The sequence below is a fragment of the Novosphingobium sediminis genome (assembly GCF_007991615.1).
Lineage (GTDB): Bacteria > Pseudomonadota > Alphaproteobacteria > Sphingomonadales > Sphingomonadaceae > Novosphingobium > Novosphingobium sediminis.
In genome coordinates this window covers 1-56,251 of sequence record NZ_BJYR01000006.1, presented here as the reverse complement: position 1 = coordinate 56,251, position 56,251 = coordinate 1, and the positions used below count along the sequence as shown (strand labels likewise).

The 56,251-nt window shown below is 65.3% G+C and carries 51 protein-coding genes and 1 riboswitch; of the genes, 20 read left to right on the top strand and 31 right to left on the bottom strand.

Annotated features, from left to right (window positions below; genetic code table 11):
- The first annotated feature begins 28 nt into the window (after nucleotides 1-28).
- From NSE01_RS04425 to NSE01_RS04415, 4 genes are all read left to right on the top strand, one after another.
- Nucleotides 29-979: an OmpA family protein gene (locus NSE01_RS04425; protein WP_147158430.1), complete on the top strand. Its 951-nt coding sequence runs from the start codon at nucleotides 29-31 to the stop codon at nucleotides 977-979.
- 162 nt (nucleotides 980-1,141) lie between these two features.
- Entirely contained in the window at nucleotides 1,142-1,318 is a 177-nt protein-coding gene (locus NSE01_RS21155; protein ID WP_170233762.1) for a hypothetical protein, read from the top strand.
- Between the two features lie 64 nt (nucleotides 1,319-1,382).
- Nucleotides 1,383-1,973 (top strand): 3-isopropylmalate dehydratase small subunit, encoded by a 591-nt coding sequence (gene leuD / locus NSE01_RS04420; protein ID WP_147158428.1) that lies wholly within the window; start codon nucleotides 1,383-1,385, stop codon nucleotides 1,971-1,973.
- A gap of 76 nt (nucleotides 1,974-2,049) precedes the next feature.
- Nucleotides 2,050-3,048, top strand: a complete 999-nt coding sequence (locus NSE01_RS04415; RefSeq protein WP_147158427.1) for an NADPH:quinone oxidoreductase family protein — start codon at nucleotides 2,050-2,052, stop codon at nucleotides 3,046-3,048.
- Nucleotides 3,049-3,111: 63 nt separating this feature from the next.
- Here the strand turns inward: NSE01_RS04415 and NSE01_RS04410 are convergent, their stop codons facing one another.
- Both NSE01_RS04410 and NSE01_RS04405 read right to left on the bottom strand, forming a co-directional pair.
- Nucleotides 3,112-3,534 carry a DUF2147 domain-containing protein gene (locus NSE01_RS04410; protein ID WP_170233761.1) on the bottom strand — a complete coding sequence of 141 codons (423 nt, stop codon included), beginning with the start codon at nucleotides 3,532-3,534 and terminating at the stop codon, nucleotides 3,112-3,114.
- 2 nt (nucleotides 3,535-3,536) lie between these two features.
- A complete protein-coding gene (locus NSE01_RS04405) occupies nucleotides 3,537-4,214 on the bottom strand; it encodes a trimeric intracellular cation channel family protein (protein WP_371863201.1) in 678 nt (225 codons plus the stop codon).
- 101 nt (nucleotides 4,215-4,315) lie between these two features.
- Between NSE01_RS04405 and NSE01_RS04400 the strand changes: the two genes are divergently transcribed.
- A complete protein-coding gene (locus tag NSE01_RS04400) occupies nucleotides 4,316-6,514 on the top strand; it encodes a putative bifunctional diguanylate cyclase/phosphodiesterase (protein WP_246135028.1) in 2,199 nt (732 codons plus the stop codon).
- 138 nt (nucleotides 6,515-6,652) lie between these two features.
- Here the strand turns inward: NSE01_RS04400 and lpdA are convergent, their stop codons facing one another.
- The 6 genes from lpdA to NSE01_RS04370 form a co-directional block, all read right to left on the bottom strand.
- On the bottom strand, nucleotides 6,653-8,053 hold the full coding sequence (gene lpdA / locus NSE01_RS04395) for a dihydrolipoyl dehydrogenase (protein WP_147158424.1): 1,401 nt from the start codon (nucleotides 8,051-8,053) through the stop codon (nucleotides 6,653-6,655).
- A 144-nt stretch (nucleotides 8,054-8,197) separates the two neighbouring features.
- Nucleotides 8,198-9,412 carry a 2-oxoglutarate dehydrogenase complex dihydrolipoyllysine-residue succinyltransferase gene (odhB, locus tag NSE01_RS04390; RefSeq protein ID WP_147158422.1) on the bottom strand — a complete coding sequence of 405 codons (1,215 nt, stop codon included), beginning with the start codon at nucleotides 9,410-9,412 and terminating at the stop codon, nucleotides 8,198-8,200.
- A 26-nt stretch (nucleotides 9,413-9,438) separates the two neighbouring features.
- Nucleotides 9,439-12,279 (bottom strand): 2-oxoglutarate dehydrogenase E1 component, encoded by a 2,841-nt coding sequence (locus NSE01_RS04385; RefSeq protein WP_147158421.1) that lies wholly within the window; start codon nucleotides 12,277-12,279, stop codon nucleotides 9,439-9,441.
- Between the two features lie 217 nt (nucleotides 12,280-12,496).
- The gene (mdh, locus tag NSE01_RS04380; RefSeq protein ID WP_147158420.1) at nucleotides 12,497-13,459 is read right to left on the bottom strand and encodes a malate dehydrogenase; all 963 of its coding nucleotides are present in this window, start codon (nucleotides 13,457-13,459) and stop codon (nucleotides 12,497-12,499) included.
- 219 nt (nucleotides 13,460-13,678) lie between these two features.
- Nucleotides 13,679-14,065: a hypothetical protein gene (locus NSE01_RS04375; RefSeq protein ID WP_246135027.1), complete on the bottom strand. Its 387-nt coding sequence runs from the start codon at nucleotides 14,063-14,065 to the stop codon at nucleotides 13,679-13,681.
- 192 nt (nucleotides 14,066-14,257) lie between these two features.
- On the bottom strand, nucleotides 14,258-15,505 hold the full coding sequence (locus NSE01_RS04370; protein WP_147158419.1) for a cell wall hydrolase: 1,248 nt from the start codon (nucleotides 15,503-15,505) through the stop codon (nucleotides 14,258-14,260).
- Nucleotides 15,506-15,670: 165 nt separating this feature from the next.
- Nucleotides 15,671-15,871: riboswitch (cobalamin riboswitch) on the top strand.
- Nucleotides 15,872-16,096: 225 nt separating this feature from the next.
- Here NSE01_RS04370 and NSE01_RS04365 point away from each other — a divergent pair.
- From NSE01_RS04365 to NSE01_RS04350, 4 genes are all read left to right on the top strand, one after another.
- Nucleotides 16,097-17,986, top strand: coding sequence for a TonB-dependent receptor plug domain-containing protein (locus tag NSE01_RS04365; RefSeq protein WP_246135026.1), 1,890 nt, complete (start codon nucleotides 16,097-16,099; stop codon nucleotides 17,984-17,986).
- Nucleotides 17,987-18,072: 86 nt separating this feature from the next.
- On the top strand, nucleotides 18,073-19,014 hold the full coding sequence (locus tag NSE01_RS04360) for an ABC transporter substrate-binding protein (protein WP_246135025.1): 942 nt from the start codon (nucleotides 18,073-18,075) through the stop codon (nucleotides 19,012-19,014).
- Nucleotides 19,011-19,985, top strand: coding sequence for a FecCD family ABC transporter permease (locus tag NSE01_RS04355; protein WP_147158417.1), 975 nt, complete (start codon nucleotides 19,011-19,013; stop codon nucleotides 19,983-19,985). The genes NSE01_RS04360 and NSE01_RS04355 overlap by 4 nt, the downstream gene beginning before the upstream one ends.
- On the top strand, nucleotides 19,982-20,707 hold the full coding sequence (locus NSE01_RS04350) for an ABC transporter ATP-binding protein (RefSeq protein WP_147158416.1): 726 nt from the start codon (nucleotides 19,982-19,984) through the stop codon (nucleotides 20,705-20,707). Before NSE01_RS04355 ends, NSE01_RS04350 begins: the two co-directional genes overlap by 4 nt.
- A gap of 23 nt (nucleotides 20,708-20,730) precedes the next feature.
- On the opposite strand, the gene NSE01_RS04345 is transcribed toward NSE01_RS04350, so the two are convergent.
- Nucleotides 20,731-20,910: a hypothetical protein gene (locus NSE01_RS04345; RefSeq protein ID WP_147158415.1), complete on the bottom strand. Its 180-nt coding sequence runs from the start codon at nucleotides 20,908-20,910 to the stop codon at nucleotides 20,731-20,733.
- A gap of 262 nt (nucleotides 20,911-21,172) precedes the next feature.
- On the opposite strand from NSE01_RS04345, the gene NSE01_RS04340 reads away from it, so the two are divergent.
- Together NSE01_RS04340 and uvrA are read left to right on the top strand one after the other, a co-directional pair.
- Nucleotides 21,173-21,955 (top strand): N-acetylmuramidase domain-containing protein, encoded by a 783-nt coding sequence (locus NSE01_RS04340; RefSeq protein WP_147158414.1) that lies wholly within the window; start codon nucleotides 21,173-21,175, stop codon nucleotides 21,953-21,955.
- A gap of 237 nt (nucleotides 21,956-22,192) precedes the next feature.
- Nucleotides 22,193-25,153: an excinuclease ABC subunit UvrA gene (gene uvrA / locus NSE01_RS04335; RefSeq protein WP_147158413.1), complete on the top strand. Its 2,961-nt coding sequence runs from the start codon at nucleotides 22,193-22,195 to the stop codon at nucleotides 25,151-25,153.
- A 165-nt stretch (nucleotides 25,154-25,318) separates the two neighbouring features.
- Here uvrA and NSE01_RS04330 read toward each other — a convergent pair whose 3' ends face one another.
- The 3 genes from NSE01_RS04330 to NSE01_RS04320 are packed head-to-tail and all read right to left on the bottom strand — an operon-like array spanning nucleotide 25,319 to nucleotide 27,752.
- A complete protein-coding gene (locus tag NSE01_RS04330) occupies nucleotides 25,319-26,455 on the bottom strand; it encodes a DGQHR domain-containing protein (protein ID WP_147158412.1) in 1,137 nt (378 codons plus the stop codon).
- Nucleotides 26,445-26,957, bottom strand: a complete 513-nt coding sequence (locus NSE01_RS04325) for a hypothetical protein (protein WP_147158411.1) — start codon at nucleotides 26,955-26,957, stop codon at nucleotides 26,445-26,447. Before NSE01_RS04325 ends, NSE01_RS04330 begins: the two co-directional genes overlap by 11 nt.
- A 3-nt stretch (nucleotides 26,958-26,960) precedes the next feature.
- Nucleotides 26,961-27,752: a DNA adenine methylase gene (locus tag NSE01_RS04320; RefSeq protein ID WP_147158410.1), complete on the bottom strand. Its 792-nt coding sequence runs from the start codon at nucleotides 27,750-27,752 to the stop codon at nucleotides 26,961-26,963.
- A 350-nt stretch (nucleotides 27,753-28,102) separates the two neighbouring features.
- Here NSE01_RS04320 and NSE01_RS04315 point away from each other — a divergent pair, with 350 nt between their 5' ends.
- The 3 genes from NSE01_RS04315 (at nucleotide 28,103) to NSE01_RS21485 (ending at nucleotide 30,729) form a co-directional block, all read left to right on the top strand.
- Nucleotides 28,103-29,017, top strand: a complete 915-nt coding sequence (locus NSE01_RS04315; RefSeq protein WP_147158409.1) for a hypothetical protein — start codon at nucleotides 28,103-28,105, stop codon at nucleotides 29,015-29,017.
- A gap of 79 nt (nucleotides 29,018-29,096) precedes the next feature.
- The gene (locus tag NSE01_RS04310; RefSeq protein ID WP_147158408.1) at nucleotides 29,097-29,933 is read left to right on the top strand and encodes a MipA/OmpV family protein; all 837 of its coding nucleotides are present in this window, start codon (nucleotides 29,097-29,099) and stop codon (nucleotides 29,931-29,933) included.
- 31 nt (nucleotides 29,934-29,964) lie between these two features.
- Nucleotides 29,965-30,729, top strand: coding sequence for a cell wall hydrolase (locus NSE01_RS21485; RefSeq protein ID WP_246135024.1), 765 nt, complete (start codon nucleotides 29,965-29,967; stop codon nucleotides 30,727-30,729).
- Here the strand turns inward: NSE01_RS21485 and NSE01_RS04300 are convergent.
- The 12 genes from NSE01_RS04300 to NSE01_RS04250 form a co-directional block, all read right to left on the bottom strand.
- Nucleotides 30,683-31,537 (bottom strand): type II secretion system protein GspK, encoded by an 855-nt coding sequence (locus tag NSE01_RS04300; RefSeq protein WP_147158407.1) that lies wholly within the window; start codon nucleotides 31,535-31,537, stop codon nucleotides 30,683-30,685. The genes NSE01_RS21485 and NSE01_RS04300 overlap by 47 nt on opposite strands.
- Complete coding sequence (gspD, locus tag NSE01_RS04295; RefSeq protein WP_147158406.1) at nucleotides 31,534-33,600, bottom strand: type II secretion system secretin GspD; 2,067 nt, start codon at nucleotides 33,598-33,600, stop codon at nucleotides 31,534-31,536. The genes NSE01_RS04300 and gspD overlap by 4 nt, the downstream gene beginning before the upstream one ends.
- Nucleotides 33,593-34,144, bottom strand: a complete 552-nt coding sequence (locus NSE01_RS04290; protein WP_147158405.1) for a hypothetical protein — start codon at nucleotides 34,142-34,144, stop codon at nucleotides 33,593-33,595. Before NSE01_RS04290 ends, gspD begins: the two co-directional genes overlap by 8 nt.
- Nucleotides 34,101-34,646 (bottom strand): type II secretion system protein GspM, encoded by a 546-nt coding sequence (gene gspM / locus NSE01_RS04285; RefSeq protein WP_170233760.1) that lies wholly within the window; start codon nucleotides 34,644-34,646, stop codon nucleotides 34,101-34,103. Before gspM ends, NSE01_RS04290 begins: the two co-directional genes overlap by 44 nt.
- Nucleotides 34,643-35,653, bottom strand: coding sequence for a PilN domain-containing protein (locus NSE01_RS21150; RefSeq protein ID WP_170233759.1), 1,011 nt, complete (start codon nucleotides 35,651-35,653; stop codon nucleotides 34,643-34,645). The genes gspM and NSE01_RS21150 overlap by 4 nt, the downstream gene beginning before the upstream one ends.
- Complete coding sequence (locus NSE01_RS04280) at nucleotides 35,650-36,336, bottom strand: PulJ/GspJ family protein (protein WP_170233758.1); 687 nt, start codon at nucleotides 36,334-36,336, stop codon at nucleotides 35,650-35,652. The genes NSE01_RS21150 and NSE01_RS04280 overlap by 4 nt, the downstream gene beginning before the upstream one ends.
- Nucleotides 36,333-36,704, bottom strand: coding sequence for a prepilin-type N-terminal cleavage/methylation domain-containing protein (locus NSE01_RS04275; protein WP_147158402.1), 372 nt, complete (start codon nucleotides 36,702-36,704; stop codon nucleotides 36,333-36,335). Before NSE01_RS04275 ends, NSE01_RS04280 begins: the two co-directional genes overlap by 4 nt.
- 3 nt (nucleotides 36,705-36,707) lie before the next feature.
- Entirely contained in the window at nucleotides 36,708-37,151 is a 444-nt protein-coding gene (locus NSE01_RS04270) for a pilus assembly FimT family protein (protein ID WP_147158401.1), read from the bottom strand.
- 3 nt (nucleotides 37,152-37,154) lie between these two features.
- The gene (gene gspG, locus NSE01_RS04265; protein ID WP_147158400.1) at nucleotides 37,155-37,583 is read right to left on the bottom strand and encodes a type II secretion system major pseudopilin GspG; all 429 of its coding nucleotides are present in this window, start codon (nucleotides 37,581-37,583) and stop codon (nucleotides 37,155-37,157) included.
- A complete protein-coding gene (locus NSE01_RS04260) occupies nucleotides 37,580-38,794 on the bottom strand; it encodes a type II secretion system F family protein (RefSeq protein WP_147158399.1) in 1,215 nt (404 codons plus the stop codon). The genes gspG and NSE01_RS04260 overlap by 4 nt, the downstream gene beginning before the upstream one ends.
- Nucleotides 38,795-38,798: 4 nt before the next feature.
- The gene (locus NSE01_RS04255) at nucleotides 38,799-40,466 is read right to left on the bottom strand and encodes a GspE/PulE family protein (RefSeq protein WP_246135023.1); all 1,668 of its coding nucleotides are present in this window, start codon (nucleotides 40,464-40,466) and stop codon (nucleotides 38,799-38,801) included.
- Nucleotides 40,467-41,016: 550 nt separating this feature from the next.
- Nucleotides 41,017-41,718 carry a DsbA family protein gene (locus NSE01_RS04250; protein WP_147158397.1) on the bottom strand — a complete coding sequence of 234 codons (702 nt, stop codon included), beginning with the start codon at nucleotides 41,716-41,718 and terminating at the stop codon, nucleotides 41,017-41,019.
- A 142-nt stretch (nucleotides 41,719-41,860) separates the two neighbouring features.
- On the opposite strand from NSE01_RS04250, the gene modA reads away from it, so the two are divergent.
- From modA to NSE01_RS04235, 3 genes are read left to right on the top strand one after another with little or no spacing between them, the layout of a single operon-like run.
- Nucleotides 41,861-42,643 carry a molybdate ABC transporter substrate-binding protein gene (modA, locus tag NSE01_RS04245; protein WP_147158396.1) on the top strand — a complete coding sequence of 261 codons (783 nt, stop codon included), beginning with the start codon at nucleotides 41,861-41,863 and terminating at the stop codon, nucleotides 42,641-42,643.
- Nucleotides 42,644-42,658: 15 nt separating this feature from the next.
- Entirely contained in the window at nucleotides 42,659-43,354 is a 696-nt protein-coding gene (gene modB / locus NSE01_RS04240; protein ID WP_147158467.1) for a molybdate ABC transporter permease subunit, read from the top strand.
- A complete protein-coding gene (locus NSE01_RS04235) occupies nucleotides 43,344-43,970 on the top strand; it encodes an ATP-binding cassette domain-containing protein (protein ID WP_147158395.1) in 627 nt (208 codons plus the stop codon). The genes modB and NSE01_RS04235 overlap by 11 nt, the downstream gene beginning before the upstream one ends.
- Here NSE01_RS04235 and NSE01_RS04230 read toward each other — a convergent pair.
- The 5 genes from NSE01_RS04230 to NSE01_RS04210 form a co-directional block, all read right to left on the bottom strand.
- Nucleotides 43,967-45,946, bottom strand: coding sequence for a potassium transporter Kup (locus NSE01_RS04230; protein WP_147158394.1), 1,980 nt, complete (start codon nucleotides 45,944-45,946; stop codon nucleotides 43,967-43,969). The genes NSE01_RS04235 and NSE01_RS04230 overlap by 4 nt on opposite strands.
- 71 nt (nucleotides 45,947-46,017) lie before the next feature.
- A complete protein-coding gene (locus tag NSE01_RS04225; protein ID WP_147158393.1) occupies nucleotides 46,018-47,685 on the bottom strand; it encodes a TolC family protein in 1,668 nt (555 codons plus the stop codon).
- A gap of 113 nt (nucleotides 47,686-47,798) precedes the next feature.
- Nucleotides 47,799-49,148 carry an HlyD family type I secretion periplasmic adaptor subunit gene (locus NSE01_RS04220; RefSeq protein WP_147158392.1) on the bottom strand — a complete coding sequence of 450 codons (1,350 nt, stop codon included), beginning with the start codon at nucleotides 49,146-49,148 and terminating at the stop codon, nucleotides 47,799-47,801.
- Nucleotides 49,145-50,902, bottom strand: coding sequence for a type I secretion system permease/ATPase (locus NSE01_RS04215; RefSeq protein WP_147158391.1), 1,758 nt, complete (start codon nucleotides 50,900-50,902; stop codon nucleotides 49,145-49,147). Before NSE01_RS04215 ends, NSE01_RS04220 begins: the two co-directional genes overlap by 4 nt.
- Before the next feature lie 284 nt (nucleotides 50,903-51,186).
- The gene (locus NSE01_RS04210) at nucleotides 51,187-51,537 is read right to left on the bottom strand and encodes a hypothetical protein (protein ID WP_147158390.1); all 351 of its coding nucleotides are present in this window, start codon (nucleotides 51,535-51,537) and stop codon (nucleotides 51,187-51,189) included.
- Nucleotides 51,538-51,719: 182 nt separating this feature from the next.
- Between NSE01_RS04210 and NSE01_RS04205 the strand changes: the two genes are divergently transcribed.
- Together NSE01_RS04205 and NSE01_RS04200 are read left to right on the top strand one after the other, a co-directional pair.
- Nucleotides 51,720-52,196 (top strand): protocatechuate 4,5-dioxygenase subunit alpha, encoded by a 477-nt coding sequence (locus NSE01_RS04205; RefSeq protein WP_147158389.1) that lies wholly within the window; start codon nucleotides 51,720-51,722, stop codon nucleotides 52,194-52,196.
- Nucleotides 52,196-53,038 (top strand): class III extradiol dioxygenase family protein, encoded by an 843-nt coding sequence (locus tag NSE01_RS04200; protein ID WP_147158388.1) that lies wholly within the window; start codon nucleotides 52,196-52,198, stop codon nucleotides 53,036-53,038. The genes NSE01_RS04205 and NSE01_RS04200 overlap by 1 nt, the downstream gene beginning before the upstream one ends.
- A gap of 18 nt (nucleotides 53,039-53,056) precedes the next feature.
- Here the strand turns inward: NSE01_RS04200 and NSE01_RS04195 are convergent, their stop codons facing one another.
- Together NSE01_RS04195 and NSE01_RS04190 are read right to left on the bottom strand one after the other, a co-directional pair.
- On the bottom strand, nucleotides 53,057-53,683 hold the full coding sequence (locus NSE01_RS04195) for a response regulator (protein WP_147158387.1): 627 nt from the start codon (nucleotides 53,681-53,683) through the stop codon (nucleotides 53,057-53,059).
- Entirely contained in the window at nucleotides 53,683-55,311 is a 1,629-nt protein-coding gene (locus tag NSE01_RS04190; RefSeq protein ID WP_170233757.1) for a sensor histidine kinase, read from the bottom strand. The genes NSE01_RS04195 and NSE01_RS04190 overlap by 1 nt, the downstream gene beginning before the upstream one ends.
- A 206-nt stretch (nucleotides 55,312-55,517) precedes the next feature.
- Here NSE01_RS04190 and NSE01_RS04185 point away from each other — a divergent pair, with 206 nt between their 5' ends.
- Entirely contained in the window at nucleotides 55,518-56,186 is a 669-nt protein-coding gene (locus tag NSE01_RS04185; protein WP_246135022.1) for a helix-turn-helix domain-containing protein, read from the top strand.
- The last annotated feature ends 65 nt before the right edge of the window (nucleotides 56,187-56,251 follow it).

The following is a 56,251-nucleotide window of genomic DNA, read 5'->3' as shown; positions in this document are numbered from 1 at the left end:
TCATGACAGTTTTTGAAGGAGTAACCCGATGCGTGCCCTCAATCCCGGAAAGACCGGCCTGATCCTCGCGACAGCGCTGGTCGCTTCGATGCCAATGGGTCTCTCGGCGCTGGCGCAGGAACTCCCGCCGGTCGATCAGAGCCAGACCCAGCCCCAGACCCAGGCCCAACCCGCCGCCAGCAGCGAAATCAGCACCACCGTCGCCCCCACTGCCGGCGATCCCGCGTCGCTCCCCAAGGGGCCGGACATCAAGGGTGTGATCTCGCGCCGCAGCGCCGATCGGATGGAAGTCACCGCTGACGATGGCACCAAGACCATCGTCAACGTCAACGATCTCACCAAGATCCGCTCGAGCAAGGGCCTGTTCGGCATGAGCCGCCAGCAGCTTGCGGCGAACTCGCTGCTCAATGGTCTGCCGGTCACGGTCCACACCCTGCAATCCGGCGATGCGCTGATGGCGGCCGATATCCAGTTCAAGGACAAGGATCTCAAGATCGCCAACATGATCCGCACCGGCACCAAGCAGGGCTTCGAGGAGCAGTCCGCTGCCACCGCCGAAGTCCGCCAGATGACCGAGGCGCTGCGCACCCGCTTCGGCGATATCGACGATTACAACATCAAGAGCACCACCAACGTGAACTTCGCCTCGGGCAAGACGCAGCTCACCCCGCAGGGCAAGGCCGATCTCTGCGCCACGGCCACGCAGGCGCAAGGCATCAAGAACGCGGTGCTGCTCGTCGTCGGTTATGCCGATTCCAAGGGCAATGAGGATCTCAACCAGCGCCTCAGCGATCAGCGCGCCACCCGCGTGGTGAACTACCTGCAGCAGGCCTGCGGCTGGAAGCCTTACAAGATGCTCACCCCCAGTGGCATGGCCACCGCCAACCCGCTGGCTGACAATTCCACGCCCGAAGGCCGCGCGCAGAACCGCCGCGTTGCCGTCAACGTGATGGTCAGCAAGGCCGTCGACGGGATGTGATCTGAACGTGGCCCCCTTCCGCGTGCGGGAGGGGGCCACGTTTCTCCCCTCCTGGGGGTGGGTTTCCTCCGCACACACACCTGCGGATAGCCCCCTCCGCCCGCTTGCAATCGCGATTGACCGAGGCCACTTCAAAGGCAGGCGGGATCAAGGAGCACACCTGTGACCAAGAAGACCGATAAGGAAAGCACCAACAGCTGGACCGGCCCTGCGGCCATCGCCGGTGCCGCGATCGGCTCTGCCGCGCTCGCGGCGGCTCTCCTCTATTCCTCGCGCCGCAAGGAACGCGCGGAAAAGGCCAAGCCCAAGCCTCCCGTTGATCCGATCGATACCGATTAAGGGCAGGGCAGGGCGGCAAGCGCGCCCTTGCATCTCCCGCATTCCAGAGGCTAAGGCGCAGGCCATGGAACCTGTCAGCACCATCGATGGCCGCGCCATTCCGTTCGGCCGCAAGAACGTCGATACCGACGTCATCATCCCTGCCGCCTGGCTGAAGACGATCAGCCGCGAGGGCCTCGGTCGCGGCGCGTTCGAGGCGCTGCGCAAGGATCCGGACAACATCTTCGACAGCGCCGAGTTCAAGGGCTCGCCGATCCTGATTGCGGGTGACAACTTCGGCTGCGGCTCCAGCCGTGAACACGCTGCGTGGGCGCTGCTTGATCTCGGCATCAAGGCCGTCATCGCGCCCTCGTTCTCGGATATCTTCTCGGGCAACGCCTTCAAGAACGGCATCATCACCGTGGTCCTCCCGCAGGAAGCGATCGACCGCCTGATGGAAGTCGCGGCCACAGAGCCTGTCCATATCGATCTCGAAGCCCAGACCGTGACGACCCCGTTCCAGGACCGCTTCACGTTCGAGATCGACGCCTTCCGCAAGCACTGCCTGCTGAACGGCCTCGACGAGGTTGGTCTCACCATGGCCCGCGGCGATGCGATCAGCGCCTACGAAGCCAAGGCCAGCGCGGAACGCCCGTTCCTTGTCCACCCGGCTTAACCACGCGCTTAAATAGGGCTTCCCAAGCCCGCCAAAACATGGCTCAAAGGTGCCAACCAAAGCACCGGAGAGATCAATGAAAACCCTGCGCACCCACGCCGTCGGCGGCCCCGAAACCCTGACCCTCGACGAGATCGACGCGCCCGTCGCCGGCCCCGGTCAGGTCGTCGTCGCGGTCAAGGCCTGCGCGATCAACTTCCCCGATACGCTGATGATCCGCGATATGTACCAGTTCAAGCCGCAGCGCCCTTATGCGCCCGGCGGTGAACTCTCCGGCGTCATCGAAAGCGTGGGGGAGGGCGTCACCCAGTGGAAGGTGGGTGACCGCGTGATCGGCATGTGCGGCAACGGCGGCCTTGCCGAAAAGGTCGTGCTCGATCAGGGCCGCATGTTCCCGCTGCCCGAAGGCGTCTCGTTCGAAACCGGCGCCTCGCTCCTGATGACCTACGGCACCACGATCCACGGCCTCAAGGATCGCGGCCGGATCAAGGCTGGCGAAACCATGCTCGTCCTCGGCGCCGCCGGCGGCGTCGGCATTTCCGCCATCGAGCTCGGCAAGGCCTATGGCAACCGCGTCATCGCCGCCGTCTCCAGCGAGAAAAAGGCCGCCGCCGCGCGCGAAGCCGGTGCGGACGATGTCGTGATCTACGGCCGCCCGCCCTTCGACAAGGATGCCAGCAAGGCCCTCGCCGACGCGTTCAAGGCCGCCTGCGGCCCCAACGGCGCGGACATCGTCTACGATATCGTCGGCGGCGATTATTCCGAACCCGCCCTGCGCGCCATCGCGTGGGAAGGCCGCTTCCTCGTCGTCGGCTTCCCCGCCGGCATCGCGCGCCTCCCGCTCAACCTCACGCTGCTCAAGTCCTGCGATGTCTGCGGTGTGTTCTGGGGCGCCTTCACCGCGCGCGAACCGCAGAAGAACGCCGAGCATGTGGCGGAACTGTTCGACCTCCTCAAGGCGGGCAAGATCAACCCCCGCGTCTCCGCCCGCTTCCCCTTGGAGCGCGGCGGCGAAGCCATCGCCATGCTGGCAGACCGCAAGGCCGTGGGCAAAGTCGTCGTGACGATGGAGTAACGGACGGAGCCAGCTTCTTCCCCCCTCCCGCATGCGGGAGGGGCCGGGGGTGGGCCCTTCCTTCTACTTCACCTTCGCCCAAACCTGCGTCTTGCACAGCGGCCAAACCACGCAGCCCTTCACTTCCAGCGTGCCGGGCGCCTTCAGCGAAACCGTCGCTGAATAAGTCCCGCCATCGTTCGGGTTGTAGATCGAACCCTTCCAGCTGCCGCCCGCCGGTTTCAGCCCGCGAAAGATATACATCCCCAGCAAGGGCCGCCCGCGCAGCGCCGGGTTCTTGTTGTTGCGGTCGAGCCGGTCTTCCGGAGCCGCCCCCGGTGCGCCGCCAAGGATCTTGCCGCACAGCCCGCCATCGCACTGCGAAACCTCGACCAGCCCGCCGCGCTCGGGCGTGCGCCAAGTGCCATAGGGGCTCGCCTGCTCTGCCGCGCCGCCTGCACCCGCTGCCATCAGCAGCGCCGCTCCGGCCATCCAAACCTTGCGCACCGTCACTTCTCCCCGTTTCCCTTCGGCCCATAGGCGGGCAGTCCCAGTTGCCAATGAATCGCCGCGCCGCGCAGGCCAAAGCCCGCCAGCGCCGCCAGTGGCCATACGATCATCTTGTCCAGCCCAGCCATATGTCCACCCGCGCAGATTGCCGAGGTGAGCGCAGCGGGCGTCACGTAAAGTTCGGGCCGCATGATGATCGAGGGCCGCCCGGCGATCACGTCGCGGATCACCCCGCCCACGCAGCCGGTGATCACGCCCATCATCGCCGCCGGAACCGGCGCCACGCCCAGCGCCAGCGCCTTGGCCGTGCCCAGCACGGCGTAGGCGCCAAGACCCGCCGCGTCCGCCCACTCGATCATGCGCGTGCTTTCGCCCTGCCACCAGCGCGCCGGGCTGAACCACACCATCAGCGCCACGCCAAGGCACACCGGCGCCGTCCACGCGTTGTGCACCCAGAACACCGGCGCCCCGATCAGCAGGTCGCGCACCGTGCCGCCGCCCACGCCCGTCACCACCGCAAAGAACGCCATCGTCACGAACGTCTGCCGCATCCGTGCCGCGAGCAGCGCCCCGCTCAACGCCGTTATCGCGATGCCCGCCGGGTCCAACGCCGCAATCAGCGCGAACACATCCGATGCTGGCAGGCGCGCTGTCACGGGCAGGGAGAGGGCAAGAATAGAATGCACGGTTTAACGCTCCACTTAGGACGAAAGTAACCAACCCCTGCTTAGGATGAGTCCGGAACCGGTCCTTTTCTCCAACAGGCTCTGTGCGCCCAGTGAAGAATCTGCTCAAGACCTGGCACGGTACAAAGCCGTCACAAGCGCCGCCCCCGAGCGACGAAGCGGCGCAGCGCGCCCAGGTCCGGATGGCGGTTTTCGAGGATATCGAGCGCGGTCATTCCGGCTGGTTCTGGGCGACCGACGCCGCTGGCTGCCTCAGCTACATCTCCCCCGCAGCCTGCGAACGCTTCGGCCTTTCCGCTGAAACCCTGATCGGCGAACCCTTTACCAGCCTGTTCGAAACCGATCCGGAGAACCCGGGCGAACGGTCCGACCGGCCGCTGCAGTTCCTCTTCGGTGCGCACTCGCGCCTCAGCGACGTGACCGTCCGGCTCGTTCCCGCGCGCTGCGCGCCCGGTGCGCGCCCGGCGTGGTGGGCGCTTTCCGGCCAGCCCAAGATCGATGTGGCAAAGCCCGGGAGTGAGGGCGCCTTCCATGGCTATCGCGGCAGCGCGCGCGATATCACGCAGGAATACGAACGCCGCATCGAGGATTCGCGCCTCGCCGAATTCGATTCGCTCACCGGCCTCGCCAATCGCCACCGCATCTCCCGCCGCTTCGATTCGATGCTCGCCGCGTTCAAGGGCACCATGCGCCCGGCCACGCTGATGATGCTCGATCTCGATCGATTCAAGCAGGTCAACGATACGCTCGGCCACCCCGCCGGTGACGAGCTGCTCCGCCAGGTTGCCCAGCGCCTCACCCGAGTCGTCGGCACGGCGGGCGAGATCGGCCGTCTGGGCGGCGATGAATTCCAGATCCTGCTCGCCGATCAGGAAGATCGCGGCAAACTTGGCGAACTGGCCGACAAGATCATCGGCCTCATCTCGCAGCCCTACCAGATCGACGACAACCACGTCGTCATCGGCGTCTCGATCGGCATGGCCATCGCCCCGTTCGATGGCACAGAGCGCGAGGATATCGTCCGCGCCGCAGACCTTGCGCTCTATGCCGCCAAGCACGGCGGGCGCGGCCAGTTCCGCTTCTACTCGTCCGATCTGAAGGACGAGAAGGAAGAGCGCCGCCTGCTCGAAGACGCGCTGCGCGATGCCATCGCCTCGGTCGATGGGACGGACGACAGCTGGGATGCCCCGCAGCTTTCGATGGTCTACCAGCCCGTCGTGCGCACCGATGACCACGCCGTCGTCGGCTTCGAAGCGCTGATGCGGTGGGAGCATCCGCAGCGCGGCGCGATCCCGCCATCGGTGTTCATCCCCGTTGCCGAAGATACCGGCATGATCCTCCAGCTCGGCGCCTGGGCGCTGCGCCAGGCCGCGCGCGATGCTGCAGCATGGCCGCACCCCTTGCGCATCGCGGTCAACGTCTCGGCGGTGCAGTTCGCGCATCCCGATTTTCCCGGCATCGTTTCCGATGTCCTCGATGCGAACGGTCTTGATCCCGAACGGCTCGAACTTGAACTCACCGAATCCGTGTTCATGGGCGATGGCGAGACAACCGACGCCGCCTTCAAGGCCCTGAAACTGCTGGGTGTCCGCCTCGCGCTCGATGATTTCGGCACCGGCTATTCGTCACTCAGCTATCTGCGCGCCGCCCCGTTCGACAAGCTCAAGGTCGATCGCAGCTTCGTCGAAAGCTGCACCCTCAGCGATCAGAACAGCGCCAAGATCATCGCCGCGATCATCGGCCTTGCCGATGCGCTCGGCATGGAAACCACGGTTGAGGGCGTCGAGGCGTTCGACCAGCGCGATGTCGTCTGCGCCAAGGGCGCGCGGCTGATTCAGGGCTACCTCTATTCCCATCCGCTCGAACAGGCCGCCCTGCTCGAACGCATGGCCGCGGGTGAATTGTATATTCCGCCTGACGGTCCCAAGCGCCACCGGCCCGACCGCCGCTCGGTCTATCGCCGCATCGGCGTCATCCACGAAGACCACCGCTACGAAGCGCTGCTGCGCAATCTCTCGGCCACGGGCGCGGGGATCGAGGGGCTTGTCGGCGTTCCGGTCGGCACCAGCCTCGTGCTTGATCTCGGCGCGGGCCAGCTCGCGGTCGTCACCGTCTCACGCTCGGAAGATGCGACCATCGGCGTGGAATTCGAAACCCCGCTCGTCAGCGATGGCGCCGGCGGCCTCGTCACCCGCTACCGCGCCAGCCCCTACGCGCTCGCCACCGCCGCCCGCATGGTCAGCAGCAGCGCGCCGCAGTTCCTCGAAGTCGAAGTCCGCAAGCGGGCGTAGCCGCAGCCCACACCAAACCCCTCGTCATTGCGAGGAGTGCAGCGACGAAGCAATCCAGAGCGTCATGCGCAAACGCTCTGGACTGCTTCGCTACGCTCGCAGGTGACGAAAGAGGGCGGGAAACCCCGTAGCCCCCGCTCAGATATGGATCGGCTTCCCGCCAATCCCCATCGCCGCTTCCTTCAGCGCCTCGGCATGGGTCGGGTGCGCATGGCAGGTATAGGCGATGTCTTCCGCCGTCGCGCCAAACTCCATCGCCAGCGCGGCTTCGGCAATCATCGAACCCGCGACCGAAGCGATGCACCACACGCCGAGCACGCGCTCGGTCTTGGCGTCCGCGATCACCTTCACGAAGCCGTCCGGCTCATGGTTGGTCTTGGCGCGGCTGTTTGCCAGCATCGGGAACTTGGAAACCTTGATCTCGCCTGCTTCCTTCGCCGCTTCCTCGGTCAGCCCCACGCCCGCGATCTCGGGGAACGTATAGACCACGCCGGGGATCACATTGTGGTTCACGATGCCCGTCTGCCCGGCGATGTTCTCCGCCACGGCGACGCCTTCGTCCTCCGCCTTGTGCGCCAGCATCGGGCCCGGAATCACGTCGCCGATGGCCCACACGCCCGGAACGGCAGTGCGGAAATCATGGTCCGTCTCGATCTGCCCGCGCTTGTTGAGCTCCAGCCCGATCTTCTCGAGCCCCAGCCCGCTCACATTCGGCCGCCGCCCGATAGCCACCAGCACGCAGTCCGCCGTCAACGTCTCCACAGCCCCGCCAGCCGAAGGCTCCAGCGTCAGCGTCGCCGTCTGGCCGTCCACCGCCACGCCCGTGACCTTGGTGGAAAGCTTCAGCTCCATGCCCTGCTTCTTGAAGATCTTGGCGGCTTCCTTGCGCACATCGCCGTCCATGCCGGGCAGCAACTGGTCGAGGAATTCGACAACCGTCACCTTAGCGCCGAGCCGCCGCCACACCGAGCCCAGCTCCAGCCCGATCACGCCGCCGCCGATCACCACGAGATGCTCGGGCACGCGGTCCAGCGCCAGCGCGCCGGTCGAATCCACGATGATCCCTTCGTCGTTGTCGACCGCAACCCCCGGCAGCGGCGTCACGCTCGAACCCGTCGCGATCACCACATCCCGCGCGGTCACGGTCTCGCCGTTCACCGAAACGGTGTGCGCATCCACGAATGAGGCGTAGCCCTTCAGCCAGGTCACCTTGTTCTTCTTGAACAGGAACTCGATCCCGCCCGTCAGCTGCTTTACCGAATCCAGCTTCTGCTGCTGCATCGCGCCCAGATCGAGCGTCACCGGCCCGGTCTTGATGCCATACTTCGCAAACGTGCCGTCGACCGCCTCGGCAAACTTTTCCGATCCATGCAACAAGGCCTTGGAAGGAATGCACCCCACGTTGAGGCACGTGCCGCCCAGCGTCGCGCGGCTCTCGGCGCACGCCACCTTCAGCCCCAGCTGTGCCGCCCGGATCGCCGCAACATAGCCGCCCGGGCCAGCACCGATGATGAGGACGTCGTAGTCGTATTCAGCCATGGTCGGCCTCCGTTGCGCATCCATGCTTCGACAAGCTCAGCATGAGCGGCGTAAGTTCATTCGGCAGGTAGGAACTGCCCGGCCTCCCCACAACATCCGCTCATCCTGAGCCTGTCGAAGGATGCAGGCGCAGCGCCCGCCCCATCACATATCGATCAGCAGCCGCGTCGGATCCTCGATCGCTTCCTTGATCGTCTTCAGCGCCGTCACCGCCTCACGGCCATCGATGATCCGATGGTCGTACGAAAGCGCGATATACATCATCGGACGCACCACGATCTGCCCGTCGCGGACGACCGGCCGGTCCTCGATGCGGTGCAAGCCAAGCACGGCAGACTGCGGCGGATTGATGATCGGGGTGGACATCAGCCCGCCAAACACGCCGCCGTTCGAGATCGTGAAGGTGCCGCCCGCCATGTCGGCCATGGTCAGCGTGCCGTCGCGCGCCTTCTTGCCGTAGTCGGCGATGGCCTTCTCGATGGCCGCAAAGCTCATCTTGTCGACATCGCGCACCACCGGCACGACAAGGCCGTTCGGCGCCGAAACCGCGACCGAGATATCGACGTAATCGAAATAGACGATCTCATCGCCCTGCATCTGCGCGTTGACCGAGGGAATGTCCTTCAGCGCCAGCACCGATGCCTTCGCGAAGAAGCTCATCAAGCCCAGCTTCACGCCGTGCTTCTTCTCGAACACGTCCTTGTACTTGGCGCGCGCTTCCATCACCGCGCTCATGTCCACGTCGTTGAACGTGGTGAGCATCGCGGCGGTTTCCTGCGCCTGCTTCAGCCGCTTGGCGATGGTCTGGCGCAGGCGGGTCATCTTGACCCGCTCTTCGTTGCGGCCGCCCGAAGCGGTAACGACCGGGGCCGGAGCCGGGGCAGGGGCGGGCGCCGCCACGACCGGAGCCGGCGCGGCCTGCTTGGCCACCGCTGCCGCCAGCACGTCTTCCTTGGTCAGCCGCCCGTCCTTGCCGGTGCCCTTGACCGTTGCCGGGTCAATCCCATGCTCCAGCACCGCACGGCGCACAGCCGGCGAAAGCGCCGCCGCATCATCCGCAGCAACCGCCGCTGCCGGAGCAGCCGCAGCAGCCGGGGCCGGGGCAGGCGAAGTCGCCACGCCGCTCGTCTCGATCAGGCCCAGCAGCGCGCCTACCGCCACGGTGTCACCCTCGGCAGCCACATGTGCGCCCATGATCCCCGCGACGGGCGAGGGCACTTCCACCGCCACCTTGTCGGTCTCGAGGCTCGCGATGGGCTCGTCGAGCGCCACCGCCTCGCCCGGTTGCTTGAGCCACTGGCCGACGGTCGCCTCGCTGACGCTCTCGCCCAGAACCGGAACTTTCACTTCAATCGACATGTCGAAATCTCTCACAGAAAAGGGGTTCAGGCCTTCTTCTTGGTCCGGCGCAGTTCGCCGCGCACCGAAAGCGAAAGCGCATTGCTCACCAGCGCGGCCTGTTCAGCCGCATGGCGCTTGGCAAGGCCGGTCGCCGGCGATGCCGCCGCACTCCGCCCGGCATAGCGCGGCCGCGATACCTTGCTGCCCGATGCCTTGAGCGCGTCCTCGATCAGCGGCTCCACGAAGAACCACGCACCGTTGTTCTTCGGCTCTTCCTGGCACCACACGACCTCTTCCAGATTGGTCATGCGCGAAAAGCGCAGCGCCAGCGGCTCGCCCGGGAACGGATAGAGCTGCTCCAGCCGGATGATCTGCGTATCGGTGATCCCCGCCGCATCGCGCGCCTCGATCAGATCGTAGGCCACCTTGCCGCTGCACAGCACAACGCGCTTGGTGTCCGCGTCTGCCGCCGGATTGAGGTCGGAAAGGATGCGCATGAAGTGCCCCTCGCCAACGAAGTCCGAAGCCTTCGACTTTGCCAGCGGATGGCGCAGCAGGCTCTTGGGCGTCATGATGATGAGCGGCTTGCGGAAGGGCCGCTGCATCTGCCGGCGCAGCACGTGGAAGTAGTTCGCCGGGCTGGTGATGTTGCAAACCTGGATATTATCCTCGGCGCAGAGCTGGAGATAGCGCTCCAGCCGCGCGGAAGAATGCTCCGGCCCCTGGCCTTCATAGCCATGTGGCAGCAGCATCACGAGGCCGTTGGCGCGCAGCCACTTGGCTTCGGAGGCCGCGATATACTGGTCGATCACGATCTGCGCGCCGTTGGCGAAATCGCCAAACTGCGCTTCCCACAGCACCAGCGTCTTGGGGTCCGCGCTGGCATAGCCATATTCGAAGCCCAGCACGCCGTACTCGGAGAGCGGGCTGTCATGCACTTCGAACTTGCCGTGGGGCAGGGTGGTCAGCGGCACGTACTTGCGCTCGTTGGTCTGGTCGACCCACACCGCATGGCGCTGGCTGAACGTGCCGCGGCCCGAATCCTGCCCGGAAAGCCGCACGTTGAAGCCCTCGGTCAGCAGGCTGCCGAACGCCAGCGCCTCGCCGGTCGCCCAGTCGAAGCCTTCGCCTTCCGCAAACATCGCCTTTTTGGCCTCGATCACGCGGCCCAGCGTCTTGTGGATGGTGAGGTCTTCCGGAACCGTCGTCAGCGTCCGGCCCAGCGCGTCGAAGCGCTTCTGGTCGATGCCGGTCGCCACGTTGCGCCGCGCGGTTTCCGGGTCCGCCGGCTTGTTCAGCCCGCTCCAGCGCCCGCCAAACCAGTCGGCATGGTTCGCCTTGTAGCTCTTGGCCGCCTCGAACTCGGTTTCCAGCGTGGCGACGAAGCGGTCCTCGGTCTCGCCCTTCCACACCTTGTCGATCACGCCCTGCTCGATCAGGCGGCGCGAATAGACTTCCGAAACCGCCGGATGCTGCTTGATCCGCGCGTACATCAGCGGCTGGGTAAAGCTCGGCTCGTCGCCTTCGTTGTGGCCGAAGCGGCGATAGCACCACATGTCGACCACCACGTCGCGGCCGAACTTCTGGCGGTAGTCGATCGCCAGCTTGCACGCGAACGTCACCGCTTCGGGATCATCGCCGTTCACGTGGATGATCGGCGCCTGCACGCCCTTCGCCACGTCAGACGGGTAGGGCGAGCCGCGGCTGAACTGCGGGCTTGTCGTGAAGCCGATCTGGTTGTTGATGACGAAGTGGATGCAGCCGCCGGTGTTGTAGCCCTTCACGCCCGAAAAGCCGAAGCATTCCCACACGATGCCTTGCCCTGCGAAGGCCGCGTCGCCGTGGATCAGGATGGGGAGCACCTGCTTGTGCTTGCCCTTGCCGATGTCATCACGAAACGCCTGCTGCGCGCGCGCCTTGCCCAGCACCACCGGGTCCACCGTCTCGAGGTGGCTCGGGTTCGGCTGCAGGCTCATGTGCACCTTGATCCCGTCGAACTCGCGGTCCGTGCTGGTGCCGAGGTGGTACTTCACGTCGCCCGAACCGCCGACGTCCTCGGGGTTCGCGGTGCCGCCCGAAAACTCGTGAAAGATCACGCGGTAGGGCTTGGCCAGCACGTTCGCGAGCACATTCAAGCGGCCGCGGTGCGCCATGCCGTAGATGATCTCGCGCACGCCCAGCTGGCCGCCATACTTGATGACAGCCTCCAGCGCCGGGATCATCGATTCGCCGCCATCAAGCCCGAAGCGCTTGGTGCCGACGTACTTCTTGCCGAGGAACTTCTCGTACTGCTCGCCGCGGATCACGGCGGCGAGGATCGCCTTCTTGCCGTTGGGTGTGAAGTCGATGGACTTGTCGCCGCCCTCGATGCGGTCCTGCAGGAACTTGCGCTCCTCCACGTCCGCGATGTGCATGTATTCAAGGCCGACCTTGCCGCAGTAGTTGCGCTGGAGGACGTTCACGATCTCGCGCGGGGTCGCCCATTGCATGCCGAGCACGCCGCCAACGAAGACCTTCTTGTCGAGGTCGGGGCCAACAAAACCGTGGTATTCCGGCGTTATGTCTGCCGGCAATTCCTGCCGCGCAAGGCCCAGCGGATCGAGGTCCGCCGCCAGATGCCCGCGCACGCGGTAGGTGCGCACCAGCATCATCGCGCGGATCGAAGCGCCAGCCGCCGCTTCCAGCGCGGCTTCATCCATCGGCGCGCCAGCGGCCTTCGCCGCCTTGGCGATTTCCTGCTTCAGTGCCATCGGATCGAGCGCGCGGGTGAGGTCGTCGCCCGCGCCCGGATCAGTCACCGGCCAGCGCTTGGAAGCCCACGAAGGTCCCGCCTGCGGCCCCTCCTGCAGAAGGTCCACCTCGAACGAGCGCTCTTCATAACCCATACGTCACTCCTCTTGCCCCGGGGAGGTTGGGGCATCGGACCGCTTGCTTTCCCGCGGGCGGAATGCGCCGCCCGAAATGCTAACCACGCAAAACCCGCAGGATTGGCCGCTTTAACCATATCTCTGCAAAGGGAGCGCATGGCTGCGCCTGCGTAAAACCACTTATCTGAACGGGGCGCGAACCTGCTGCGGGCAGGTCTTCGCGCCCCGGCCCGACTTATGCCAGCGAGGGGTCGATGCCCTTGCAAGCCACCAGCAGTTCCTTCACCGCGTCGACCGAAACCTGCAGGCCGGCCTTGTCGGCATCGTCCAGCGCGATCTCGACGATCTTTTCCACGCCGCCCGCGCCGATCATCACCGGCACGCCAACGTAGAGGCCGTCCACGCCGTACTGGCCATCGACATAGGCCGCGCAGGGCAGGATGCGCTTCTGGTCGCCCAGATAGGCCTCAGCCATCGCGATGCCCGAAGTGGCGGGCGCATAGAACGCCGAACCGGTCTTGAGCAGGGCGACGATCTCGCCGCCGCCGCTGCGCGTGCGCTGCACGATTGCGTCGATGCGCTCCTGCGTCGAAAGGCCCATCTTGACGAGGTCGGGCACGGGGATGCCGTTCACGGTCGAATAGCGCGTCACCGGCACCATCGTGTCACCGTGGCCGCCCAGCACGAACGTGTTCACGTCCTTGACCGAGACGTTGAATTCGTCGGCGATGAAGTGGCTGAAGCGAGCCGAATCGAGCACGCCCGCCATGCCGACAACCATGTGGTGCGGCAGGCCCGAAAATTCGCGCAGCGCCCAGACCATCGCGTCGAGCGGGTTGGTGATGCAGATCACGAACGCGTTCGGGGCGTTGTTCTTGATGCCTTCGCCAACCGCCTTCATCACCTTGAGGTTGATGCCGAGGAGGTCGTCGCGGCTCATGCCCGGCTTGCGCGCCACGCCCGCGGTCACGATGATCACGTCCGCGCCGGCAATGTCGGCATAGTCGTTGGAGCCGGTGATCTTGGCGTCAAAGCCTTCAACCGGGCCGCACTGCGAAAGATCGAGCGCCTTGCCCTGCGGCACGCCTTCGACCACGTCGAACAGCACGATATCGCCGAGTTCCTTCTGCGCCGCGAGGTGCGCGAGCGTACCGCCGATGTTGCCGGCGCCGATCAGCGCGATTTTCTTGCGAGCCATGCCTTTGCATTCCTTTCCCGGATACGCGGGACACGCGGCCCTGCATGGCCGCCCGAGAGCTACCGCCATAAGGGCCTCCCGCGTCCCGCATGACGGGAAGGAATCCAAGCGGATAGGAGCGACCTAGGCCTGCGGGATGGTGATTGCAAGGCGCAAAAACCCGCACTGCGTGGGTTTTTGTGATAACAGTTCGCAATAGCAATAGTGCCGGAAAGCGCCTCAGGCCTGCGATCTGGCCCGTGCCGCAAACGCGCCTTGCAGGGCCTTGGCCTTCGGTCCGTCGAGCATCGCGCAGACCGCGATCCACCACTCGGCCTTGGCGCTGTCGCCTGCGTCGGCGGCAATCTGCGCCGCCTCGCACGCGCGCTGCGCTGCCGACAGGCCGTGCGCGGCAAACAGGCGCAGCGCTGCGGCCAGCAGTGCCTCGTCGTACGCTTCGGAATCGTTGGCGCCAGACTTGCGGGCCGCAATCGCGGCGCCGTTGTCATTCGCCGCGCGCGCTGCCCGCAAGGCATGCGAACGGAGCGTATCCCTGTTCCGGCGCCTGTTCTGGCCCCAGTGCAGGCAGGGTGAGATGATCCCATAACGCGGGGCAAAATGCAGCATGGGTGCTCTCCTCGATTGCGCGACAGGCAGGGTATAGCAGGCGGGGGTGAACAGCCCGTTCGCCCTTAGGGTAAAGGCATGACTAACCCTACCTAGGCAGAAATAACTATATGAAAAACAGAGATTTGATCGGAAGGTTAAGCACGCGGGCGGTCCGCATCGCTGGCAAGTTATACCCGAATCGGACTAAATTTAGCCGCCCGGCTGGGCAATCCACTTGCCGGCATTCTCGTATGCCGGATTGACTGCTGTGCCGCCCGGCAACTGCCCGGCGCGGTAGAGAGCATCGCCGCCGCGCGCTTCGACCGCTGGCGCAAACTTCGGCGCCGCCGCGCGCGGTTCGCCATAGCCCGCCCCATAGCCCGGCAGCGGTGTCTGTCCGAACGAAGCCGTATTGCGCCCGGCTGCTGCCGGAGCCGCCTGCGCCGTCTTGAGCGCCTCGATCCGCCCCGCCTCGAACGCCTTCTCCAGCTGGATCGGATCGGCCACGTCCGCCGCTGCCGGTGTCCATGTGCGCGGATGCGGCGCCGCCACCGGCTCGCCCCCTGCATAGACCGCGTTGAAGGCCATCGGCCGCCCCGCCGCGCCGCTCCAGCGATAGAACCGGTGCGCGCCGATCGTGCCGATGAAGCTCAGGCTGTCCGCCCAATAAGGATGCACGGCCGATGTGTGATAATGCGTGGCAAGGCCCACCGGCGCATAGACATAGCCCGCAAGTGCATCGGCCGCCACGCGCCGCGCGCGGTCCCAGAACGCCGCCACCGGCCGCCGCGCCATCGAACCGTCGCAGGCAAAGCTGAACTGGCAGCCCGGCCGCTCGGACCCCTGATAGACCACGCCGCACACCGTCTTGGGCCAGGCCGGATGCGCCACGCGGTTGAGCACCACTTGCGCCACCGCGCGCTGCCCCGCATCGGGCTCGCTCGCCGCCTCGTAATAGATCGCCGCAGTCAGGCACTGCAGCGCACGCGATTGGTCGAGGCTGGTGCCCCGCGCCATGATCGGCCGCGCCGCCGGTCCGCTCCCGGTTGCGCCGATGGCATCGTCACGATGGCTCTGCTCATCCCAAGCGGCGCGCGCCGCATCGGGCGCCAGCATCCCCGTGTCATCGCTCGCCAGATAATAGAACGCCGAACCCGGAAAGCTGTCTCCCGGCCGCTCGAAAGGCTGCAAGCCGTCACGCGCCTGCGCAGTCGGGACCCCCGGCGCGATCCACCCCGGCCCAGCCAGCCACAGCGCAAAGCCGATGACCGCAACCCCCGCGATTCCCGCCCAACGCTTGTAAAGCCCCTCCCGTTTAAGGGAGGGGTTGGGGGTGGGCAGAGGCGCCACCACCGCTTCCGCCCTCGGGGCCACCGCCACCACAGGCGCCACCACTCGCCGAGGCGCCAAGGCCTCGGGCGGCAGCTTCACCGGCCGGTAGTCGATTATCAGCGGCATAACTCAGGCAGACTCATAAGGCGGCATTCCAGCGCTAGAGCCTCTCCCCGCGCTCTGCATCCTGCCATTTCACCCCGTCCCGCTAAGGCACACCCCCCTGCCATCGGGTTAACGCAGCGTGGCCCTGAAGCAGGGGTCTTGCCCCAAAGTGCAGGTGCCGCTACCAAGCCACCTGACGCCACCGGTGCCCGCGCAAGCGGGCTAAGAGGGAATTCGGACAAGTCCTCAAGGATTTGCACCCGGAGCTGCCCCCGCAACTGTGCCCGGATAGCGCCTTGTCCACTATGCCACTGGGAAACCGGGAAGGCGGGCAGGGGGCGATGACCCGGGCGAGCCAGGAAACCTGCCGGTGTGTGGTCGTTCCGCGGCCGGGCGGGGTGTACCGGACGCATGCGAGAGAAGGGCGCCATCAAGGCCCCGCGCTCACTCCCGCCATGGACGGCAACGTCCATGGGCCCGTGGAGAAACCGCGTGAACAACCGATACAACACCCACCCCCAACCCCTCCCGCAAGCGGGAGGGGAGCAAAACAAGCCCAAGCACGCCCTCCCGCTCATCCTGAGCTTGTCGAAGGGGGGAGGGCCGCGAGACTTGCTGAGCGCAGCGAAGCTAGTCGCAGCGGGGTGGGCCCTCGCAGCGCTCACCGCCACCCCCGCGCTCGCCCAGCAGGCCGACGACATAGTCGTCGCAGACTACAAGGCCGATCCCCACCTCATCACCGTAGTCGCCACCGGCAGCCCGCAGCGCCTCGACCAGACCGGCCAGCCGATCACCGTCCTCACCGCCGCCGATCTCGCCCGCCTTCAGGGCCCCGACATCACCCGCGCACTCGAACAAGTCCCCGGCCTCACGCTTAGCCGCAACGGCGGCCCAGGCGCGTTCACCGGCGTGCGCCTGCGCGGCTCCGATAGCGAGCAAGTCCTCGTCCTCATCGACGGCGTCCGCGCCGAAGACGTCTCCGCCCCCGGCGCCGGCTTCGATTTCGGCACGCTCACCACCGGCGGCATTGAACGCATCGATGTCCTGCGCGGTTCCAACTCGGTCACATGGGGCAGTGCCGCGCTCGGCGGCGTCATCGCGATCCAGACCCGCGAACTCAATGGCGTGGAAGCCGTGGCCGAAGGTGGCAGCCGCGGCAGCTTCGCGGGCGACAGCACCGCAGGCGTGAAGCGCGAAAGATACGCCCTCTCGCTAACCGGCGGCTACACCACCACCGACGGCGTCAGCGCCGCCGCCGTCGGCACCGAGCCCGACGGCTTCCGCCAGTGGCGCCTCGGCGGCAAAGCCCGCCTCGAACTCACTCCCGGCCTCTCGTTCGTGGCAAACGCCCGCTACGCCGATACCCGCACCGATATCGACGGCTACCCCGCGCCAGACTACACCTTCGCCGATACCCCCGAATATCAGATCACCCGCCAGCTCTCCGGCCGCGCCGGCCTGCGCTACGAAGGCGCGTGGCTTACCCTCAACACCGGTTTCGCCCTGTCCGATACCAAGCGCGATTACTACGACCCGACATTCGGAACCGCCCCCAGCTACGGCTACCGCGGCCGCAGCCACCGCGCCGATCTCACCGGCCGCGCGCAGCTTCCGGCCAACTTCGCGCTCGATTTCGGCGCGGACAGCGAATGGACGCGCTATTCCGGCACCTTCGATGCCCGCCAGACCGCGCGCCAAACCAGCGGCCACGCCATGCTCGGCTGGTATACCGATGCCGTCTCGCTCGCTGCTGGCCTGCGTTATGACGATCACAGCCGCTTCGGCAACGCCACCACCCTCGGCGCCAACGGCACGGTCAGGCTCACGCAAGGCCTGCGCCTGCGCGCCAGCTACGGCGAGGGTTTCAAGGCCCCCACGCTGTTCCAACTCCTGTCGGACTACGGCAACGCCGCGCTTCGCCCCGAACGCAGCCGCAGCTACGATGCGGGCCTCGAATACAAGGGCGAAACCGTCACTGCCTCGGTCACCGCGTTCCGCCGCGATAGCCGCAATCTGATCGCCTTCGTCTCGTGCTTCGGCCAGACCAGCGCGATCTGCACCAATCGCCCCTTCGGCACCTACGACAACGTCGGCAAGGCCCGCGCCGAAGGCTTCGAGGCCGAGTTCACCCTGAAGCCGGTTGCCGCCTTCACCGTGCGTTCGCTCTACACCTATACCCGCGCGCGCGATCTCGCGACCGGCAACGATCTTGCCCGCCGTCCCCGCCACGCGCTCACCGTCAGCGGCGATTGGGAGACCCCGCTCGCCCACCTCGCGCTCGGTGCGGACCTGCGCCTCACCAGCACCAGCTTCGATAACGCGGCAAGCACCGCCAAGCTCCCCGGCGGCGCGGTTGCCACGCTCCGCGCCAGCCTGCCGGTGCACGATCGCTTCACGCTCTTCGCCCGCGTCGAAAACGTGTTCGAAAACCGCCTCCCCACCGCCGCCGGCTACAGCGCCGTCGGTCGCGGTGCCTTCGCGGGCCTTAGAGTGAGCTACTGATGCCGCGCAGGCCCACCCCCAGCCCCTCCCACATGCGGCAGGGGAGCCCATTTCTTCTCCCCTCCCGCATGCGGGAGGGGCTGGGGGTGGGCCGCGCCGCAACACTCCTGCTCGCAGTCGCACTCACCGCCTGCACCCCGCAGCCCAAAAGCGAAACCCGCCGCGAAACCACCCGCATCCTCCCAACCATTGTCAGCCTCAACCCCTGCGCTGATGCAATCCTCGCCGAAGTCACCGCACCCGGCCAGCTGCTCGCCCTCTCGCACTACAGCGCCGATCCGCGTGCTGCCTCGATGGATGCCGCCACGGCGAGCCGATACCCCACCACGCGCGGCACGCTCGAGGAAGTCCTCGCCCTCCACCCGGACGTGGTGGTCGATGGCACTTTCGTCCCCCCCGCCACCGCCGCCGCCTACCAGCGCCTCGGCCTCCGCCTCGAAACGCTCGGCATCGCGGGCACGGTTGAGGAAAGCCGCGCCCAGATCCGCGGGCTCGCCGCGCTCGCCGGAAACCCAGCCAAGGGCGAAGCGCTGATCGCCCGCATCGATACCGCCCTCGCGCAAGCCACCCCCGCCGACCGCGCAACAATCCCCGCGCTCGTGTGGGAGCCCGGCGGCATCGTCCCCGGTGACAGCACCCTGATCGCCGAACTCCTCCGCCGCACCGGCTTCGCCAACTTCGCCGCCGCCCGCGGCCTCGGCCAGGCCGACCAGCTCCCCCTCGAACGCGTCCTCGCCGATCCGCCGCGCGTCATCCTCGCCGCCGGCTCTGATCGCGCCCTGAAGCATCCCGCGCTCACCCACCTCAAGGGCACCGCCCGCGCAGCCCTCGATCCGCGCCTGCTCTACTGCGCCGGTCCGACCATAATCCCCGCCGCCCAGCGCCTAGCCGAAGTGCGGCGCGGGCTGCAGTCCACCCCCAACCCCTCCCGCATGCGCGAGGGGAGCCAAGTCGCCCTTTCTTCCCCCCTCCCGCATGCGGGAGGGGCCGGGGGTGGGCAGCAGCAAACACAGCGCCCGCCGCGATGACCCGCCCCACCGCCCTCCTCATCGCCGCGCTGGCCATCGCCATCCCGCTCAGCCTCCTCGCCGGGCAGGTCTGGCTGAACCCGCTCGCGGCAGGCACCGGCTTTGGCGCTCCCAACGCGCTCGTCATCTTGGCCGAACTGCGCGCCCCCCGCGCCGCGCTCGCGCTGATCATCGGCGCAGGCCTCGGCGGGGCAGGGGCCGCCATGCAGGGCTACTTGCGCAATCCGCTCGCCGATCCGGGCCTGTTCGGCGTCGCCCCCACCGCCGCGTTCGGAGCCGTCCTCAGCCTCGCGCTCGGCCTCGGCGTGCTGCTTCCCGTCGCCGCCCTGCTCGGCGCCGCGCTTGCCATGGCCGCGCTCGCGCTGATTGCGGGCAATGCCAGCGGGCCCAACAGCACCACGCTCTTTGCGCTCGCCGGGCTGATGCTCGCCAGCTTGTCCGGTGCGCTCACCAGCCTCGTCATCAGCCTCGCGCCCAATCCTTTCGCCTTGAGCGAGATCGTCACCTGGCTCATGGGCAGCCTTGAAAGCCGCAGCTGGCACGATGTGCTGCTCGCCGCGCCCCCCACCGCGCTCGGCCTGCTGCTCCTCGCCCGCGCCGCCCCCGCGCTCGATGCGCTCACGCTGGGAGAGGAAACCGCCCGCTCGCTCGGCGTCAACCCCCGGCGCCTGCTCTGGCTGATGGTGCTTGGCACCGGCCTTGTCGTCGGGGCAGGGGTCGCCGCCGCCGGAATCATCGGCTTCGTCGGCCTCGTCGTCCCGCACCTGCTGCGCCGCCACACCGATCAGCGCCCCTCCAGCCTGATCCTCCCCAGCGCCCTTGGCGGAGCGCTGCTGCTGCTCCTCGCCGATTGCCTCTGCCGCCTGCTCCCCCTCGCGGGCGGAGAGTTGCGCATCGGCATCGCGCTCAGCCTCATCGGCGCGCCGTTCTTTCTGCGCCTGCTGCTCCAGTTCAGGAGCGAGCTTGCATGAAGCTGAGCGCCGCAAACCTCACCGTTCCAGGCCGCCTGACGGATGTTTCCGTCACCCTCCGTCCGGGCGAACTCACCGCCATCTGCGGCCCCAACGGCGCCGGCAAGACCACCCTTCTGCGCGTGCTTGCCGGTCTCGAACCCGCGCCCGTAAAGCTCGGTGAAACGCCGCTCGCAGGCATGGACCCGCACCGCCGTGCGCTGCAGATCGGCTACCTCTCCCAACATGCCGAGCCCGCGTGGAACCTCTCGGTCGAAGCGCTCGTCCGCCTCGGCCGCCTGCCCCACCGCACCTCGCGCGCCGAAGACGAAGCCGCTGTCGCTGCCGCGCTCACCGCGCTCGATTGCGCCCATCTCGCTGCGCGCGGCATCCACACCCTGTCGGGCGGCGAACGCGCCCGCGTCCTCCTCGCCCGCGTCCTCGCGGGAAGCCCGCAATGGATCCTCGCCGATGAACCGCTGGCCAGCCTCGATCTTGCCCACGCCGCCGCGCTGCTCCGGCATTTCCGCGCGCTCGCCGATCAGGGCACCGGTGTCGTCCTCGTCGTCCACAGCCTCGCCCACGCGATGAACCACGCCGACCGCGTCATCGTTCTCGATAATGGCCATCTCGCCGCAGATGGCCCGCCGCACGCGGCCTTGTCCGAAGAAGTGATCGAGCACGTCTGGCGCGTGTCAGCCCGGTGGACCGGCCCCGAAGGAGCCCGCGCCCTGTCGCTCTGAAGCCCTCGCGTGCTAAGCGGGCTTCAGTCCGCCTCGGGCAGTCGCCGCGCCTCGCTCAACGCCGCCGCGAAGTCCCGCGCAAAATGCTCGGCAAAATGGGCCCGTTCCCCGGCTTCCATCACCGGCTGCGCGGCATGCGGAGCATCGCCCCGGCAAAACAACCGGTCCGCCGGCGGCCTGCGATGATGGTCGTTCTCCTGCATGGCCCTGCCTTACACCCGTTGCCACACGCAGGTCTTGTATTCTCTCGACATGCCCTCCGATTAACCCCGCCTGCCAGTCCACCCGCCATTCCGCCCGCCAGTCGACGATGTGCGCGTCTGCACAACTGTCTCGATAATGGCGGCGGCCTGCAAATTGCGCTGCGTCTGCAAGCATAAAGCGAGTAAAAATACGCGTAATTACTGAGTCGCTGCTGTCTCGCAAACAGAGGCCTCGGCGCGGACAAGAAGGGAGAATCAAGCGATGCCTGCATTCACTGGCAATCCTGCGCCGCTCGTCGATGCTGATTTCGAACGCGCGGCCAAGTCTATTGGCTGCACCGTCGCTGCGGTACGCGCCGTAAACGATGTCGAAAGCCGCGGCGGTTTCTTTGCCGATGGCCGGCCCAAGATCCTGTTCGAACGCCACATCTTCCACCGCCAGACGGGCGGCCGGTTTGACGCTTCGCATCCGAAAATCTCGAATTCGTCGTCCGGCGGCTATATCGGCGGCCCTGCGGAGTACGACAGGCTTGCCGAAGCCATCGGCTGCGATCGGACCGCCGCGCTCAAATCGGCCAGCTGGGGCGCATTCCAGATCATGGGCTTCAACCACAAGGCGGCTGGCTTTGCCGATGTCGAAAGCTTCGTCGCCGCAATGATCTCAGGTCAGGGCGCGCAGCTCGATGCCTTCGTCAAGTTCGTCAAGTCCAGCGGTCTCGATGATGAACTCATCCGCAAGGACTGGGCTGGCTTTGCCCGTGGCTACAACGGCGAAGAGTACGCCAAGAACAAGTACGATACCAAGCTCGCCGCAGCCTTTGCCCTCCACAACGCGGGCGGTCCCCGCACCGAAAGCCCCCATCCTGTCCTGCGCATGGGCGATAAGGGCGCAGACGTGAAACTGCTGCAGGCTGCGCTCGGCCTCAAGGCCGATGGCGATTTCGGCCCCGCCACCAAGGCTGCCGTCATCAAGGTCCAGAAAGCTGCCGGCCTCTATCAGGATGGCATCGTCGGCCAGCAGACCTGGAACGCGATCCTCCACTGATGCGCAACCCCTCCCCGGTGCGGGGAGGGGCGCCGCCAACGCCTTTGCACCTCCCCGCCTTTGCGATGCCAAAGGGGGGAGGTGGCAACCCCGGGGGCTGATGGCGCGGCAAATCGGTCCGCACTGCCATTCCTTCCCCTCCCGCCACCTTGCGCATTTGCGCCTCACCGCCCACCTCGCGGAAATCCTCCGCGCGCCTCTTGCCGGAATCGAACAAATCTGGAACAAACCGGCACCATGTCCCTCAGCACCATTTCGATCCGCGGCGCGCGTGAGCACAATCTCAAGGGGATCGACGTCGATCTCCCGCGTGATAGCCTGATCGTCATCACCGGCCTTTCCGGCTCCGGCAAATCCAGCCTCGCGTTCGATACGATCTACGCCGAAGGCCAGCGCCGCTATGTCGAGAGCCTCTCGGCCTATGCGCGCCAGTTCCTCGAGATGATGCAGAAGCCCGATGTCGAGCATATCGACGGGCTCAGCCCCGCGATCTCGATCGAGCAGAAGACCACCAGCCGCAACCCGCGCTCCACCGTCGCCACGGTGACCGAGATCTACGATTACATGCGCCTGCTCTGGGCGCGCGTCGGCATTCCCTATTCGCCCGCCACAGGCCTCCCCATCGCCGCGCAAACCGTCACCCAGATGGTCGACCGCGTCCTTGCGCTCCCCGAAGGCACCCGCGCCTATCTCCTCGCCCCCGTCGTGCGCGGCCGCAAGGGTGAATACCGCAAGGAACTCGCCGAATGGCAGCGCGCCGGCTACACCCGCGTGCGCATCAACGGCGAACTCATGGCCATCGAAGACGCCCCCGCGCTCGATAAAAAGCTGAAGCACGACATCGAAGTCGTGGTCGATCGCATCGCCGTCAAGCAGTCCGACGAAGGCTTCCGCACCCGCCTCGCCGATAGCTTCGAACAGGCCCTCAAGCTCGCCGACGGCACCGTCTACCTCGATCTGGCTGACACGACGGTTGAGGCAGTGGGCGGCGCAGGTGAGGGGGCCGCCCCTGATCCCGCTCAGCCTGAGCCTGTCGAAGGCCCCTCGGCCAAGCGCAAGTCTGGCATGAAGAAAACCGGCCTCCCCGCCAACCGCATCGTCTTCAGCGAAAAGTTCGCCTGCCCCGTCAGCGGCTTCACCATCGAATCCATCGAACCGCGCCTGTTCTCGTTCAACGCTCCCCAGGGCGCCTGCCCCGCGTGCGATGGCCTCGGCGAAAAGCTCCTGTTCGACCCCCAACTCGTCGTTCCCAACGAGAACCTCAGCCTCAAGCAGGGCGCCGTCGTCCCCTGGGCCAAGTCCAACCCCCCGTCGCCCTATTACATGCAGGTCCTCGCCAGCCTCGCCGCGCATTTCGGCTTCAGCCTCGAAACGCCGTGGGAAAAGCTGCCGGGTGAGGTCAAGGTCGTCATCCTCTATGGCACCGCCGGCAAGGCTGTCCCGCTCACCTTCATCGATGGCAAGAAGTCCTACACCGTCCAGAAGGCGTTCGAGGGCGTCATCGGCAATCTCAACCGCCGCATGTTGCAAACCGAAAGCGCGTGGATGCGCGAGGAGCTCGGCAAGTTCCAGACGGCGCAGCCCTGCGAAACCTGCCACGGCGCCCGCCTCAAGCCCGAGGCGCTGAGCGTCAAGGTCGCGCTGGCAGACATCTCCAGCGTGACCCGCCTCTCGGTCGCCGCCGCCGTCGAATGGTTCGCGGCCCTCGATAGCCAGCTCACCCCGCAGCAGAGCCAGATTGCCAGAGCCATTCTCAAGGAAATCAACGAACGTCTTGGATTCCTGAACAATGTCGGCCTCGATTATCTAAACCTCGATCGAACTTCAGGTACGCTTTCGGGCGGTGAATCCCAGCGCATCCGCCTCGCCAGCCAGATCGGCAGCGGCCTCTCGGGCGTCCTCTACGTGCTCGATGAACCCTCCATCGGCCTCCACCAGCGCGATAACGATCGCCTCCTCATCACGCTCAAGCGCCTGCGCGATCTCGGCAACACCGTCATCGTCGTCGAGCATGATGAAGACGCCATCCGCACCGCCGATCACGTCGTCGATCTCGGCCCCGGCGCCGGCGTCCACGGCGGCGAGATCGTCGCGCAGGGCACGCTCGATGATATCCTGAACAACCCCGCCAGCCTCACCGGCCAATACCTCACCGGCGCCCGCCGCATCGAAGTGCCGACGAAGCGCCGCAAGGGCAACGGCCTCAAGCTCACCGTCCACGGCGCCCGCGCCAACAACCTGCGCGATGTCACCGCCTCCATCCCGCTCGGCACGTTCACCTGCGTCACCGGCGTCTCCGGCTCGGGCAAGTCCTCCTTCACCATCGACACGCTCCACGCCGTCGCCGCGCGCACGCTCAACGGCGCCCGCGTCATCGCCGGCGCGCATGACAAGGTCACCGGCCTCGAACACTGCGACAAGGTGATCGAGATCGACCAGTCCCCCATCGGCCGCACCCCCCGCTCAAACCCCGCGACCTACACCGGCGCCTTCACCCTTATCCGCGATTGGTTCGCCGGCCTCCCCGAATCCGCCGCCCGCGGCTACAAGCCCGGCCGCTTCAGCTTCAACGTCAAGGGCGGCCGCTGCGAGAAGTGCCAGGGCGATGGCCTCATCAAGATCGAGATGCACTTCCTGCCAGACGTCTACGTCACGTGCGAGGAATGCGAAGGCCGCCGCTACAACCGCGAAACGCTCGAGGTGAAGTTCAAGGGCCTCAGCATTGCAGACGTGCTCGACATGACGATCGAGGACGCCGAAGAATTCTTCAAGGCGGTCCCCCCCATCCGCGATCGCATGCACATGCTGAACGAGGTTGGCCTCGGCTACGTCAAGGTCGGCCAGCAGGCCACCACGCTCTCCGGCGGCGAAGCCCAGCGCGTCAAGCTCGCCAAGGAACTCGCCCGCCGCTCCACGGGTCAAACACTCTACATCCTCGACGAACCCACCACCGGCCTCCACTTCGAAGACGTCCGCAAACTCCTCGAAGTCCTCCACCGCCTCGTCGATCAGGGCAACAGCGTCGTCGTCATCGAACACAACCTCGATGTCATCAAAACCGCCGACTGGTTGCTGGACCTCGGCCCCGAAGGCGGCGTCCGCGGCGGCGAACTGGTAGCCGAGGGGACTCCCGAAGTGGTCGCCAAAAACCTCCGCAGCTTCACCGGCCACTACCTGAAGCCGCTGCTGAAGTGCTGACCATAAGCCCTCTCCCCCTCGGGGGAGAGGGTTGGGAGAGGGGGGCGGAAGCCCCCACAACACAGACCCATCACCCAAAAAGGGAGCCTCCGGCGGGCAAGGGCCACAGCCCTTGCACTTCACCAACCTTCTGCAATTTCGCGGTATGCACAAATCGGGAGTTTACTACAAAAGATTGTCCCTGAGGTCTCGATACAATGCAGCAGCACCGCTTGAGCCAGGTGGATATCTGTCCGTTGAGAAGTCGGTATCTTTCAAATCACTCTGGTCAAGTATGCGGCGGAATTGTTCTTTAGTTGGCACAGATGGACTGCTTGTGAGATGCAGATAGGCATCGCGAAGAAATCGGATTAGGCCATTAAAACCATTAGTTTTAGGAAGCACGGACCCCTTGCCAGTATAGTCCCAAGCTTCCGGCCAGCGCTCTTTAACGGCGTCAAAAAAATTAATAATAATTGCAAGGATCCTGTGATCTTCATCTTTTCGAAAAAAAGGATAAAAGATACGTCGCTCGAAATCATCTTGACCTCGATCTGGCCAGAAGCCAATTCGTCTACCAATATCTCTATCCTTTAGAGGATCTTTTGTAATTAATGGTAATATGCCTTTAACGACGGTAGCTTGCGAAAGAGTTTCTCCAAAAATTCCATCTGTCGCAGAACCCAGGCGCCGAATACGTTCGAAAAACGGGCTAGATTCTATCGAATTTAAATTTATTACAATTTCATGAGCGGTTTTTTCTGGACTTCTTCCGCGATCGAGTGAAAATAAATCATATACTAAGCTGCTGTTGACTCGGGTTTGAGCTAAATTAACCTTTGAAAATATCATGGCTTGAGTTCCTTCGTCAATGCCGACGAAAACATTGACTGAGAGATCCCAATTTATATTAGTTTCATCAAATGCTTTGAGTCGATGTTGTCCATCAATTATGCTTGCAATTCCTCGAAAAGGAATTTTTATTTCAGAATCTATTGGGTCCTCATAGGGCTTTAGAATGAGTTTTTGTTTTCCGTCGAATACAGAAAAGCTCGCGCACCTCTCATCTACCGAGATAACGATAGAGGTTGGAAAGCAAGCATCGAAGGTTCTTATGTAATCGCGAATCTTGGATACTCGACCTTCGTCAAGCTTTCGCTGAATCCCCATGAACTCTTTTTTGCCGCCGTTTTCCTTAATTTGTCGAAAATCAAACTGACAAATTTCTAGCAGGACTTGAGCAGGGACAGTGCAGCTATAGAAGGTTCCAACTTCTTGGGTTACTTCTAGAAAATCCAATTCTAGATTTGTTCTAAGCGTCATGGCTAAGAGCCTCGTACTTTTGGGCCATCGTGGTCGTGTCGCGACTAAAAATTTCGCCTGGCTCTGGCGGAGATATTTCGCAATAAAAAAGAAGAAGATAGTGGAATGCTATGAATAGAAAATAAAATCCAAAACTCAATTTTACCCAGAATGGATTAAATACGGTAGAAAAAGTTGGATCAACTCCGATAAATCCTGCAATCGGAAACATGCATATTAGGGCAATCACGCCGATGACTATGCGGGCGTTGTGGCGAGGGCGATCATCGCGCGCAAACGCAAGCCATACGACTGTGCCGAATAGTGAGGCTGCTAAAAGGTACATCTGTCCCTTTGAGACCAGGTCGTCAACATTAACTGAAATTGCGTCCGTTGATCGCGCCGATCTAACGAAGGCTGCGATAAGAAATGGCAAAATTGAAAAAACTACGCCTATAAAAACCTCTGCTAACGCTCTTGCGTGCGCCTGTGGGTTTGAGAAAAGGCGGCGGATCCAGTACATCTCTTATGCCCTCAAAAGTATCTCAGTTGTTTTTGTGCGGCCGCTGGATTTGCCACTGATCACAGAGTTGCGAGCTACAGAAGTAATTGCTCCGAAGCCATCATAAAGTGCCCTTACACTAGGATGATCTGCATTCGTCAGAATTACATGAGCTCCGTTATTTGTTGCTACCTGAATGCACTTTGCAAGACGCTCTTGATCTTCCCACGAAAAAATCGATTCATTATATTTTACAAATCCGTTATTATTATGTTTGACCGTATATGGTGGGTCAAGAAAAACAAGATCTCCAGACTGGGCCTCTTTAAGGGTATTTTCGAAGTCTGAGACTCGCAATTCAACTAGAGATAGGAGTCGAGAGGCCTCGATAAAATCGTCGTTTTCAGAATAAACGATTAATTTTGTGCCAATAGGAACATTAAATTTTCCAGATTTATTGAGTCTATAAAGGCCATTCCAGCATGTTCTGTTTAAATAAAGTGTGCGAACGGCACCATCTAGATTTGGAGTAAATTTTTTTGCACGTATTTGATAGTAAAAGTCTTTTGAGTGCTTGTGCTGATAAGATTTCAATTCAGCGCAGAATTTTTCAGGTTCATCTCTAATCCACCTGTAGAGATTGATAAGTTCGGGATTTACGTCGCTAAGCACCGCCTTTTTGGGTTCAATTGCGAAGAACGCAGCACCGCCGCCCAAAAATGGTTCGATCAATCGTTCAAACTTGGGGAGACTATCTATAAACTCGGCCGTGAAAAGCCAACGTTTGCCTCCAGCCCATTTCAGAAACGGTTTCATGATCTCCCCTTTCAGACTGTTCTAGCGGAGTACTGAAATTCCGCAATCCCGCGGTCTAAGATGATTTCTTAGGGGGACCTACCCCTGTCCTACAAACCCCCACCCATGCCACAGTGCGATCCCTTTTTGTTCCCACGGGAGTCGCACCCATGCCTCAGCACAACACCAGCGGTTTCGGTCGCGGCTGGATTCCGGTCGAGCGGGATATCGGCCTGCCCAATGATGTGAATCCCTTCGCTCCCCTCCCGTCTGCTGGAGGGCCAGAGAGCTATCAATGTGCGGGCGGGTTTGCGGAAGGCGCGGCATATGCTTCTGCCCACCCTAACCCCTCCCGCATGCGGGAGGGGCTCATGCTTGCGCGGCCGTTCACGGCGGAGCGGCGGGTGCGCTTTCTTCATCTGCTTGCCGGCACCGGCAATGTCCGCCGCGCGTGCCATGCGGTCGGCGTCTCGGCGCAGTCCGCCTATGTCCACAAGCGCCGCGATCCCGGCTTTGCTGCGGGCTGGGATGCCGCGCTGATCCTCGCGCGCGATGCGGCGGAGGAAGTGCTGGCAGAGCGCGCGCTCCACGGGGTGAGCGAGACGATCTTCTACCGGGGCGAGGCGGTCGGCAGCCGCACCCGCTTCGATGCGCGCCTGCTCCTCGCCCATCTCGCCCGGCTCGATCGCCACCATGAACAGGCCGAGGGCGCGGCAGGCATTGCCGCACGCTTCGATGAATACCTGGCCGAGCTGCACGAAGGCGCGCCCCGGTTCGAGGCGCCGTTTCACGATGCCGAAGCCCCGCCGCAGTGGTCCCCCGCGCACCCCACCCGCGATGAAGCGCTGCTCGAAGCGCGCGAACGCGTGCTCCATGGCTTCCCCCCGCGCTTCGAAGACCTCCCCGAAGAAACCCGCGCCGAACTCGAAGCGACCGGCCTCGATCGCTATGATGGCTGGTCCCACGCCGTCGCCCAAAGCCAGTCCGAAGCCGAACACGCCGCCGCCGCCACTTGGGACGAAGCCGCCCAATCCCGCCTCGCCGCGCTCGACGCCCTGTTCGAAGACGATGCCGAACCCGTCGAAGTCCTCGATCCTCCCCACTCTTGCGAAGCAGGCGGGGGAGAGGCCCGGACCCGGCCGATCCCCACTCCCGAACCCCCCATCGAAACCAAGTCGCTCCCATCCCTCAGGACTGTGTCAACCGTGTCAACTTGCCCCCTGCCGATCCGCCCGCTCCGGCAGCCCCCAACTTTCGTAAACGCCGGAATGTCAGCAATATTATGATATAGTATATCATTAGAACTGCCGTGACCGCTCTGCTATCCGCGCCGCAACCGCAGGAACCCTGTCAGGAGCCCGGCACATGCCCCGCCTCGCATTCGCGTCCCTCTCGCTCGCCGCCGCGGCGCTCTGCGCGTCTGCCGCCCATGCCCAGATTGCCGGCCCGCCGCCCCCGCCGCCAACCTGGGTGCTCACCGTCGGCGCCGCGCCGATTGTCGCGCCGGTGTGGCAGGGCTCGCGCGATTATGCGCTGTCGGTGTTCCCGGATATCCGGGTGAACTACAAGGACGTCGCCTTCTTCTCGGTGCAGGAAGGCCTCGGCTGGAACGCGGTCAACCGCGATGGCTGGAAGATCGGCCCCATCGCCCGCATCCGCTTCGGCCGGCGCGAGCAGACCGGCGGCTCGCCCTTCCTCATCACGGGCGGCAGCGAGGCCCTGCGCGGCTTCGGCAACATCGGCGTCGCGGCGGAATTCGGCGGGTTCGTCCAGTACAGCCCCGATCGCCGCCTGGCGCTGCGCACCGAAGTGCGGCAGGGCACCGGCGGGCATGAAGGCGTGGTGGCCGAACCCTCGATCCGCTTTGCCGATCGCGCCGGGGCGTTCCGCTACTCGCTGGCGCTGCGCTCCACTTTCGCCAGCCGCAATTACACGCAGGTCTATTTCGGCGTGACCCCCGAACAGGCCGCCCGCGCCGGTCTGCCAGCATACAGCACCGGCTCGGGCCTCGTTTCAGCGGGTGTCGGCGGCACGCTCACCCGGCCGCTCGGCAGGCGCGGGCAGCACGGCGCGATCACGTTGCTCGCGGGGTATGACCGGCTCGGCAATGTGGCGGCGAACAGCACGCTGATCCGCGAACGCGGCCGCCGCGATCAATTCACCGCCGGCCTGTCCTACGGCTACCGCTTCACCTGGAAGTAGCGCGCGGCCTGCGGGCGCGGTAGGGTGAGGCGTGATCCGTCCTCCCCTCCCGCTTCTGCGCAGCGCCGTGCTGGGCGCGCTGCTGCCGCTCGCGGCACGGGCCGAGCCGGCGCTGATCCTGCCCCCGCCGGTTTCGCCGCCGCCCGCCGCCGCCGCGCCCGATCCGGCACACGAGGATGCCATGCGTTGCCTGACGCTGGCCGTGGCCTACGAGGCGGGCAACCAGCCGCTGGCTGGGCAGGAGGCGGTGGCCGAAGTCGTGCTGAACCGACTGGCCCACCCGGCGTTTCCCAAGTCCGTCTGCGGCGTCGTCTGGCAGGGCTGGCGGCGCGGCGCGGGCTGCCAGTTCACCTTCGTCTGCGATGGCGCGCTGCTGCGGCGGCTCGATGATCGCACCATCCGCGCTGCGCAAGCCGTGGCGCAGGCAGCACTCGGCGGCGATGCACCTCGCCGCGTTGCCGGGGCGCTCAACTACCACGCGGCCTATGTCCAGCCAGCGTGGGCCGCCACGCTCGATCCGGTTGGCCGCATCGGTGCGCACTTGTTCTACCGTCCGCAGCCCGGTGGCCGCGCGGAGGGCGCCGCCACGGCAGGACAGCCTGTGCTGTGGGAGGCTCCGGACCACGATCTGATCGCGCGGGTCTGGGCGCGCTACCGCGGCGTCGGGGAGGGGCCGAGCGCGGCGGTGCTTCAGTCCGAGGCTGCGCCGCCGCCACGTCCGTTCGCGCCGTGGGGCCTGCCAGTGGCGCTCAGTTGCCCCAGCGCACAACGTAGGGCTGGCGGGGCTTGCCCGTAAGCTGCACCACCACGCGCCGCTGCGCCTGTGCGCCGCCGGGGCCGCGCGCCATGGCGATGATCGTCACCACGCGCCCGCTCCAGTCTGCCGGATCGGTGATCGGGAAGGCAGGCCGCTGCCCGGCAATTTCACGCCGCCGCTCGATCACATCGGGCGAATTGCCGTCGCCGTCGTTCATCACCTGGATCGCCAGCGGATCGGCATAGCGCTTGTCGAACGCTGTGCCGTTCACCTCCACCGTCGCGATCCGGCTCATCCGCTCGACCAGCGCCGGGGTGAAACCGCGGATGTCACCCAGTTCCTCCACGCTCACCGGCGGCCCATTGCGCGCGGCGTAGCCCTGCGCGCGGTAGGCCCCCGTCTCCGCACCCTCGCGGCGAGGCTCGTCGTCCTGATCGATCCAGTCGTCGAAGCTGTCGCGCAGCACGTTCACCTGCCGCTGCGACAGGCCCAGCGCGGTCATCAGCCAGCCGATGTTCTCGCCGTCGATGCGGTTGACCATGATCTTGCCTGCCTCATCCTCGATTCGGATGGCGACTGGCACCGCGTTGAAAGTCTCGTTGTACGTCCGTCCGTCGATCGACCACCGCGCGCCCAGCCCGGGGCGGGTGAGGTTCGCCAGCGCGATGGCCACGCCTGCATCCGCTGCTGCGGAGAGCCGCGCTGCGCTGGCTTCCGCCTCAAGCGTATCGAGCCGCGCCGCCGTCGCCGCTGCCGCGCCCGCCGCGACTGCCGCCATCACGCCGATCCCCGCCACCACTGCGAGCATGGCATAGCCGCGTTCGTGGCGGGGCAGGCGCTTGGTCACGGGATCTTGCCCTTGGTCTTGAACGGTTCGACCGACTGGATCTTGGCGCGCAGTTCCTCGGTGATTGCGGTGAGGTCATCGGGAGTGCGCAGCACGTGCGGCTTGATCAGGATGATCAGCTCGGTCCGCTTCTGCGAGTTGTCGTTGTTCCCGAACAGCAACCCGCCCAGCACGGGAACGCGGCTGAGGATCGGCAACCCGTTCTTCCCGAAGCTCTTGCTGTCGCGGAACAGTCCGCCGAGCGCGATGACCTGCCCGTCCTGCACCGAGACAGTGGTGGCGACGCGGCGGGTCGTGATTGTCGGCGAGTTGGCGACGCCGCTCTTGGTCGGCTGTACGTCGCTCACTTCCTGGGAGACATCGAGCAGCACCGCCCCGCTGGCGTTTACGCGCGGGGTGATCTTGAGGATCACGCCGGTATCGCGGTACTCGACCGTGTTGGCGGAGAGCAGGTTGCCCGTGCTGCTGCCGCCCCCGAGCGGGGTGACCTGCTGCGCCAGCACCGGGACCTGATCGCCCACCTGCAGAGCCGCTGTCTGGTTGTTGAGCACCATCAGCTTGGGCGCCGAAACGACCTTCACCGTGGTGCGCTGCTCCAGCGCGTTGAGCGTCGCGCTGATGTCGTTGTTGTTGGAATAGAAATAGGAGAAGCCGGGGAACGTGCGCGTCGGTGTCGACGTGGTGCCTTCGCTTAGCGCGAAGTTCGATTGCCCGGTCTGGAAGTTCCACTGCACCCCGTAGCGCAGTCCGTCGTTGAGCCCGACCTCGGTGATCGCGGCCTCGATCATCACCTGCACCGGCGGCACATCGAGCTTGCGCAGCGCGTCCTCGAGGATCGCGTAGTCATGCGCCGATCCGTAGACGACGACGGCGTTGTTGATCTCGTCCGCCGAGATGCGGACCTTGAGCCCGGTGCCGCCGCTGTCCGGCGCGCTGGTGGACTGCTGCGGCGGGGGAGGCGGCGGCTGGCGGCTGGGTCCGGTCTGACCCGGACCGTTGTCCGGCCCGTTGCTGCGCTGATCGGTGGCGAACGGATCGGGGTTCTCGGCGAGGCTGCTCGCGCCGCCGATGCCGAACGTGGTGTTGATCGTCTTGACCAGATCGCGCGCGCGGCTGTTCTGCACGCGGTAAACGTAGAGCCGCGCCTCGTTGCTGGTCCCCTCGCGGTCGAGCACTTCGACCCAGCGGCGCACGTCTTCAAGGTACTCCTTCTGCGCGCTGATGGCGATCACGCCGTTGATCTTGTCCATCCCGATCAGCCGCACGAGCCCGCGCGTCGGCGCGTCTGGCGCGTTGATGAGCTTGTCGAGCTCGGGCACGATCAGGCGGCTGTCGAGGTGCTGCGGCACATAGAGCGCAAACGACATCGAGCGCAGCCAGTTGACGTCGAACTGGTCGATCACACTGTGCACGGACTTGCGCTGGGCCTCGGTCCCCGCGATCACCAGCGCGTTCTGCGTGGTATCGAGCGACTGCACCGCGCCCGGCACCACGGTATCGAGCAAGCGCCGCAGTTCATCGGCATTGGCGAATTGCAGGCGCACAGTCTCGCTGCCGAACCCGCGATCGGCAAGGAACTCGGTGCCACGCGCCTTTGCGGCGTCCACCGTCATGATGCGGTAGCCGGTGCCTTCCCACACCATCGCGAGACCCGCCTTCTTCAGCGAGGCCTCGAACAGATCGAGCAACTGCTGCCGGCTGACCGGGCCGGCCGTTGTCAGGCTGACATCGAAGTCGCCGTCCTCGCTCACGGTGTAGGGAATGCGCAGCGTATCGCGCAGCACGATCTGGGCGAGCGTGCGCACATCGGCGCTGGGGATGGTGAACTCGATGTTGCCTCTTGGCGCGGTGCGCGTGCTCTCGCCGCTGGGCAGGGTGGGGGCCGGCTCCGTGCCGCCGACAAGCGCGGTGGCCACGCCTTCTGGGCGGGCTGCGGGCGAAGGCGGCGTTACAGGTAGTCCGCGTTCGACCGGCTGCACCGCTGCCCTTGGCGCGCAGGCCGTGGTTGCGGTGAGCGCGAGCGCCGAGAGGCCGGTCAGCAGGATCGTGTTGTACTTACTCACTGTTGCTCTCGCTCTCGCTGGAAGCTGCGTTCAATCCGCCCGCTGGTGCGCTGGCGCCAAACCCGATGTGCACGGACATGACACCCTTGCGGAACCGGGCGCCATCGGCCTCGATCCGCAACAAGTGCCAGCCCCGGTAACTGCCGCCCGGCGCCATGCGCAGCACGCGGCCGCCCTCGTCGCGGAGCAGCAGCGCCTTTGCCCGGCCGACCTGAACGCTGCCGAGCACGAAGGTGCCGTCCAGCGGCCCGACCGGCCTTGGCGCCAGTCCTCCGATTTCGTCCGGTACTGTCCGGCCAAGGCGCAGCGGGGAGAATAGCGAGGGACGCGCGGCAAGGTCTGGTGCGCCGACTTCGGCAATCATCGGCAGCCGCCGGTCCGGCGCGCGCCAGACGCCGAGCGCCGGCGGCACCGCAGCGCCTTGCGGCAGGCCAAGCTGCAGCGCTGCTCCCGCCAGCAGCACCAGCGCGAGGCCCGCAGGCAGCAGCGCACCGTTCGCCCTATCGGGCCGGTACGAAAGGAGCTGTTGCTTCAAGTCTGACATCGAGCAGATCCGATCGGGAATTGGTCAGGGCATCATCGGCGATCACGGTCAGGCGATCGACCGCGAGTGCAGGCTTCAGGGCGTTGAGGCCGGCAAGCAGATTGGCGAGTTGCGCGTGGCTCATCCGGGCATCGATGGCCGCGCGTGCCCAGCCCGGTTCGGCAGGCACGGCCTCCGAGGCCTTGATATCGCCGCCGGCATCCTGCGCCGCGCTCTCCAGCCTTTCGCGCAGGGTCTCGCCCGCTTCGTCGCCATCGGGGGCGGCCATGAACAAGCTGCGCAATTCGCCCGCTTGCCGCTCCGCTTCGGCTTGCAGCGCATTCAGGGAGCCGATGCGCTGCTCGTTGGCATGGAAGGTCTGCACGAGAGCATCACGCCGCGCGGCCCGCTCGCCAAAGCCGGAAACCACGGGGCCGATCACCACGATCAGCACCAGCGAGACCGCCAGCACAAGGATCAGCAGCGCCACAAGCTTGCGTTCGCGGGGCGATAGCGGCCTCATTCGCCGTCCCTCCCGCGCGGGATTAGCACCAGATCGAAGGGCCGCCCCGTTTCGGTCTCGGCCAGGGCTTCCGCGCGGTTGGCACGCACGCTGGCGAAGAGGCCCGACGCCTTGAGCGCGGAGACGACGTTCACGCCCGGCGCTGCATAACCTGAGAGGTGCAGCGTCTTGCCATCCCACTCGAAGCGCTGGATCCATGCCCTGTCTGGCAGCACGCTGCCCACGGCCGCCATCAGCCGCAGCGGCGGGTGCTCGGTGCGCTTGGCATTGAGCGCCTTCACCAGATGCGCGTTGCCGATCACCCTGTCCTCGATCCTCCGGACCGCGTTCAGGGCCGGGGCCTGCGCATCGACAAGCGCTTGCAGGCGGCTGACCTGCTGCTGATCGCGCAGCACGGCCGTGCCGATGTTGACGAGCAGCAGCACCGCCACCACCGTCCACCAGAACCGCGCGGCGGCAGGGCGCGGCGGCAGCAGCCCCGCTGCGCGCATCGCCGGGGCCAGATCGAAATCGAGCTGTTCGCCGCCAGCATCGAGCGGTCCGATGCGAGCGGGGGAGACGCCTGCCGCAAACGCCGCCTCGGCAATTTCGCGTGCGCGAACGATCGGCAGCGCGCCGACCTGCACGCGCACCATATCGACCGCCGCTCCAGCCTCGTCGGCGGGCCCCAGCGTGCGGATGCCGATCACGATGCTATCCGCGGGCACGGGCATGATCCGATCGGCATCGAGCGCGATCAGCGCGGCAAGATCGGGTAGCGGCAGGCGGGGCAGGCTGAGCGTTCGCACAAGGCACAGCTCGTGCGGGATCACCAGCGTATCGACGCCCGCGCGGCTGGCCGGGGTGACGGCGCCGTGTTCATAACGGTGCCATGCGGTCAGGTTCCGCCCTCGGACCAAGCCTGCCGGCAGCAGTCCTTCCAGTTCGCGCACCCACCAGTCGAACCCGCTGCGCGCCATCCGCGCGAGCGTTGTCATGTCCGCATTGAGCAGTTCGGAGAGGTTCATTGGGCCTCCCCGCAATCGAGGCTCTCGCGGCCATCCTCGCAAGCAAGTTGCACGCCGCTCATCGGGCGCACCATTAGCACCGGCCACACGCGCGCATCGCCCTGAGCAAACCCGAGCCGGACCCGCACCAGTTTCGGCGGCTGGGCGCGGTTCTGCCAGCGATCCTGCCACACGTCGCGCCCGGTCACGCGGTCGGTGCCGTAGTAAGCGATCTCGAGCAGTTGCACACCATCAAGGAGCGGCGCAGCGTTCCAGCCCTGAACGGTTGACGCGTGGAGATCGAAGCCCGCCAGCAGCGGTGCGGTATAGAGCATCAATTCGCCGCGCGCGGTGCGGCGCAGGCGCAGTGCCTGCAATTGATGTGCGCCGTCTGCGGCAAGGCCGGGCGCGGTGAATGTCACTTCATCGCGCTGACCGGTCATCGCGATCGTATCGCCAAGCCCGCGCGGATCGACCAGCGTGCGCATCTGTTCGAGCCGTGCGCGAAGCAGCGTCTGCGCGGAGACCACCTGCTCGACCCTTTCGGCCTGCCGCCGCGAGGAGCCATCGAGCCGGGCGATCAGGTTGACCACGCCGGCGATCAGCGCGGAGATCATGGCGAACAGCGCCAGCGCCACCAGCATTTCGGCGAGCGTGAACCCGGCCTCGCGCCGAGCCGTGCGGGGAAGGGCGGCCGCGCTCATTGCTGTGCCTTCAACGAAGTCAGCCGGGCGAGCGTGCGGCCAGTGACGGCGTCGCGCACTTGGACATGCACTGTCTGGAGCGCGAGGCCGTCTGTCGCTCCGTCCGCATAGGGCTCGCTGGCGATCGACCATGAGAGGTGTCCATCGCTGCCGTGGGGGGAAATGGGCGAGCCAGACCCCGGCACGCTGGCCGCCGCAAGCACCGAGCGCGCAAGCAGCAGCGCCTGTCGCTGCTCGGCGGCAACGGTGGCGGTGCGGCCCATTTGCCAGACCGTATCGAACACCAGCGCCGCCATCAGGGCAGCAATGGCCAGCGCGACCAGAGCTTCGACCATCAGGAAACCGCGCTCGCGGGGATCCGGTTGCATCGCTCAGCCCCCGTTTCCGGTGAGCAACTGACCGCCCGCGCGAGCAATGGCGAAGGCGGTCCGATCCCGCCCGGTGCCGAACACAACCTGTCCGCCCGTGGTGCTGCCATCGGGATAGAACAGGATGGCTTGCGGCTGCAGGGCGAGCGGCTGCGAGCCAGTAGATGTGATGGCGATCCGTCGCGTCCCTGCGATCACAAGCGCGCCGGTGTCCGCGCTGAGCGAGACTGGCGCGCCGCTGCGCCGTGCCGCCGAGCGAGCCGCTTCGACCGCACCCGAAACCTGCTCGCGCGCCAGTCGTTCCCGCACGGCAAACCGCGCCGTCTCGAGCTGCGGATACAGCAGCCCTGCGATCAAACCGGTGATCGCCAGCACCACCAGCATCTCGAGCAGGGTGAAGCCGCTCGCGCTGTCAGGTGTGCGGGGAAGGGGGGCGGCGCGCGGCATGGCTTACCAGTTGCCGAGGTCCTTGGCCTCGCCGCTGCCGCCTTCGGCATTGTCCGAACCCAGCGTGAAGACGTCGACCTCGCCGTGCTTGCCGGGCACGGCATAGCGATAGGGATTGCCCCATGGATCGGTCAGCGCCGCCGTATTGGGGAGGTAAGGCCCGCGCCAGTCGGTCATGGCCGGCGGCTGGGTGACGAGCGCCTGCAGCCCCTCCTGCGCCGACGGATAGCGCCCTGCATCGAGCCGCAGCAGCTTGAGCGCAGCATCGACGTTCTTGACCTGCACCGCCGCAGTCTCGCTTCGGGAGCTCGACAGGTACTTGATCACCTGCGGCCCGACGATCGCATAGAGCAGGCCGAGGATGGCGAGCACCACCAGCAGTTCGAGCAGCGTGAAGCCGTTGCGGGTAGGGACGTGCTTCGGGTTGTTCATTGGGCCACCGCCAGATCGTTGAAACCGAGGATCGCCGAGAGGATCGAGGCCACCATGGCGGCGACGAGCACGCCGAGCGAGACCACGACGACGGGCGTCGCTACCGCTATCACGCGCTCCAGCTGCACTTTCACCTCGCGGTCGAGCACTGTGCCGAGCCGTTCGAGCATGGGGCCGAGCTGCGAGGTCTCCTCACCGGTGCGGATGAAGCTGAGCGCCATGGCGGGAAGCACGCGCCGCTCCGCCAGCGGTGCGGCGAGGCCGCCGCCCTGCCGCACGATATCAGTCACTTCGCCAAGCCCTGCGTTCATGTGACGATTGCCAACTGTGCGGCGAGCCAGAGCCAGCGCGCTCGGCAGCGGCACGCCGCCTTCGATGAGTGCGCCAAGGCTGCGCGCGAAGCGCACCGTCTCGATGTTGCGGACGAGTCCGCCGATCTTCGGCACATCGAGTACTGCGCGGTCAACCCATGCCCGGTTACTTGGCCGCGCCAGGGCTGCCCGCGCGGCGAGTCCTGCGGATCCGAGTGCGGCGAGGAGCAAAAGTCCTTGCGCGCGGACGAACTGGCTCGCGCCCATGACGAGAAGCGAGGCGGCGGGGAGCTTGCCCGGCGGGGCGGAGGCGAACAGCCCCTCGAACTGCGGCACCACGAACAGCAGCATGAGGAGGATCACGCCGAGCGCGATCACCGCCAGCACCGCGGGATAAGTCATCGCCGAGGCGATCTGGCGGCGCTGCTCATTCGCTTGCTCCAGCATCTGCGCAAGCCGCGTCAGCGCCTCACCGAGCTTGCCGTTGGCCTCGCCCGCTTCGGTCATCGCGGGCGCCAGGCTGGGGAAGAGATCGGGATGCGCAGCGAGCGCGGCGGAGAGCGGCTTGCCTTCGCGCACCGCCACCAGAACTTCGGCAAGACGGAGGCGGAGGCCCGGATGGGTGATGTTTTCGACCGCGATACCAAGCGCGCGGTCCAATGGCAGACCCGCCTGCAGCAGCACGCCGAGTTCGGCAAAGACATTGGTAACGAGGCGGGACGGTGTCTTCCCGCGCCGCTGCCGGGAGGCGGTTGCGCCCGGTTTCGGCTGGGCAATCTCGATCGGGCGCATGCCCGATTTGCGCATGGCCGCTATCGCATCATCGCGGCTTGCAGCTTCGATCTGGCCGGAAACGGCAGCGCCGCTGGCGGCAAGCGCCCGGTACTGGAAGGTCGCCACCCGCTCAGTCCTCGCTCGCGACGCGCAGCACTTCTTCGAGCGCGGTGAGGCCAGCCCGGGCCTTCGCGATGCCGTCTGCGCGCAAGGTGCTATAGCCCGCAGCGGCGGCTGCAGCGGCGATCGCACGCGTATCGGCCCGGTGCAGGATCAGCCCGGCCATGTCGCGGTCGATCCTGATGAATTCGAACACCGCCATGCGGCCGGAATAGCCTGAACCCTTGCAACTCGGGCAGCCAATCGGACGATAGAACACCGGGGTCTCATCCGGCGCAGCAGAGATGCCGAGCCGTTCGATCAGCGCCGGATCCGCCGCATAAGGCTCGCGGCAATGGGGGCAAAGCCGCCGCACAAGTCGCTGCGCAAGGACGCCCGTCAGCACCGATGAGAGCAGAAACGGCTCCACCCCCATGTCGAGCAGGCGGGTGACCGCGCCCGCCGCAGTGTTGGTGTGGAGTGTCGAGAGGATCATGTGGCCGGTGAGCGCGGCCTGCACCGCGATCTGCGCGGTCTCGGCATCGCGGATTTCGCCGACCATCATCACATCCGGATCCTGCCGCAGGAACGAGCGCAGCGCGGAGGAAAAGCTGTAGCCAATGGCGGGATTGACCTGGCTCTGCACGACGCCGGAGAGCCGGTATTCGATCGGGTCCTCGATCGTCATCAGTTTGCGCTCGGGCGCGTTGAGATGGGCGAGTGCGGCGTAGAGCGTGGTCGTCTTGCCCGAGCCGGTTGGCCCCGTGACGAGGATGATGCCGTGCGGCTGGGCCAACGCGCCGAGGAATTGTGCTTCGAGATCAGCATCGAAACCGAGAGACTTGGGATCGAGAGCAAGGTTTGCCCGGTCGAGGATGCGCATGACGACGCTTTCCCCGTGGATCGAGGGCGCTGTCGCGACGCGCAGGTCGATCTCGTGCCCGCGGACCGTCAGGCGCAGGCGCCCATCCTGCGGCAAGCGGCGCTCGGCGATGTTAAGGCCTGCCATGACCTTGATGCGGCTGACCACCGGCGCGCGCATCGCGGGCGGCTTCGACAGCATGTCGCGCAGCAGGCCATCGATGCGAAAGCGCACGGCGAGCCGGTCTTCAGTCGGTTCGAGATGGATGTCGGAGGCGCGGGCATCAACCGCATCGGCGATCAGGCGGTTGACGGCGCGGATAACCGGCGCATCGCTCACAAGGTCCTTCAGTCGCTCGAGATCGCCCTCGTCGACTTCGTCCTCCACTTCGATCGCGGCATCTGTCCGATAGAGCCGGTCAATCGCCGCATCGATATCGCCGCCGCGCGCCACGCAGCGTTCCACCCGCCGCCCGGTGGCAAAGGCAATGCCTTCCACCGCCTCCCGGTCGAGCGGGTTGGCCATCGCGACCACCACAACCGCGCCATCAATGCGGAGCGGCAAGGCTCTGCGGTCGCGCAGGAACGGGGCTGAAACCTCGGGAACGGTTGCAGTTTCCGCCGGGAAATCGGCAGCTTCGACCAATGGCAGTTCGAGTGTGCGGGCGAGGGCGCCAGCCAGCGCGTCCTCGGAGATCAGGCCGAGCCGGGTGACGATCTTGTCGAGCGTCTCGCCGGTTTCGGCCTCAACGAGCCGCGCGCGCGCCAGCGCTTCCTCGGGCATCGCGGCTTCGCGGCGCAGGATCGCCATGAGCGACGTAGACGGATCGGCGGTCATTGCGGCGCTTGGCATGGGCTGAGGATGGGCTCTGTCGATGTCCGCATTCCCGGCACTATCCATGCGAAACGTAAAGGAATTGCCGGAATCGGCCACCGATCATCGCGCCCTGCGCAGCATGCCGCACCATCCGCACGAGGCGAGGCGGAGACCGTGCGCGGCCAGTGACATATCCATTCCCAACACGCGCACCTTGTTACCCCATCATCGGCGCTGCTTCGCATCGAAACTTGGCCGAAAACGCACCTTTCCGCAACATAAGCAAACGCCTCCAGCCATTGGGGTGCTGCGCCGGTTCTGTTGGTGGAAGATGTGCTGTCCTCCTGCACCACAATCCGTGCCCATGACTCGGGGAGCTGCGAGGTGCGGGCCGGAAGAAGCAAGTGAGGCCGCTCTGGACGAGACAGGCCCCTGAAGGCGGCTCAGTCGCCAGCGCTTCATCAAATATTTACCATACTGAACTAGGGTTGGGCCATCACTTCCCTGCTGTGCAGGTGAGCGTTACCTCCCTCTTCCTGGCGGCGGTGGCTCCGGCTTCCGCCGCCGTTTTTCAATCCGCGCCCTTTGCACCGAGTGTGCGGATCACGCCGTTGATCTCGCTTGCGGGGATCGCGCCCTCGGTCATGGCGATCGCGCCCGTGCGATTGTCGCGCACCACGATGGCGGGCGTGCCAGTCACGCCAGCGGCGGTCGCGGCGTTGAATTCCTGCCCGAGCAACTGGATCGTATCCTGCGAATGTACGCAGGTATCGAGCGCGGCCATATCCTTCACACCCGCCTCGCGCGCCAGCGCTTCCACGCTGGTTCCAGCGGTGGCAGGCAAGCCGGCGCCGTTGGTCCCGGTCAGTTCCATGTATCGATCGAGGAAGCGGTAGTAACCCGCCGCGGGGGCCTGCCGGCTGACGCAGATGGCCGTGGCTGCGGCAACGAACGCTGCCCGGCCGTGCATCGGCAGGGGGAGCAGCCGGACCGCAAGGTTCACCCGGCCTCCGCTCGCATCAACGACCTTCTCGGGTGTGCGGCCCAGCATCTTGCAGTAGGGGCATTCCGGATCGAGCCAGACGATGACGCTGAAATCGCTGGCGGGCTGGCCATAGACCGGTTCGCGCGTGGCATCGACAGGCGCCACCGTTCCTGCCTCATGCCAGATCGATCCTGCATCGGCCTGGGCTGCTGCCGACGATGCAGCGAGCGCTGCGAGTGCGGACATCGCGATCAACGGGCGGGTAAGGACATGGCGGAAACGAAGCATCGGCGAGCCTTTGGCTGAAACGGTGAAACGGGTGTGACAGCGCAGAAAATCGCCAATCGCCGCAGAGCATAGGCCCCGAATTCGCTCTAGGCAATTTGGTGAGAGGTTGTATACCCCGGGATATAGCTTGCTGGAGTTCTCCTTGCCCAATCTGCTGCGCCGCCTTCGCCAAGGCCTTGCTTTTTGCCTGCTGCTGCTGACCGCGCTGGCTGCTCCGGTCCACGCGCAGGCGCGCGGTCCGCTCGTGCTGGCAGCCTCCAGCCTGCAGGAAGCGCTGACCGCCGCGGCTGACGGCTGGGCGAGGAAAGGTCACCCGCGCCCGGTCCTGTCCTTTGCGGCATCTTCGGCACTTGCCCGCCAGATTGCGGCGAAGGCCCCGGCCGATCTGTTCTTTTCCGCCGATCAGGAGTGGATGGACTATATCGCGGCGCGCAATCTCATCGTCTCCTCGACGCGGGCCGATCTGCTGACCAACCGCCTCGTCATTGTCGCGCCGGTCAAAAGCAGCGTCAGCCTCGCGGTGCGACCGGGCTTTCCGCTCGCCGCCTCGCTCGGCGGCGGTCGGCTTGCGCTTGCCGATCCCGATGCCGTTCCTGCCGGACGCTATGCGAAGGAAGCGCTGACCAAGCTCAAGGTCTGGCCGAGCGTCGAAGGCAGCCTGGCGCGGGCGGAAAACGTGCGCGCCGCTCTGGCGCTAGTGGCACGCGGTGCGGCGCCGCTCGGCATTGTCTATGCCACCGATGCAAGCGCAGAGAGTTCGGTGCGCGTGGCGGGCTGGATCCCGGCGGCGACCCATTCGCCGATCGTCTACCCGCTTGCCCGCCTTGCCGCTTCGGCCAACCCGGAAGCCGAGGCCTTCCGCCGCTATCTGATTTCGGCTGAGGGCAAAGGGATCTTCCGCCGCTATGGCTTTGGCACGCGCTGAGCAGACCAACCGGTGATGGGATTGACCGCCGAGGAATGGGGCATCGTCGTGCTCTCGCTGCAGGTGAGCCTCGCGGCGATTGTCGGCGCGCTGCCGGTGGCGTTCCTCCTCGCCTGGATGCTCGCGCGGTTGCGGTTTCCGGGCAAGATACTGCTCGACGGACTCGTCCATTTGCCGCTTGTGTTGCCGCCAGTGGTGATCGGCTGGCTGCTGCTGATCGCGTTTGCTCCGGAAGGGCCGGGCGGACGGCTGCTCGCCGTGTTCGGCGTGAGCGTGCTGTTTCGCTGGACAGGTGCGGCCATCGCTGCGGCGGTCATGGCGCTGCCGTTGATGGTGCGCGCGATCCGGCTCAGCCTTGAAGCGGTCGATCCCCGGTTCGAACAGGCCGCGCGCACTTTGGGGGCAGGGCGCTGGCACACGTTTGCGACGATCACGCTACCGCTTGCCGCGCCCGGCGTGCTGGCAGGCGCGGTGCTCGGCTTTGCGCGCTCGCTGGGTGAGTTCGGCGCGACGATAACGTTCGTCTCCAATATTCCGGAGGAAACGCGGACCTTGCCGCTCGCGATCTACGCCGCGTTGCAATTGCCCGGCGGCGACAGCGCGGTCTGGCGGCTGGCGCTGATGGCCGTGCTGCTATCGCTCGCGGCGCTGGTTGCATCGGAGGCGCTGACCCGGGCTTCGGGCAACGGCAGAGGCGGCCATGTCCTTTGACATCGACGTAACCCTGCGGCGCGGCGAGCGGTCGATTGCCTGCCGCTTCACCGCGCCCGCCGGCGTCACCGCGCTGGTCGGACCGTCCGGCGCGGGCAAGTCGAGCGTGCTTGAGGCGGTTGCGGGCCTGCTGAAGCCGGTTTCCGGCCGGATCGTGGTTGGCGGTGCAATGCTGTACGACAGCGCAGCCGGCACCAACCTTGCGCCCGAACATCGCGCCTGCGGCATGGTGTTCCAGGACCTGCGCCTGTTTCCCCATCGCCGCGTGCGGGATAACCTACTCTATGGTTACCGGCTCGCGCCGCCTGAGCGACGCTTCATGGGACTCGAGGAAGCAGCGGCGTTCCTCGATATCGCGCCGCTGCTGGACCGCCGCCCGCGCACGTTGTCCGGTGGTGAAGCCCAGCGTGTCGCGATCGGCCGCGCGCTCCTTTCTGGCCCGCGTTTCCTGCTGATGGATGAGCCGCTCACGGCGCTCGACGACGCACGGCGCGAGGCAATCATCGCGGTGATCGAGCGCATCCGGGCCGAGCTTGCACTTCCGATCCTGCTGGTGAGCCATGACCGCGGCGACGTTGCGCGGCTGGCGGATCAGGTCGTGGAACTGCGGCCCTAGATTTCCAGCTGGCTGCCGAGTTCGATCACGCGATTGGTCGGCAGGCGGAAGAACACCATGGCGCTTTCCGCGTTGCGCACCATCCACGCAAAGAGCTTCTCGCGCCAGATCGCCATGCCGGGCCGCTTCGAGGCAATCAGCGTCTGGCGGGCGAGGAAGTAGCTCGTCTCCATCGGCTTGAACGGCCCGCCTGCCCGCGTCTCTGCTCCCAGTTCGGCAGGAACGTTGGCTTCATCCATGAAGCCGATGCGGATGATCATGCGGTAGAACCCGTGACCGAGGTCTTCGACCTCGCGGCGCTTTTCAGGCGGCACGTGCGGCACGTTCTGCGTCTCGACAGTCAGCACGACCACGCGATCATGCAGGATGTGGTTGTGCTTGAGGTTGTGCAGCAGCGCTGGCGGAATGCCTTCCGCGTTTGAGGCGAGGAACACCGACGTGCCCGCTACGCGCCGCACCTTCTGGCAGACCGAGCCGAGGAAAATGTCGAACGGCATCGAATCCTCTGCGAGCCGGTCGCGCATGATGCGGCGGCCCGAAGACCATGTGCTCAAGATCGTGAACGTGATGCTCGCCCCAAGCAGCGGGAACCAGCCACCATCGGGGATCTTGGTCATGTTCGAGGTGAAATAGGCCCCGTCGACCAGCAGGAACAGGCAGGTGAAGAACCCGGCAATCGGCGCGGGCCATTTCCAGACCTGGAATGCCAGCACACCGAACATGCAGGAGGTGATGAACATCGTGCCGGTGTTGGCGATACCGTAGGCCGAGGCGAGGTTGCCCGACGTGCGGAAGCCGAGCACGAGCATCACCACCAGCCCCAGCAGCGTCCAGTTGATCATCGGCACATAGATTTGCCCCGCGGCGCTCGCGCTCGTGTGGCGGATGCGGATGCGCGGGAGATATCCGAGTTGCACCGCCTGCTGCGAGACCGAAAACGCGCCCGAGATCACCGCCTGGCTGGCGATCACGGTCGCGGCGGTCGCCAGCAGAACCAGCGGCAGGCGCAGTGCATCGGGGGCGAGCATGAAGAACGGATTCGCCACGGTTTCCGGGCGGTGCATCATCATCGCTGCCTGACCGAGATAGTTCAGCAGCAGGCAGGGGAACGCGAGGCACAACCATGCCGCCATGATCGCAGGGCGGCCGAAGTGGCCCATATCGGCATAAAGTGCCTCGGCGCCCGTCACCGCCAGCACGATCGAACCCAGTGCGAGGTAGGCCATCAGCGGATCATCCGCAAAGAAGCGCAGCGCGTGGAGCGGGTTGAGCGCCCAGAGGATGCCCGGCGTTTCCATGATGCCGATCACGCCCAGAATGGCGATGGTGAGGAAGTAGAACATCATCACCGGGCCGAACAGCTTGCCCATCGCCGCCGTCCCGCGCGACTGGATCGCGAACAGGCCGATCAGGATCGCGATGGAAATCGGCAGCACGAATCGTTCGAAACCCGGATGGACGACCGTCAAGCCTTCGACCGCCGAGAGCACCGAGACGGCGGGGGTAATCATGGCATCGCCGAAGAATAGCGCGGTCGCGGTGAGGCCGAAGACGGACATCACATAGGTCCACCGCCGGTCTGACATGCAGCGGCTCACCAGCGCGAGCAGCGCGAGGCTCCCGCCTTCACCCTTGTTGTCTGCGCGCAACACGAGGAAGAGGTACTTCACCGTGACGATGACGATCATCGTCCAGAACACGATGCTCAGCACGCCGAACACGTGGAGCTGGTCGACCTTCATCAGGTGATGGCCGACGAAGGTTTCCTTGAACGAATAGAGCGGCGAGGTGCCGATATCGCCGAAGACCACGCCGATCGCGCCGACGGCCAAGGTGGCAAGGCCTTCCTTTTCGTGACCGTGCCCTTCCTCGTGGGACTCGGAAGCTGCCGCAGCCGCTTCGGTTCCGGAAACAGGGCTTTCGTTCGTGGCCGTGCCGTCTGGTGGCACGCCATCCTGAGTCGTGTTTCGGTCCATTGGCGCGCCGCTACTCCTGCCACCCGATACTTGCGAGAATTATTTTCCGGCCAGCGTCCCTCACGGGAAGTTCAAGGTGCCTTCGGTGTATCGGCGGGCGAGGGGGCGGGGTCCACCAGTTTGTCGGCCGGCAGGATCACGATCGGCGCCGCCGTGCGCGCGCCGGCCGGATCGCGCACCGGACGCGTGGCCGTACCGCCGATGGCGCCAGCGTTCTCGATGGCGCGCAGGACCGGCGTATAGATCGGCACATCGCCGTTATGCCGCACCTTACCGAGGTGCCGGTCCGCTTCATAGCGGGCTGCATCGGGCATCAGCCAGCTCTGCTCCAGCGCGCCCGCGGCGGCGAGCACGCGTGCCTTCGCGATATAGGCGTTGGCGACGGCGGTGTTGGAATTGCTCCGCGCCACCAGCAGTTCCCGCGCGAGATCGAGCACATCGAGCGTGGTGATGAGGCCAGCGCGCTGCTGGAGCACGGCCCCTTCATAAGCCTTGCGCGCCGATTCCTCGGCAGTCCGGTAGCTTGCGATTGCCGCCTGCTGTGCCTGCCAATCGTTCCAAAACGCGGCTAGCGTGGCGCGGTTCTCGCGCAGGGATGCATCGAGCAGGCGCCAGTCGGCGTCGTTCGCTGCCATCGCTTCGCTCACGCGTGCTCGGCGCAGCCCGCTTTCGAAGATCGGCCCGGAAATAATGAACTGCCCGCGCAGGCCGCGCTGCCGCAGATCGTCGCTGTAGGCGCTTTGCGATCCGTAGCTGGCGCTGCCCTGGAAATCGATGCGCGGCATGAGATCGGCCTTGGCCGCGGCCACGCTGGCCCGCGAGACCTTTTCGCGTGCCTGGGCTGCGAGGAGTACGGGGCTGTGCATCTCCGAATAGGCATAAGCTTCTTCGAGTTGCCGCACCGGCAACTGGAGCGGGTTCGGCGGCACGAGATCGCCCGCCGGCACGCCGACCATGCGCAGGAAGCCCGCCTCGCTGGAGGCGGCATCGCGCTGTGCTGCATAGACCTGCGCTTGCCCCAACGAGACGCGGGTGGAGATCTGCTGCACGTCTGTCGCGGTTACTTCGCGCACCGCAAGCCGCGCCTTGTTGTCGTTCAACTGGCGTTGGAGGGCGGCTAGGTTGTCCTTCGCGATGAGCACTGCGGCCCGATCGCGCAGCACGCCGATGTAGCTGGTGATCGCATCGAGCAAGGCCTGCTGTTCCGACGAGCGCAGGACCTGTCGCTGAAATTCGAGCTGCGCTGCGGAGTTGCGCTCCTGCGAGGCATTGCGGCCGAAGGTGAACAGTGGCTGCGTCAGGATGGCGGAGGCCGACGTGGTCCAGCCAGACAGCGCGACCGGCAGGCCGCGCCGCTGTTCGAACCGATCGCTCTCGAAGGTCGTGGCAAGGCTGTAGTTGAGCTTGGGGCCGTAGTTTGCCCGGGCCTGCGCGACGCGGTAGTCGTAGCTTCTCACCGTCGAGCGCTGGGCGAGCAGCGAGGGTGCTGTCCAGTAGGCAAGCTGCAAGGCATCGGTGAGCGATGTAACTGGCAACCCAGACGCAGCGCGCTCTGCCACATCGGCCGGGGTTTCCGGCGGCAGTTCCGGGCGAAACGCGATGCGGTCTAAGTCTGCAGCCGCGGCATCTTCGGCATTGCCTGCCGCATCGCCGCGGATATCGCCCGGATCGCGGCCACTTTCAGGATCGTCGGCGCCATACGTCCCCGCCTGCGCGGCGCTATCGGGCGGGCCTTGCATGGCGGCAGATTGTGGCAAATCCCGAGCACTGGCCGTCGCCAATCCGCCGCAAGCGGCACAAGCTGCCAGCAAGGCGGCACGCAGGGGAAGTGCAGGGGGCATGGCCATGCCGCTCAGTTATCGCGGAAGGCGCGCATGAACTGGTCCATGAACGGCTTTGTGAGGTAGGACAGCATCGAGCGATTGCCGGTTTCGATGTAGACTTCGGCGGGCATTCCGCTGCGCAGCGCGAGGCCCTCCTTTTTTACCGCAGCCTGATCCACTTCGATCCGCACCATGTAGTACGCTTGGCGGGATTCCGGGTTCTCGGTCCGGTCGGTGGCCACATACGTCACCTTGCCGAGGATTTCCGGCGTGGTCGGCCGGTTGAATGAAGTGAAGCGGACCCGCGCGGTCTGCCCTTTCATGGTCTGGTCGATGTCGGTGGGGCTGATCATGGCTTCAACCACGAAGGTATCGCGGTCGGGCACGATTTCCATGATCGGCTCTGCCGGGCGGACCACGTCGCCGATCGCGGCAAATGCGATCTTCTCGATCACTCCGCTGTAAGGCGAGCGGATTTCGCTGCGGTCCTGTTGATCGGATGCTGCCACGCTGCGCAACTGCTGCTGGTTGAGCGCGGTGTTGACCTGCGCAAGTTCGGTCCCCGCCTGCACCCGCCGTGTCTGCGCAAGCTGGATCGACTGCTCCTGCGCCTCGGTAATGCGGGCGCGGGCCTGCGCGATCTGTGCCTGGAGCGAGCCGACATTGCCATCGAGGTCAACGGCGGTGCGCTCAAGCTGGTTCAGGCGGTTGATCGTGACGAGTTGCTTGTCCCACAGGTCCTTCACGCCCTGCCGCTCGGGTTCGATCAGCTTGCGCTGCTGTTTGAGTGCGGCAATCTGCGATTCAAGGCCACGGATTTCCTCGTTGTACTGCTGCACCCGCGCTGCAAGCTGCGCACGCAGGCCTGCCTCCTCGGTCTGGCGGATGCTGAACAGTCGCACTTCGTCGGACATCGCCTTGACTGCACTGGCATTGCGCGAGTTCAGCAGATCGGGCGGGAAGATGAGCTTGCCGGAACCGAGCCGCTCGGCCTCGAGCCGGGCTTTCTGCGCCAGTAACTGCTCGACCGTGAGGTTTGAATAGGTAGCGTCGGCACCGGTTACCCGGTCGTCGAGCCGCATCAGCAGTTGCCCCTGCGTGACATGCTCGCCGTTGCGCACGTAGATCGCCTTGATGACGCCGCCGGAGGGGTGCGCAATGCGCTTCACCCGCGATTCAACGCCGACCGAGCCGCCGCCGATCACCGCGCCGCCCATCGGAACCAGCGCAGCGAGCAGAAACAGCACCAGCAGCAGGCCGCCAATCGCATAGAGCAGCCGCTTGAGCAGCGCCGGCGACTGGGCCTTCTCCGCGCCTTCCTCGCCGAACACCGGCAGCAACTGGCGTGCCGGATCGGCAATGGTGCTCGGCATGTTCATTCCGTGGCTTCCTTGGCCGATTTGCTCTCACCCCCTGCGGCGCCATCGGGCACCTGGTGTGGCGGCTCATTCTGCGCCTTCATGCGCTGCAACACCTCGTCACGCGGGCCGAAATCGGCGAGCCGCCCCGAGTTGATCACCGCGAGATGGGTTGCCGGGCCCAGTGTGGCGGGCCGGTGGGTGATCATGATGACGATCCCGCCGCGGGCGCGCATGCCGGCGATCGCATTGGCCAGCGCGGCATCGCCAGCCGCGTCGAGATTGGAATTGGCCTCATCGAGCACGAGGAGGAACGGATCGCCATAGAGTGCGCGGGCGAGGCCGACGCGCTGGCGCTGGCCGGCGGAAAGCTCCACCGCGCCCGCCGAGACCGGCGTCTCATAGCCATCGGGCAGAGCGAGGATGACATCGTGCATGCCCGCTGCCTTGGCTGCGGCCATTATGCCCCCGGACGTTGCCTCGGGATCGAAGCGGGCGATGTTCTGGCCGATGGTGCCGTCCACCAGATCAACTGTTTGCGGGACGTAGCCGAAATAGCTGCCCAGCGTTTCCGGGTCCCACTGGTCAAGCGTCGCTCCATCGAGCCGAACTTCGCCGCGGTTCGGCCGCCAGATGCCGAGGATTGCGCGCACCAGCGTGGTCTTGCCCGCCGCGCTCGGCCCGATCACCGCCAGCACCTGGCCCGGCGTCAGCGAGAAGGAGACGCCTGACAGCGTGAAGCGCTGCGTGCCCGGAGGTGCGACCCAGATATCCCGCACCGAAAGCTCGCCCGAAGGCCGTTCCAGAGTGACACCGCGCGCGGGCGGCTTGCGGAAGGTGGCAACTGCCTGCGCAATGCGGCCCCAACCGGCGCGCGCGGCGACGAAGCTCTTCCATGTGGCGATCGCCTGATCGACCGGAGCCAGCGCCCGTCCGGAGAGAACCGAGGACGCCAGAATCACGCCGCCGCTCGCCTTTCCGTCGATCACCAGCAGCGCACCGACCGAAAGGATCAGCGATTGCAGCAGCATGCGGAACGCCTTGCTCGCGCCGCCCAGCCGCGTGACGGTGCGCGAAAGGTAGGACTGCGCTTCGATAAAGCCGGTTTCCCAGCTTGCCGTGCGCGCCACCAGTCGCTCCTGCATGCCCATCGCCAGCGCGCTTTCGGCGAAACGGATTTCCGAAAGCGCTGCGGCGGAGCGGCGCCCGGTAATGGTCGCCAGTTCGCGCGATCCAGCCTGGGTTCGGCGATTGGAGACGATTGCGATGCCGGCCATGACAAAGACACCGACGAGCGCTGTGACTCCCAGCCACCAATGCAAGGCGAACAGGACGATCATGAACGTGATGACCCACGGCAGGTCGATCAGCGCAACCGGGCCCTGCCCGGCGAGGAACGTATGGATGGAATCGAGATCGCGGGTGAACTGCAGCCCGTCACCCTTGTCCGCACCTGCGCGCAACGGGCGAGTGACGGTGGCATAGTGCACAGCTTCGAACAGATCATCGTGCACGCCGTTGGCGATGCCGAGCAACGCTTCGCCGCGGATCGCCTCGAACACTGACTGGAACGCGTAGACCAGCAGGAGCATCCCGAACAGACCGATCAGGGTCGGCACGCTGCGGCTCGGTAAAACGGAATCATATACGAGAAGCATGTAAGCCGAGCCGGCGAAGACCAGCACGTTGAGCATCACGCTGGCGATGGCGACCAGAATGAGACCGCTGCGATAGCGCGCCGCAAAAAGTCGCATGAATTGACGGTCGACGCTCATAATTCCCCTGACACTCGGCGGCTAACCTATCAGAACTATGCTATCAAGCGCGCACGCATCTGCAATGGCGCCGGACTCGATTAATGCAGATCTGTTATAGTTCTACCGCGCCTGCTCAGGAGACAATCCGAAAGATTCGAAGCCGGAACCGGATTGGCATGGCCTTGACTGGCCTCCGAAAGTTGTCCGGCTGACAAGAAACACCATTAACCCCGCGCTAACTATAGGGAATAGCGTCGCTTTCGATGTCGTTCAGGATGGCCGCGCGGTTGCGGGCGTGGCTGTCAAGGCCGCGGCGGGGCGAGCCGCAGAGCGTCCGAAATGTCGATCACGGCGCGGATAGCGCGTGCTTCTTCGGGGGTAAGGCCGGTAAAATCCGGAAGGAAAGCCCGCGCGGCCTGGATCAGGTTGCCCGGACTACGCTCCAGTTCGGATCGATATTGGGCGAGCGTTGTGCAGCAGTCGATCGCGGACCAGTCGATTCCGCCCGGTCCCGGCCGCTGATGGAACGTCCAGAGCGCCTGCACCGCGCGTTCAACTGCGATGCGCGCCTGCTCGCCTACGCCGTCAGGCGATGCGCGCAGTTTCAGCTTCTGGCGGTAGCGGCGCTGCCGCTCGGCGTTGGACAAGGCCATGGCAGGGGATTTGGCGCGGCGGCGACACGTCCGCAATCCGCATTGTTTGTTACGTAACAGTGCCTATCCCGCTGCGTTTCATATTCGCAGCTCGAGGATTGACCTCGGTCAATTCCTCGCCGCACCGGTCTTGTTAGGCCGAGATGCCGGGGTTTCCCGGCGTTTCTCCGAGAGCAGTGCCCATGTCGCCATCATCCAGCGCCCAGTCCGATTGCACTGCTGGCTCCAGCGCCGATCCCCGGTCGCTGCGCCGCGCGATTCCTGGAACTGCGCTGTTCGATGGCGATCTCGCGATGCGCGGATTTGAACTCAACGCGATGTGCTACTCCTTCAACGATGCCGCCAACCGGGCCGCCTTTGTGTCGGACGAGGAAGCCTACTGCCGCAAGTATGGACTGACCGAAGAACAGCGCGCCGCCGTTGCCGCGCGCGACGTGCTGGCGATGCTCGATGCGGGTGGCAACGTCTACTACCTCGCCAAGCTGGCCGGCATTCTCGGGCTCAACGTTCAGGATCTCGGGGCGCTCCAGACCGGGCGCAGCGTGGCTGATTTCAAGGCGATGCTTGTCGCTGCACGGGCCGGGGTTGATGCCGATCTTGGCGGATTGCACCTCGGTCAGCGCGCTTCCGGCACCGCCCAGCACAGGGAGAATGCATGATGGCTCAGATCGTTGGCGGCTATTTCACCAGCCACGTTCCTGCCATCGGCGGCGCGATCCAGCGCGGGGATCAGCAGGCGGAGTATTGGTCACCGTTCTTCGACGGCTTTCCATCCGTGCGGCAATGGCTGGGCGATGTCTCGCCCGATGTCGCGGTGGTTTTCTACAACGATCACGGGCTCAACTTCTTCCTCGATGCAATGCCCACGTTCGCGGTGGGTGCAGCGGCGCGTTATGACAATGCCGACGAGGGCTGGGGCCTGCCTGTCTACAAGAGCTTTGAGGGCCACCCGAACCTTTCGTGGCACGTGATCGAGACGCTGGTCGAGGCCGAGTTCGATATCACCACGTGCCAGAAGATGATGGTCGATCATGCGCTGTCGATCCCCTTCGAGCTGGCCTGGCCGGATGCCGAGGCCTGGCCGGTCAAGCTCGTGCCGATCGCGATCAACACGGTGCAGTTCCCGCTGCCATCGCCGCGGCGCTGCTTTGCGCTGGGGCAGGCGGTGGGCCGGGCGCTGCGCAGCTGGAAGGGTGATGAGCGGATCGTAGTGATGGGGACTGGCGGCCTCTCACACCAGCTGGAAGGTGCCCGCGCCGGGTTCATGAACCCGGAGTACGACCGCTTCTGCCTTGACCATCTGGCTGACGATCCTGCGGCGCTGACCCGGCATTCAGCCGAAGAGGTGGCCGAACTGGCCGGCACGCAAGGTGTCGAAATCCTCAACTGGATCGCCGCGCGCGGCGCCCTCGGGGATGCGCCGTTGGCCATGGTGATGCGCAACTACCATGTGCCGATCAGCAACACGGCCGCCGCTACTGTGGTGCTCGAACCGGCGTGAAGCAGTCCGGGCGCGGTCTTACTCGCCCGGATCGTTCACCGCGAGCAGCGCAAGCTCGGTGCGGTTTTCGATGCCCAGCTTCTGGTACATCGCATGGAGATAGACTTTCACAGTCCCTTCGCCGATGCCGAGCTCCGTGCCGATATCGCGATTGCGCATCCCGCGCGCGACTAGCCGCGCAATGCGCCGCTCGCGCTGATTCAGCCGCTCGAGCGGACCGCCGTTATCGGCGCTCAGCGACAAGTCGAGAGCGCGCTGGAGGAGCGCGGAATCGATGGCTTTCCCGCCGGAATGAACTTTCTCCAGCACGTCGACCAGACCGCCCTCGGCACCGTCCTTGTGCACGATGCCTTCGACACCTGCACGCATCACGGCTAGCAGCTGACGATCATTGATCCCCGCTGTGAGCAGCACCACCGCGCGCTTGTCCCCCTTCGAGCGCAGCGCTTCGAGTGCCTGCACACCGTTCATGCCGGGCATGTTGATATCAAGCAGAACGATTGCGGGATCATGCGTTGCAATGGCGGCCAGCGTTTCTTCGCCGCTGGCAGTGCCGGCAACGACCTGAAAGCGGCTCCCACGCAGCACGGCTTCGACGCCGGCACGAATGAAGCCATGATCATCTGCAACAAGAACGGGTATCATCAGGCAATCCTATTGGGCAGGGCGATTTCGAGCAAGGCCCCCGGGTGGTTATGGCAGATGGAAAGGGTTCCGCCCAGAGCTTCGACCCGTTCGCTGATCGAGCGCGGGCGGGGCGGGGGGCTGTCCGCAGGGAAGCCTTCGCCATCGTCAGCGATCCGCAGCGTCAGACCGGGCCCGCCGGTGCTGACCGACACCACCACCTCGCGGCAGCAGCCGTGGCGTGCCGCATTGGCGACAGCCTCGCGCAGGACCTGCCGCAATTCGTGGGCAAGGCCGATCGAGACCGGCATCGGCCGCACTTGCGCGTCCAGCCGAACCGCGATGTGCCAATGCTGGCTCATTTCGCCAAGCAGCGTCTCCATTTCCTCGACGAGGTCGGTGCGCCGGTCGCCTTCTTCGCCGCGCCGGAGCCGTTGGATCATCGCGCGCAGTTCGCCCTGCTCTCTGCGCAGGGCGGTCTTGAGGTCGTTTATCTCGGCCGTCGGATCATGGCCCTCGCGAATCCAGCGTGACAGCGCCTCAAGCCGGAACAAGGTACCGGCGAGGAACTGGGCCACGCTGTCATGGAGGTCGCGTGCCAGAGCATCGCGCAGCGCTGCGGCCGATGCGGCCTGCGCCAGTTCGGCCAGGTCTTCGCGGTCAAGTTCGGTGCTGAGGTGGCGCCCGATCGTCTCAACCAGAGGCAAATCGTCCACGCACATGTCCGGAATGCCCCAGATCAGCAACTGCCCGGGGCCGGCCGCTGTCTCGAACGTGACGATCATTGCTTCGTTGATCCCGCAGTGTTCGGCGAGTGGTGCGTTGATAGGGCCGGAAAGGGCCAGCGGATAGGAACTGGCGCGACTGGTGATCCGGCGCCCCCGTGCAAGATCGATCAAGGCGGCACGATCCGGCTCCCCAAAGCTGCCGTCGAGTGCTTCGGGCCCCAGTCGGTCGACGATCACCGCGTAGCCTGAATCGCGCAGCAATTCGGTCCACGGCTCCTCGCCGTGCGGCACCGCTATGGCCGCGCCTCGCGCTTGAAGGGCAACGCGCGCAAATGTCAGCGTGTCGACGAGGATCGCGTTGCGCCGCTCGCCCGGCGTACCCGGCGTGCGCGGCATCGGGGCGGAGCGCGGCCCCCTCTGTTCGCCGCTCAGCCACACCATCATGAGCGACAGCACCCCGAGGTACATCAGCCGCCGACCATAGCGATAAGGGTCGATGGGGAGTCCGAAGGCAAAGAGGCCTGCGCCGATAATCACGTTCACCGTTACGAGCGTGACGGAAGTCCACGCCACCGCGAACCAGCCCCAGCGCAAGGTGGCACTGATGAGCAGAAATGCCGTGAGCGCCATGAACGGACTGTTGAAATCTGCCTTGCCTGCTTCCGAGAAATAGACAGCCAGGACAAAGGCGAATGTGTCGATGGCGTGGACCCATGGCGCGAGGCGGAACTCCCACCACCAACTGCGCCATGCGATCATGATCATGACAGCGGCGCCGACCAGATAGGCTGACAGCACGACATAAATGCCAAAGCCGCCTTTGCCGGGCGTACTAGGGTCGATTGAAAGTGCCAGCATGAACACGAGTGCCATTGCCGCACGGCTTGTCGCCAGAACCTTCCCGGTTCGTCGTGCGAACATCCGCGGCCTCATGATCTGCTTTCTCCCAGGTTAATAACGAATTTAACCTATGTTAGGAACGCTATGACTTTTTGCGGAGCTTCGCAATGTCAGGCACTTGGGATTTCTGGGGACTTGCTGTTGCTGTTGGGTTGTTCTTGCGGTCAAACTGGTATTCCTCCATTTTTACCGCAGGTTTGGTTATTTCAGGGTCATGACAGGTAAAAATGGGCAAGTCGGATCAAACTGTCGCATCTCCGCCCCAATCGGGACTGGACGATCCGGCATCCGTTTCGCCTGGTCAGGCAATGGCAGCTGGGGATGGCGCAGTGCGTTCCGATTCAGTCAAAGCGGAGTATAGTCAGGTGATCCTGAGATCGCTGACCGACAAGCAGCGGGCCGTGCTCGATCTGCTGATCGAGCACAAGACCTCGAAGGAGATCTCGCGCATCCTCGGTATCTCCCACCACACAGTCGATCAGCGTATCATGCTGGCCCGTGCCAAGCTGGGTGTCGCCACGAGAAGCGAGGTGGCGCAAGCCTATCGCCGCCTGGTGGCGAAAACCGTTGCTGCTAAACCCATATACGAACGAACCGTATATGACTTTTCCGCCGTCGCACCTCCGCTCGATGCCCTGCAGGAACCGATGCGGGAAGACAGGACGGACTGGATACAGAGCCCGCCGAGCCGCAAGGATGCCCTGACACGGGTCGCAATCCGCAGCGGTGAGGATTTGGCCGAGCCCTACCATCATGTCCTCCCGGAGATGTTCGACGGGCCCTACGGGACCTATATCCGGCTCGGGACCATTGCGGTGCTTGCCATGTTCCTGATTCTGATCGTCATGGGCGGTCTCGCGATGTTTGCGCAGTTGTCGCAGATCATCGCGCACTGATCCGGCGCGAACCTCTCCATCTGGTTGGCAGTGCGAGCCCTGAGGATAACTCAGGGCATGGAGAG

What these genes read in the sequence shown, in the direction of transcription:
- NSE01_RS04425 (WP_147158430.1), top strand. Translation starts at nt 29, where the DNA reads ATGCGTGCCCTCAATCCCGGAAAGACCGGCCTGATCCTCGCGACAGCG.
- odhB (WP_147158422.1), bottom strand. Translation starts at nt 9,412, where the DNA reads ATGTCGATTGAAGTGAAAGTTCCGGTTCTGGGCGAGAGCGTCAGCGAG.
- NSE01_RS04415 (WP_147158427.1), top strand. Translation starts at nt 2,050, where the DNA reads ATGAAAACCCTGCGCACCCACGCCGTCGGCGGCCCCGAAACCCTGACC.
- NSE01_RS04250 (WP_147158397.1), bottom strand. Translation starts at nt 41,718, where the DNA reads ATGCTTCGTTTCCGCCATGTCCTTACCCGCCCGTTGATCGCGATGTCC.
- NSE01_RS04225 (WP_147158393.1), bottom strand. Translation starts at nt 47,685, where the DNA reads ATGCAAGGCCCGCCCGATAGCGCCGCGCAGGCGGGGACGTATGGCGCC.
- NSE01_RS04320 (WP_147158410.1), bottom strand. Translation starts at nt 27,752, where the DNA reads ATGAAACCGTTTCTGAAATGGGCTGGAGGCAAACGTTGGCTTTTCACG.
- NSE01_RS04385 (WP_147158421.1), bottom strand. Translation starts at nt 12,279, where the DNA reads ATGGGTTATGAAGAGCGCTCGTTCGAGGTGGACCTTCTGCAGGAGGGG.
- NSE01_RS04310 (WP_147158408.1), top strand. Translation starts at nt 29,097, where the DNA reads ATGCCCCGCCTCGCATTCGCGTCCCTCTCGCTCGCCGCCGCGGCGCTC.
- NSE01_RS04195 (WP_147158387.1), bottom strand. Translation starts at nt 53,683, where the DNA reads ATGATACCCGTTCTTGTTGCAGATGATCATGGCTTCATTCGTGCCGGC.
- NSE01_RS04370 (WP_147158419.1), bottom strand. Translation starts at nt 15,505, where the DNA reads ATGCCGCTGATAATCGACTACCGGCCGGTGAAGCTGCCGCCCGAGGCC.
- NSE01_RS04350 (WP_147158416.1), top strand. Translation starts at nt 19,982, where the DNA reads ATGAAGCTGAGCGCCGCAAACCTCACCGTTCCAGGCCGCCTGACGGAT.
- NSE01_RS04290 (WP_147158405.1), bottom strand. Translation starts at nt 34,144, where the DNA reads ATGTCAGACTTGAAGCAACAGCTCCTTTCGTACCGGCCCGATAGGGCG.
- gspM (WP_170233760.1), bottom strand. Translation starts at nt 34,646, where the DNA reads ATGAGGCCGCTATCGCCCCGCGAACGCAAGCTTGTGGCGCTGCTGATC.
- NSE01_RS04270 (WP_147158401.1), bottom strand. Translation starts at nt 37,151, where the DNA reads ATGCCGCGCGCCGCCCCCCTTCCCCGCACACCTGACAGCGCGAGCGGC.
- modB (WP_147158467.1), top strand. Translation starts at nt 42,659, where the DNA reads ATGGGATTGACCGCCGAGGAATGGGGCATCGTCGTGCTCTCGCTGCAG.
- NSE01_RS04280 (WP_170233758.1), bottom strand. Translation starts at nt 36,336, where the DNA reads ATGAGCGCGGCCGCCCTTCCCCGCACGGCTCGGCGCGAGGCCGGGTTC.
- NSE01_RS21150 (WP_170233759.1), bottom strand. Translation starts at nt 35,653, where the DNA reads ATGAACCTCTCCGAACTGCTCAATGCGGACATGACAACGCTCGCGCGG.
- NSE01_RS04230 (WP_147158394.1), bottom strand. Translation starts at nt 45,946, where the DNA reads ATGGACCGAAACACGACTCAGGATGGCGTGCCACCAGACGGCACGGCC.
- NSE01_RS04315 (WP_147158409.1), top strand. Translation starts at nt 28,103, where the DNA reads ATGCTTGCGCGGCCGTTCACGGCGGAGCGGCGGGTGCGCTTTCTTCAT.
- lpdA (WP_147158424.1), bottom strand. Translation starts at nt 8,053, where the DNA reads ATGGCTGAATACGACTACGACGTCCTCATCATCGGTGCTGGCCCGGGC.
- NSE01_RS04235 (WP_147158395.1), top strand. Translation starts at nt 43,344, where the DNA reads ATGTCCTTTGACATCGACGTAACCCTGCGGCGCGGCGAGCGGTCGATT.
- NSE01_RS04375 (WP_246135027.1), bottom strand. Translation starts at nt 14,065, where the DNA reads ATGCTGCATTTTGCCCCGCGTTATGGGATCATCTCACCCTGCCTGCAC.
- NSE01_RS04210 (WP_147158390.1), bottom strand. Translation starts at nt 51,537, where the DNA reads ATGGCCTTGTCCAACGCCGAGCGGCAGCGCCGCTACCGCCAGAAGCTG.
- NSE01_RS04355 (WP_147158417.1), top strand. Translation starts at nt 19,011, where the DNA reads ATGACCCGCCCCACCGCCCTCCTCATCGCCGCGCTGGCCATCGCCATC.
- NSE01_RS04330 (WP_147158412.1), bottom strand. Translation starts at nt 26,455, where the DNA reads ATGACGCTTAGAACAAATCTAGAATTGGATTTTCTAGAAGTAACCCAA.
- NSE01_RS04255 (WP_246135023.1), bottom strand. Translation starts at nt 40,466, where the DNA reads ATGACCGCCGATCCGTCTACGTCGCTCATGGCGATCCTGCGCCGCGAA.
- NSE01_RS04215 (WP_147158391.1), bottom strand. Translation starts at nt 50,902, where the DNA reads ATGAGCGTCGACCGTCAATTCATGCGACTTTTTGCGGCGCGCTATCGC.
- NSE01_RS04220 (WP_147158392.1), bottom strand. Translation starts at nt 49,148, where the DNA reads ATGAACATGCCGAGCACCATTGCCGATCCGGCACGCCAGTTGCTGCCG.
- NSE01_RS04275 (WP_147158402.1), bottom strand. Translation starts at nt 36,704, where the DNA reads ATGCAACCGGATCCCCGCGAGCGCGGTTTCCTGATGGTCGAAGCTCTG.
- NSE01_RS04340 (WP_147158414.1), top strand. Translation starts at nt 21,173, where the DNA reads ATGCCTGCATTCACTGGCAATCCTGCGCCGCTCGTCGATGCTGATTTC.
- NSE01_RS04185 (WP_246135022.1), top strand. Translation starts at nt 55,518, where the DNA reads ATGGGCAAGTCGGATCAAACTGTCGCATCTCCGCCCCAATCGGGACTG.
- NSE01_RS04205 (WP_147158389.1), top strand. Translation starts at nt 51,720, where the DNA reads ATGTCGCCATCATCCAGCGCCCAGTCCGATTGCACTGCTGGCTCCAGC.
- uvrA (WP_147158413.1), top strand. Translation starts at nt 22,193, where the DNA reads ATGTCCCTCAGCACCATTTCGATCCGCGGCGCGCGTGAGCACAATCTC.
- mdh (WP_147158420.1), bottom strand. Translation starts at nt 13,459, where the DNA reads ATGGCTCGCAAGAAAATCGCGCTGATCGGCGCCGGCAACATCGGCGGT.
- NSE01_RS04190 (WP_170233757.1), bottom strand. Translation starts at nt 55,311, where the DNA reads ATGTTCGCACGACGAACCGGGAAGGTTCTGGCGACAAGCCGTGCGGCA.
- gspG (WP_147158400.1), bottom strand. Translation starts at nt 37,583, where the DNA reads ATGAACAACCCGAAGCACGTCCCTACCCGCAACGGCTTCACGCTGCTC.
- NSE01_RS04200 (WP_147158388.1), top strand. Translation starts at nt 52,196, where the DNA reads ATGGCTCAGATCGTTGGCGGCTATTTCACCAGCCACGTTCCTGCCATC.
- NSE01_RS04345 (WP_147158415.1), bottom strand. Translation starts at nt 20,910, where the DNA reads ATGCAGGAGAACGACCATCATCGCAGGCCGCCGGCGGACCGGTTGTTT.
- NSE01_RS04325 (WP_147158411.1), bottom strand. Translation starts at nt 26,957, where the DNA reads ATGTACTGGATCCGCCGCCTTTTCTCAAACCCACAGGCGCACGCAAGA.
- leuD (WP_147158428.1), top strand. Translation starts at nt 1,383, where the DNA reads ATGGAACCTGTCAGCACCATCGATGGCCGCGCCATTCCGTTCGGCCGC.